37 protein-coding genes and 1 tRNA gene (2 of these 38 running past the window's edge) are annotated in these 57,671 nt (G+C 55.7%); 18 read left to right on the plus strand and 20 right to left on the minus strand.

The window, feature by feature from the left end; all coding sequences use genetic code 11:
* The 3 genes from ABD971_RS06210 to ABD971_RS06220 form a co-directional block, all read right to left on the minus strand.
* On the minus strand, positions 1-5,703 hold the start of the coding sequence (locus ABD971_RS06210; protein WP_345320419.1) for a tandem-95 repeat protein. It extends 11,976 nt beyond the left edge of the window; the window shows 5,703 of its 17,679 coding nt (coding positions 1-5,703); it begins with the start codon at positions 5,701-5,703; its stop codon lies beyond the left edge, outside the window.
* Positions 5,704-6,311: 608 nt separating this feature from the next.
* Positions 6,312-7,070, minus strand: a complete 759-nt coding sequence (locus ABD971_RS06215; protein ID WP_345320421.1) for a YqjF family protein — start codon at positions 7,068-7,070, stop codon at positions 6,312-6,314.
* A gap of 132 nt (positions 7,071-7,202) precedes the next feature.
* The gene (locus ABD971_RS06220; protein ID WP_339941263.1) at positions 7,203-7,526 is read right to left on the minus strand and encodes a Rieske (2Fe-2S) protein; all 324 of its coding nucleotides are present in this window, start codon (positions 7,524-7,526) and stop codon (positions 7,203-7,205) included.
* Positions 7,527-7,725: 199 nt separating this feature from the next.
* Between ABD971_RS06220 and ABD971_RS06225 the strand changes: the two genes are divergently transcribed.
* On the plus strand, positions 7,726-10,614 hold the full coding sequence (locus tag ABD971_RS06225; protein ID WP_345320423.1) for a M16 family metallopeptidase: 2,889 nt from the start codon (positions 7,726-7,728) through the stop codon (positions 10,612-10,614).
* 131 nt (positions 10,615-10,745) lie between these two features.
* Here ABD971_RS06225 and ABD971_RS06230 read toward each other — a convergent pair whose 3' ends face one another.
* The 4 genes from ABD971_RS06230 to ABD971_RS06245 form a co-directional block, all read right to left on the minus strand.
* Positions 10,746-12,572 carry a squalene--hopene cyclase gene (locus tag ABD971_RS06230; protein ID WP_345320426.1) on the minus strand — a complete coding sequence of 609 codons (1,827 nt, stop codon included), beginning with the start codon at positions 12,570-12,572 and terminating at the stop codon, positions 10,746-10,748.
* Positions 12,573-12,730: 158 nt separating this feature from the next.
* Complete coding sequence (locus ABD971_RS06235) at positions 12,731-13,144, minus strand: ExbD/TolR family protein (RefSeq protein ID WP_008689706.1); 414 nt, start codon at positions 13,142-13,144, stop codon at positions 12,731-12,733.
* A 248-nt stretch (positions 13,145-13,392) separates the two neighbouring features.
* A complete protein-coding gene (locus tag ABD971_RS06240; RefSeq protein ID WP_345320429.1) occupies positions 13,393-14,442 on the minus strand; it encodes a MotA/TolQ/ExbB proton channel family protein in 1,050 nt (349 codons plus the stop codon).
* Positions 14,439-16,364 carry a tetratricopeptide repeat protein gene (locus tag ABD971_RS06245; RefSeq protein ID WP_345320431.1) on the minus strand — a complete coding sequence of 642 codons (1,926 nt, stop codon included), beginning with the start codon at positions 16,362-16,364 and terminating at the stop codon, positions 14,439-14,441. Before ABD971_RS06245 ends, ABD971_RS06240 begins: the two co-directional genes overlap by 4 nt.
* A 308-nt stretch (positions 16,365-16,672) precedes the next feature.
* Here ABD971_RS06245 and smc point away from each other — a divergent pair, with 308 nt between their 5' ends.
* A complete protein-coding gene (smc, locus tag ABD971_RS06250; protein ID WP_345320433.1) occupies positions 16,673-20,269 on the plus strand; it encodes a chromosome segregation protein SMC in 3,597 nt (1,198 codons plus the stop codon).
* 113 nt (positions 20,270-20,382) lie between these two features.
* Here the strand turns inward: smc and ABD971_RS06255 are convergent.
* Positions 20,383-20,456, minus strand: a tRNA-Val gene (locus tag ABD971_RS06255).
* Between the two features lie 51 nt (positions 20,457-20,507).
* Positions 20,508-20,702, minus strand: a complete 195-nt coding sequence (gene rpsU / locus ABD971_RS06260; RefSeq protein ID WP_081614312.1) for a 30S ribosomal protein S21 — start codon at positions 20,700-20,702, stop codon at positions 20,508-20,510.
* 733 nt (positions 20,703-21,435) lie between these two features.
* Here rpsU and ABD971_RS06265 point away from each other — a divergent pair.
* Positions 21,436-21,615 (plus strand): hypothetical protein, encoded by a 180-nt coding sequence (locus ABD971_RS06265; protein ID WP_339941279.1) that lies wholly within the window; start codon positions 21,436-21,438, stop codon positions 21,613-21,615.
* Here ABD971_RS06265 and ABD971_RS06270 read toward each other — a convergent pair.
* Positions 21,600-22,580, minus strand: a complete 981-nt coding sequence (locus tag ABD971_RS06270; protein ID WP_345320447.1) for a putative 2-dehydropantoate 2-reductase — start codon at positions 22,578-22,580, stop codon at positions 21,600-21,602. The two genes, ABD971_RS06265 and ABD971_RS06270, sit on opposite strands and share 16 nt — an antisense overlap.
* A 262-nt stretch (positions 22,581-22,842) precedes the next feature.
* On the opposite strand from ABD971_RS06270, the gene ABD971_RS06275 reads away from it, so the two are divergent.
* From ABD971_RS06275 to ABD971_RS06290, 4 genes are all read left to right on the plus strand, one after another.
* Positions 22,843-23,982, plus strand: a complete 1,140-nt coding sequence (locus tag ABD971_RS06275; protein WP_345320449.1) for an NPCBM/NEW2 domain-containing protein — start codon at positions 22,843-22,845, stop codon at positions 23,980-23,982.
* Positions 23,983-24,070: 88 nt separating this feature from the next.
* Positions 24,071-25,969 carry a S1C family serine protease gene (locus tag ABD971_RS06280; RefSeq protein ID WP_345320451.1) on the plus strand — a complete coding sequence of 633 codons (1,899 nt, stop codon included), beginning with the start codon at positions 24,071-24,073 and terminating at the stop codon, positions 25,967-25,969.
* Positions 25,966-26,982, plus strand: coding sequence for a S1C family serine protease (locus ABD971_RS06285; protein ID WP_345320452.1), 1,017 nt, complete (start codon positions 25,966-25,968; stop codon positions 26,980-26,982). Before ABD971_RS06280 ends, ABD971_RS06285 begins: the two co-directional genes overlap by 4 nt.
* Positions 26,983-27,189: 207 nt before the next feature.
* The gene (locus ABD971_RS06290) at positions 27,190-29,109 is read left to right on the plus strand and encodes a PDZ domain-containing protein (RefSeq protein WP_345320454.1); all 1,920 of its coding nucleotides are present in this window, start codon (positions 27,190-27,192) and stop codon (positions 29,107-29,109) included.
* 12 nt (positions 29,110-29,121) lie between these two features.
* Here the strand turns inward: ABD971_RS06290 and ABD971_RS06295 are convergent, their stop codons facing one another.
* The 3 genes from ABD971_RS06295 to ABD971_RS06305 all read right to left on the minus strand — a co-directional run bounded on the left by ABD971_RS06295 (position 29,122) and on the right by ABD971_RS06305 (position 31,541).
* Positions 29,122-30,051 (minus strand): sugar phosphate isomerase/epimerase family protein, encoded by a 930-nt coding sequence (locus tag ABD971_RS06295; protein WP_345320456.1) that lies wholly within the window; start codon positions 30,049-30,051, stop codon positions 29,122-29,124.
* A 121-nt stretch (positions 30,052-30,172) separates the two neighbouring features.
* Positions 30,173-30,955, minus strand: a complete 783-nt coding sequence (locus ABD971_RS06300; protein ID WP_345320458.1) for a TIGR00282 family metallophosphoesterase — start codon at positions 30,953-30,955, stop codon at positions 30,173-30,175.
* Between the two features lie 91 nt (positions 30,956-31,046).
* A complete protein-coding gene (locus ABD971_RS06305; RefSeq protein ID WP_339941295.1) occupies positions 31,047-31,541 on the minus strand; it encodes a low molecular weight protein-tyrosine-phosphatase in 495 nt (164 codons plus the stop codon).
* Between the two features lie 613 nt (positions 31,542-32,154).
* Between ABD971_RS06305 and ABD971_RS06310 the strand changes: the two genes are divergently transcribed.
* From ABD971_RS06310 to ABD971_RS06335, 6 genes are all read left to right on the plus strand, one after another.
* Positions 32,155-32,697 carry a hypothetical protein gene (locus tag ABD971_RS06310; RefSeq protein WP_345320461.1) on the plus strand — a complete coding sequence of 181 codons (543 nt, stop codon included), beginning with the start codon at positions 32,155-32,157 and terminating at the stop codon, positions 32,695-32,697.
* On the plus strand, positions 32,694-34,175 hold the full coding sequence (locus tag ABD971_RS06315; RefSeq protein WP_339941298.1) for a sodium:solute symporter family transporter: 1,482 nt from the start codon (positions 32,694-32,696) through the stop codon (positions 34,173-34,175). The genes ABD971_RS06310 and ABD971_RS06315 overlap by 4 nt, the downstream gene beginning before the upstream one ends.
* Before the next feature lie 169 nt (positions 34,176-34,344).
* Entirely contained in the window at positions 34,345-35,394 is a 1,050-nt protein-coding gene (locus ABD971_RS06320) for an aspartate/ornithine carbamoyltransferase family protein (protein WP_339941300.1), read from the plus strand.
* Between the two features lie 135 nt (positions 35,395-35,529).
* Positions 35,530-37,449: an asparagine synthase (glutamine-hydrolyzing) gene (gene asnB, locus ABD971_RS06325; RefSeq protein WP_345320464.1), complete on the plus strand. Its 1,920-nt coding sequence runs from the start codon at positions 35,530-35,532 to the stop codon at positions 37,447-37,449.
* A 107-nt stretch (positions 37,450-37,556) separates the two neighbouring features.
* Positions 37,557-37,964, plus strand: a complete 408-nt coding sequence (locus ABD971_RS06330; protein WP_345320466.1) for a hypothetical protein — start codon at positions 37,557-37,559, stop codon at positions 37,962-37,964.
* Positions 37,965-38,105: 141 nt separating this feature from the next.
* Complete coding sequence (locus ABD971_RS06335) at positions 38,106-39,455, plus strand: DUF3748 domain-containing protein (protein WP_345320468.1); 1,350 nt, start codon at positions 38,106-38,108, stop codon at positions 39,453-39,455.
* Positions 39,456-39,711: 256 nt separating this feature from the next.
* On the opposite strand, the gene polA is transcribed toward ABD971_RS06335, so the two are convergent.
* The gene (gene polA, locus ABD971_RS06340) at positions 39,712-42,516 is read right to left on the minus strand and encodes a DNA polymerase I (RefSeq protein WP_345320470.1); all 2,805 of its coding nucleotides are present in this window, start codon (positions 42,514-42,516) and stop codon (positions 39,712-39,714) included.
* Positions 42,517-42,755: 239 nt separating this feature from the next.
* On the opposite strand from polA, the gene ABD971_RS06345 reads away from it, so the two are divergent.
* Positions 42,756-43,769 carry an NAD-dependent epimerase/dehydratase family protein gene (locus ABD971_RS06345; RefSeq protein WP_345320472.1) on the plus strand — a complete coding sequence of 338 codons (1,014 nt, stop codon included), beginning with the start codon at positions 42,756-42,758 and terminating at the stop codon, positions 43,767-43,769.
* Here the strand turns inward: ABD971_RS06345 and aroA are convergent.
* Complete coding sequence (aroA, locus tag ABD971_RS06350) at positions 43,748-45,250, minus strand: 3-phosphoshikimate 1-carboxyvinyltransferase (protein WP_345320474.1); 1,503 nt, start codon at positions 45,248-45,250, stop codon at positions 43,748-43,750. The genes ABD971_RS06345 and aroA overlap by 22 nt on opposite strands.
* 25 nt (positions 45,251-45,275) lie before the next feature.
* On the minus strand, positions 45,276-45,548 hold the full coding sequence (locus tag ABD971_RS06355; protein WP_339941313.1) for a hypothetical protein: 273 nt from the start codon (positions 45,546-45,548) through the stop codon (positions 45,276-45,278).
* A gap of 266 nt (positions 45,549-45,814) precedes the next feature.
* Between ABD971_RS06355 and ABD971_RS06360 the strand changes: the two genes are divergently transcribed.
* Together ABD971_RS06360 and ABD971_RS06365 are read left to right on the plus strand one after the other, a co-directional pair.
* Complete coding sequence (locus ABD971_RS06360; protein ID WP_339941315.1) at positions 45,815-46,276, plus strand: hypothetical protein; 462 nt, start codon at positions 45,815-45,817, stop codon at positions 46,274-46,276.
* 256 nt (positions 46,277-46,532) lie between these two features.
* Positions 46,533-47,108, plus strand: coding sequence for an adenine phosphoribosyltransferase (locus ABD971_RS06365; RefSeq protein WP_339941317.1), 576 nt, complete (start codon positions 46,533-46,535; stop codon positions 47,106-47,108).
* A gap of 99 nt (positions 47,109-47,207) precedes the next feature.
* Here the strand turns inward: ABD971_RS06365 and ABD971_RS06370 are convergent, their stop codons facing one another.
* The gene (locus ABD971_RS06370; protein WP_339941319.1) at positions 47,208-47,747 is read right to left on the minus strand and encodes a hypothetical protein; all 540 of its coding nucleotides are present in this window, start codon (positions 47,745-47,747) and stop codon (positions 47,208-47,210) included.
* A 453-nt stretch (positions 47,748-48,200) separates the two neighbouring features.
* Between ABD971_RS06370 and ABD971_RS06375 the strand changes: the two genes are divergently transcribed.
* Positions 48,201-50,357: a multiheme c-type cytochrome gene (locus ABD971_RS06375; RefSeq protein ID WP_345320478.1), complete on the plus strand. Its 2,157-nt coding sequence runs from the start codon at positions 48,201-48,203 to the stop codon at positions 50,355-50,357.
* Positions 50,358-50,494: 137 nt separating this feature from the next.
* The gene (locus ABD971_RS06380) at positions 50,495-52,369 is read left to right on the plus strand and encodes a hypothetical protein (RefSeq protein ID WP_345320480.1); all 1,875 of its coding nucleotides are present in this window, start codon (positions 50,495-50,497) and stop codon (positions 52,367-52,369) included.
* A gap of 163 nt (positions 52,370-52,532) precedes the next feature.
* Here the strand turns inward: ABD971_RS06380 and ABD971_RS06385 are convergent, their stop codons facing one another.
* From ABD971_RS06385 to ABD971_RS06395, 3 genes are all read right to left on the minus strand, one after another.
* Positions 52,533-53,615 (minus strand): hypothetical protein, encoded by a 1,083-nt coding sequence (locus ABD971_RS06385; protein ID WP_339941325.1) that lies wholly within the window; start codon positions 53,613-53,615, stop codon positions 52,533-52,535.
* A 91-nt stretch (positions 53,616-53,706) separates the two neighbouring features.
* Positions 53,707-55,521, minus strand: a complete 1,815-nt coding sequence (locus ABD971_RS06390; protein ID WP_345320482.1) for a coiled-coil domain-containing protein — start codon at positions 55,519-55,521, stop codon at positions 53,707-53,709.
* A 164-nt stretch (positions 55,522-55,685) separates the two neighbouring features.
* Positions 55,686-57,671, minus strand: partial view of a polyketide synthase gene (locus ABD971_RS06395; protein ID WP_345320484.1) — the 3' portion only. 375 nt of this gene lie beyond the right edge of the window; only the last 1,986 of its 2,361 coding nucleotides appear in the window; the start codon falls outside the window, past its right edge; it ends in the stop codon at positions 55,686-55,688.

Raw genomic sequence — 57,671 nt, forward strand, 5'->3', positions numbered from 1 at the left:
GTTTGGCTCGGGTCGTGATTGGATGCCGTCACCGTTGGTATCAGTGAACTGCGACCCATCCGGCATCAACCCCGCTCCGACGGTATCGTCTTGAAGACTCGTCAATACAACGGGTGCCCCGGGTTGGCCAATGATATGAATCGCGCCGCCAATGCGGTCTTGAATGTCACCGATCGAACCCGTGGCGGTAAAGCCGGTCCCCAGCGTCGCACTGTTGGGAGTCCCCGAGCCTGTCAATTTCACAACCAGACTTTCATCCACCCGGCTCATCAATCGCAAACCGCCGGAGCTGTGGAAATTCTCGACCGTCAACCCATCAAACAACATGTGGACAATGTCGGTATCGTCCCACACGCTTTCGGTCGTCAACGTGCCACCGCGGATTTCCAAACCAGACAATTGACGTAGCGACGCATTGCCTTCGGTCACCGTGTCTTCGTAACGGTTAAAGCGAATCATCGGACCGTAGTTGTCGTCCAACTCACTGAGCCGATCGCTGTTTCCGGTCTGACGTCCGGCGTCGATCAAACGTTCAGCGGTCATCGATTCGCTATCGATGTCAATGATCGAACCACGATTATCGGTGAACGTCGTGCCCACGATGATAGGTTGAGCACCACGGACAAAAATGGTCGACGGAGTATTGATCAGTCGACCAAATCGACCTGCCGGTCCCGCACCGTCTTGTCCATCTTCGTTGAATTCGAAACGTGAATTGGTGATCCGCCCGTCGGCTTGTTGCAGCTCCAACGCATTGAATCCGCGTGCTTGCCCCCCTTCGAGCAAACTAATACCACCGGCATAGGCAACCGTGGCGTGATCGAGGCTGATGGTCGACGTCGGACCTGCGTAGATTCCAGACCAATCGCCGTAGTTCGGCGAAGTTCCGCCACCGGTGTCTCGGCCGTCGTTGTTAGTATCAAACGTTCCGCCTGCACCAAAACGGTCGTCAAACACGCTGGTGAATACAACCGGATTGCTTTCCGTACCTTCGGCCAACAATTGAGTTCCGTAACCCAATTCAAATCGTGCTCCACGAATCTTCACGACGGTGCCGGGATCGATCACCAGCGATGCATCGAGTCGTCCGCGAATACCATTCAAACTGAGATCGAGTACCCCGTCGGTCGAAGAACCGTTGTCAATATACGAAACCGACGACGCATCGAGGTCCGCTACCAATTTGTAAACGAGAGTTCCACCGACATTGAGGGCTCGGTACAAACGGCGTGAAACGTACCCCGAATCGGTTTGAACTTGCGGCAGCCCCGTCAATTCGATCGACGTATTCGAATTATTCACGGTGAACGAGAATTCATCCGCGCTGGCGAGTGACTCAAACCCATCACTATCAACGAACGTCATCTTGTACAGATACGTTCCGGGCGTGAACTTTCCACCGCGTAATGCTTGAGCCGAAATCAGCGACGTTGACGGCGCGAAACCATCTTGAATCGAACCGCCTGGATTGGCTGCGATCACAATGTTTTCGGCGACATAGTGGACCACGCTGGTGTCATCAAAACGGCCAGCCACGGTCAATGCCCGCGGCGGATCGGTTGGCGTGGTGCCCACACGTACGAACAACCCATTGATACTGTTTTCAAACAGTTGGTTGTTATGGATATCGGGACCGACACGGTCATAGTCAGCGGTATAAGCGCCCGCTTGTTGGAATTGAGGCGATTGGTAACTGGTTTCCTCAAAACTATCTGGCGATGCACTGATCGCGGCATCCGCACTGCTGGTGATCTCACTAAATGAGATCGTCGGACGTAGATTGACGATCTGGATTGGATTCACCAACTGTTGAACCGAATCAATCAACACGTTGCTGCTACCGCCGTAACGGATCTCAGCATGATTGACTTGATTGAGGAAGATTCCTTGATCTTCCAAATTCTGGCGACCTTCGGCTTGATCAATATCGCGGCGGAAAATCAAACCGCCCCAATTCCCAGGTGCTACCGCAGGGCTATTGCCCACTGCAGACGCATCGACGTTGCGATCGCGAAAACTAGTAAAGATCACGCTGCCGTCATCGTAACCGGGTCGATCCGCGTCATCGTTGCCCAGCAGCGTCGTGGTGTTGGGGTCACTCAGATCGACCAAACGTGGCGTTCCCAGGACTTGCAATACACCATTGCTGCGATCGACTTGAACGGTGCTACTGCCCACACCGATCCATGATCCACGGACTTTGAACACGGCACCAGCATCGATCATGGTCGTGACCTCTTTGGGCACTTCCATCACACGACCGTCTTCGAGGAATCCACCTCCAACATCGGGAATACCGATCTTGTAGCTAAAGTTGTCCGCTTCGGTTGCGATGTTCTTGTCGACGCCACCGTTGCCAACGATCCGCACGATGTCTTTCGGCAGCGCCGCATCGAATGCGTTTGCAACGTTCGAGTTGCTGATGTTGTTAAACGGATGACTCAAGCTACCGTCGGCGTTCGGCCCCGCCGTCTTGTCGACGAAGATGTTACGTCCCGATGCTTCCAGAGCGCGAGTATTAGCCGACAGCTCGACTTCGCGTTCGCCCATCAAAATGACGCTCCCGCCGCTGACCGTCGCGGTCACACCGGTTTCGCCTTGGCGGCTATTGATCGCGGTTTGCAGCGTGGTCGCCAAAGTGCCCGCAGGCGTCGGGAAACTCGGACTGCCAGGGCTGTAGAAGACCGCCACATTACCTGGTTTGGCCGAACTACCGATCGGCACAAATTCAAATGTGCGAACCACACCGGCCGCACCGGTGACCTTGATCGTTTGCCCCACCGTTAACGCATCACCGTTGTCGGTAAAGGTCAATGTTCGATTCAGTGGACGCGTTTGGAACCAGAAATTATGAGCACCACCGGGTTGCCCATCGCCGTCGCCATCGAGGATCGTGCCGGGAACGTCAACGCGATCGCTGTCCAAGTCACGAATCACATCGGTTTCATCGACTTGCGGCTCGAATTTCAAGTGCAATTCATACTTGCCTTCAGTCAATCCGCCGTAACCGCTACGTGCGATCGTTGGGTCGTAGTGGTCATTGCCACTTGCGGCAACGCCAACATAGTAGGTGCCTTCACCGAGCGAGGCGGTCAATCGCGAATCTTCGCTGAAGTAGTCATCGTTTCGTCCCAATTGGACGATGCCCCCGCCACTCAACAAGATCGGCGAGAAGTTCAATGAACTGCCGCTGACATCGGTTGTCGCTTCGCCAGCCACCAACGTGGCTCGCATGATCGAACTGGCAAACGGGCTGTTGTTGACCGCGTCCACGATCGATTTCGCAGGCACGCTGGAGATGTTGGCTCCCTTGCGAGGCAGATCCACCAAGATGGCGTTCGCGATCGGTTGGCCCGTTGAATCGGTGGGCTGCGTCACGCGAACCGCGGTATCGCCCGCGGCGCGATCGGTTTGAATGAAATCGATCCGCAAATTGTTGCCCAATCGGCCTTCAAGTAACGAATCGAATCGGACTTGCAAATCAACGCCGACGCCAAAGTCGGTCACTGCCGATGCCTTGACTTCTTGATACAGCGTCAGCGTGGTGTCCAGCAGACTTGATTCCGACAAACGCTCGGCAAACGTTTCGACCGTCAATTGACCCACGCGATCAACGTCGTCCAAATCAACTTGGAATCGATACAAGTCGACATCGATGCTGTCCGGTCGATGCAAATATTGACCATGCAACACATCAAAGCTGCCGGGGAACACCGGTTCTTCATCCGGTCGCGAGTTGATCGAGTTGTTCAAATAGGTACTGTTCAGACTCATCAACGTTTGCGATGGCAAGTCCGGCGTCTGTTCGAGCCCCAAGATCAAACCAATCCCAGCGGTCGCTTTGCGCAGGAAGTCTTCGCCGTAAGCGGTATCAAACGTGACTTGGTTGCTGAACACCAAGGCAGATTCGGTAAAGGTGGGATCGATGCGAACACGAGCATTCAGCACGCTTTGCTGAACCCTGACGGTACCCGGCAACGTGCCAAGTTGAAGATTCGAAACATCGCCCAGTGCAAAGGTGATCCCGCTGTCCGCGGTTTCACGGAACTGGACCCCGATGTTGCTCGACCACAACCCCAACGCTTCGCGGATGCGGGTCTTTTGCCGCTCGGTGATTTGGTTTTGGAACGGAACGCCAGTCGGGCTGGTGTCAAAGATCGGGTTAAAGTTGTAGGCGATCTCGGTGATCCCGTTCTGCACGTCGGGACCGAAGTTATCGTTGATGTGTTGCAGCAGCGCGCCCGCGACTTCGTCTAATTCGCGATGCCCTGGGTCGTCATTACCGCCCGGCAGTTCGATCAAAAACGGTTGCGCATCAATGGACTCATTGAAAATCAAACTCGTCAATTGCTCATCGCGACCAAACACGCCGACATCCAGCGCCGTGCCAAGCGTGTCACCCACCGCGTTCAGTACAAACGCAGGCGCCCCGATCACATTGCGAGGCACCAATGTGCTGCCGCCTTGGGTGGAATCACCGTTGAGCGTCCATTTGACTTCGATCAACCCGCTTACTGTCGGTTCACTGGCCGCCACGACGCGTAGATCGGTCAAGGTGGGCGAGTCGCCACCGAAATTGAACACGACCGTCCCGTCGGTTTCAGCGCGGACCGATAGCCCCGCCGCACCGACATCTTCGAACCGCACTTTGCGCCCCGATGCGGATTCGCCAATGGATTTGGACACAAAGCTAACGCGAAGTCCTTGGACTCCGAAATTGGTGACCGCGACCGGAGCCACATCGACATTGGTCGGTTTGATGATCAAGTCAACGCGATTGTCGACCGCCGATCCAATTCGCAAGCGGAACGTGCCTCCGCCGAGCGGAACTCCCGGCAGATTGTTGATGTCGCCACTGAAGAACAATCGAGCGGTATGGGTGGTTGCGTCATAGACCACCGAATCGGGTTGGAACAACAAATCGTCGGTCGTTCGCGCCGTTTCATCGGTTAGCAACAGCTGATAGAAGCGAGGGTTCTCGGCCGATCGTGGTGTCGGATTGCCATTGTCGTCATTTTCGACGAACAGCGGATCTTCGTTAAAGTAGACGACAATTTCATTACGGTTTTGTTGCAGCGAACCATCAGCGAGACGCACGACCGGTTGCGGCACGACGGCTTCGATCAACGCACCGAGACGCAGACTAAAGTTGATGACCTCGGATCGCGCACCGGCAGTACGAGGAACCAGGAATTCGTTTTGAATATTGCGAAGACCACTGATCCCCAATCCTGGATCGTCGTACCCGAAGACTTCGACGCGGTACTGGTCATCCGGCAACGACTCGGCAAAGCGGACCACGACTTCGTTTTCGTTCGGGTCACCGAGCGTGACCAAGCCAGGGGTGATTTGCAAATCGTCCGCGGTTCGAAATACGCCGTCTTCGCCTGGACGCGTGATGCGAATGCCATCGAGCGTATTGGCGTCGATCTGTTGATTTTGGTCGAAGCGGAACGTCAAAACGCTCGGGGCGCTATCGCGAACCGAGCCATCGACGATCAGGTCACCATCGTTGGGCTGGATGCCGATTAACTGCGGCCCAGCCAACAATTGGCGTGCTTCGAGAGTTTCCAGAATGTGCTGACGACGAGCCTTCTTGCGCGAATTCTTATGCGAAGACTTCGACTTCTTAGCAGATCGCTGAAGTTCTGAATTCGAGACGGACGAAGACGATGACGATAAATGTCGCTTACGCGAGGTCATAGACCGAACCTTCCGGGCGAACCCCAAAGCCAATTCCGTTGTGCTTCAGAGAGATGGAGGATGATGTAAGTTGAGACTGGCCTTGACGAACCATAGGTCGCTCGACGAGGCAAATGGGTAAAAAACGATAAGTTGAACCCCGAAACTCTGGCTGTCGCGCACCGCAGCGCGCAGCAGAGTCTTGAAACTCTTTGGCCGAGTATAGTTGCGCGTTTTTTGCCTTCAAATAAATGCTTCGCGGCATATTGCCGGTCACTTTCCTATCCAGGTTGTGCATACAGGTCGTAGCGAAAATGAGGGCTCCCAAGCGGGAATGATTCCCCCTGCCCCCCGACGGAATCAGCATGGTGGCGGAAAAATCCACATAATCGCGTGCAGCTTTGGACGAGTTGCCCCGTCGAAAGTTCCCCAATAGAGCCGGGAATTTGAGCCACACCCCCCTAGATGGCGAGGCAAGTGAACTGCGTAGAGGGAAAATAGAACTCAACATTGCTAGCACACAGCCTTTGCCGCTCCCCACCTTTGACGAGTTTTTTAGCCTCGCGGTCGCGTTGGGGAGGGCAAAGCAAGTGGTTGCGACCACGGAACTTAAAACCGGCACGACATGTCTAGGAGGAGGCTGTGTCCGCCGCGGACTCGATCGTGGCGGGTTGGATTCCGAACACTTCCACATCGACACCGTCACAGTAATGAGCCAAATCGGGCATCCCCGCAGGCAGGTCCACGCCAGCGGCCCGAGCGAGGTCACCGTCGAGCTCATCGATTTCGGCGGTCCGCACGCGATACGGATCGTGATGGACTTGTCCGACATGCACCTCGCCGTGACGCTCGACGAACAACAAATATCGCTCAAACAAGAAATGATCGAGCGTGCCTGGCTGCGAAATCGACTCCTCCGTGCCGACGCGAAACGAAACATCGTGCCGCACTCCGGAGGCTCGACGACTTTCGTAGCGAATTTTCCCCGAATCGAGGCGATGACTCATCGAGGCATAGAAATAGGGAAGCGACCACCCCCATCGGGCGCCCATGACCGCCAATCGTGAACTGGCGTCCAACGAGAAAAAATAGACGCCCGGACGACCGCGATGCACGACGTAAGTGCGAACATTCGTCTCAAGAAAATTGAACGCCATCGATCGAGGCAGCCAACGAGGCCGGATCGCTCGCATCTGAAACGGCACAATTCCGAGGTAGGCGTCCCCTTGGAATGTGTCCAATTCCAAAGCACTCGGAATGACCCGCGACAGCGTTTCGACAGGGACACGCCAGTGCATAAATAGCAGCGACTGCCATGATTGGGTGCCGTCACAGCGGCCACTCGGTCGACGCGTCGGAGCGATCCGGTCGATATGCATGTCGTTCATCGAGCTGCCTTTTATAAAGTCGCCTTTCGCTCCCGCGAAAATTGCCTTTCCGGCGACTGGTTCCCAGACGGGAGCCCTGGAACGAGCGTAAAGTCATTTTGAACGCTACTTTTGCAGAGCAATAAGCGACGATTACGAATTCATGTCGACTTCGATTCGTCCATCACAAGCACGCACCGCGTACGTTTTTTGCAGCGGTTGACGGTTTATCGTCTGAATCCCGGTCGACAACTCATATTGCCAACCGTGCCACGGACAGGTCACGCAACCGCCGGCGACATGGCCTTGTGCAATCGGGCCGCCCTGGTGGGCACACATTCCATCCATCGCAAACCATTCGCCTTGCTCGTGAAAGATCGCGATCACCTGCCCGTCGACCAAAACTTCGACCGCATGGCCTTCGACACAATCCTCTTCTGCCGCAACATCGACCCAGTTTTGCACGTGATCTGACATCCGATGTTCCTCGATTTTCGCATGGTTGCGGTGACGCTAGTGAACGGGGCTGGCAGGATCGTACCGCAGCGGGCATCGTACCGCAGCTGGCATCGTTCCGCAGCGGATATAGCCCATTATCAACGATCCGAATCAAACGTTACAATCAACCGCAATCTTAGGTAACCCATGGAAACGACCCCACGGAGCAATTGTCGCGATGGATTTCAGAACCCCAGTTGATTCAATTCGAGCCCGCCTGTTCCCCAATTGCCAGTTCCCCAATTGCCTGTTCCCCGGTTATCGGTTCGCCGGTTATCAGCGACTTGGCATGCTGGCGATGCTGCTGGCCCTTGCCGCCGCAAGTAGTGCCGTTGCTGACGAGCCCGCTGACTCGAAAAACAATCAAACCAACTCGACGGAAAGTCACAGCACCGTGCCCAAAAAAATAACCGAACTTGAAGGAATCTCTGAATACGTACTCGAAAATGGAGTACGCGTCCTGCTGTTTCCCGACGACAGCAAAGAGGTAGTCACGGTCAACATGACGTTGTTTGTCGGGTCGCGACACGAAGGTTACGGCGAAGCCGGCATGGCTCACCTGTTGGAACACATGCTGTTCAAAGGAACGCCGACCTTTCCCGAAGTCCCCAAGGCGCTGACTGATCGCGGTGCTCGATTCAACGGAACAACTTGGCTGGACCGCACCAATTATTACGAAACGCTTCCCGCCAGTGACGAGAATCTTCGCTTTGCACTGGAATTGGAATCCGACCGACTGTTGAACAGCTTCGTACGTGGTGAAGACCTCGCGAGCGAAATGACGGTCGTCCGCAACGAATTTGAACGCGGCGAAAACTCGCCCATCCGCGTGTTGATGCAGCGGATGCAATCGGCGGCTTACGACTGGCACAACTACGGTCAATCGACGATCGGTAACCGCAGCGACATCGAGCGAGTGCCAGTGGTGAAGCTTCGCCAATTCTACAAAAAGTACTATCGGCCTGATAATGTGATGTTGATTGTGGCGGGCAAATTCGATCCCGATCACGCACTGCAGCAGATCCAAGAAACGTTTGGCAAACTGAAGTCGCCTGAAACGCCGATTGACCAAACCTACACGACCGAGCCGCCACAGGATGGCGAACGGACCGTTGTGCTACGACGCGTGGGCGATGTCCAGTACGTCGGCTCGGCGTACCACATTCCCTCGGGCAGCCACGAAGACTACGCGGCGATGAAAGCCCTCGTCTACGTTCTGGGCGATGAACCAAGCGGCCGACTTTACAAACAGATGGTCGAAACCGAGATCGCCAGCAACGTGTTCACGCTAGCGTACGGATTGACCGAACCCGGCATGTTTATGGCGATCGCGGAGATCCCCAAAGAAAACTCGATCGAACAAGCCCGCCAAACGCTGCTGGATGTCGTCGAAAAATCGCTGTCGGAAAACCCGATCACCGAACAAGAAGTCGAACGCGCGAAACAGCAGATTCTGAAAGAGCGTGAACTGGCGTCGTCCGATACCGACAAGATCGCAGTCGCGCTAAGTGATTGGGCCGCCCAAGGCGATTGGCGTTTGTATCTGCTGTATCGAGACCGCATCGAAAACTTGACGGTCGAACAAGTCCAACAAGCAGCCGAGCGTTATTTTGTTCGCAACAACCGCACCGTCGGTTTGTTCATTCCGAGCGAAGAATCGCAACGGGTCTCGATCCCCGAGTCGCCCAACTTGGCCGAGTTGTTCAAAGATTACGAAGGGCGTGAAGCGATCGCCGCGGGCGAAATGATCGATCCGTCGCCGTTGGCAATCGAAGAGCGTACCGAGCGGGGTGATTTGGTCGGCGGTATTCGTTATGCGATGCTGCCCAAGAAAACTCGCGGCGGTGCGGTCACGCTCAACATGACCTTCCGATTCGGTACCGGCGACACGCTCAAAGGCAAAGTCGGTGCGGTGGAACTGCTTGGGATGTTGATGTCCAAGGGAACCAAAGACCTCGATTACCAAGAATTCCAAGACGAATTGACGCGTCTGCGTGCCGAATTGACGATCAATAGCACCGTCGGTTTGCTGCAGGTCCAAGTCAAAACGAAACGAGAATTCCTGCCCGAAGTCGTGGAACTGCTTGGTGACGTGCTGCGTCATCCAAAACTGTCGGGCGATGAACTCGAAGTGATTCGCCGCCAAGTGGTCACCAGTTTGCAGCAGAGCGAAAATGAGCCGCAAGCTCTCGCACCTCTCTCGGTGCGTAAACGATTGTCGCCTTACGAGTCCGACCACGTGCTGTACGTGCAATCGATCGACGAACAACTCGAGATGTACCGAAGCGTTACCGCAGAACAGATCCAAAAGCTGCACAAAAACTTTCTTGGCAATCAAGCGGGCGAAGTTGCAGCGGTCGGTGATTTTGATGCCGAAGAGCTCAAATCGATGCTGTCGAAAGAACTCGCCGATTGGAAAGTCGCTGAACCGTACGTTCGTGTCGATCGCAATCCGCATCCTGGAATCGAAGGTTCACTTGAATCGATTGAAACACCGGACAAAGCGAACGCGTTTTTCTATTCCAGCGAACAATACGAACTGAGTGACGCGGATCCCGCGTATGCTTCGCTCGTGCTTGGCAACTTTATTCTCGGCGGCGGCAGCCTCAGCAGCCGATTGGCCGATCGCGTGCGTCAACAAGAAGGTTTGTCCTACGGCGTGCGGAGCAGTGTCACCGCACGAGCGAAAGACAATCGCGTCGACTTTACGCTCTACGCAATCACCAACCCCGCCAATCGCGAGAAGTTGATCCGGGTGATTCGCGAAGAGATCGATCGGATTCGCAAAGATGGCATCACTTCGGACGAACTCGCCAAGGCAAAAGAAGCCTACTTGCAGCGTAACCGGGTTAGCCGAGCGGACGATTCGTCACTCGCATCCGACTTGCTCAGCTCGCTGTTCAACGAACGAACGATGGCGTACGAAGCCGAGCACGAGGCTCAGATCCAAGCGGCAACGCTCGAATCGGTTAACGAGGCGATCCGCAAATACATCCAGCCAGAGAAGCTGGTGATGGCGATCGCAGGCGACTTCGCAAGCGTCAAAGAAGGCGAAGCAGCACAGTAAGAAGGCCAATTCAGGTCGCGAAATTAACGCGTAGCGAAACTCGTCAAGAGTTTCGTCCGGCCCCGAATGCATTTCGTCTGGCCCCCAACTCGACCGAAAGTCTTGGCGACTTTCGCTACGGCAGGTTTGACTTACCGCTGCCACGTCGCGGCGGGCTGCTGGGCGATTTTAGCTTTCGATTCACGCAGCGTGTGACGGTAATAGCTTTCCAGACAAAGCGTGGCCATCGACGTGGTGTAGATCGATCCGCCATAACCGCCCCACACGCTTTCAGTCGGCCATTGTCCATCGGGCAATTGGGTCGACAACAACCGTGACTGCAGCGCCCGGTTCCACTCTTCCCACGCGTCGTCTTGCAACTGATGAAGCGCGAGCGTGGCGTAATACCAGTAGTAATAATTGTCTTGACCAACCCCTGGCTTCTGTTGCAACAGGGCGGTCTCGGCTTCGTCGATCTCCGCTTGCGGCACCTGCTGACCAATCAGCAATCGAGTCGCCAGCGCCTCGGCAGTCATCGTACGACTGGGCGCCTCGCCGCCGCGATAGCTGGCCAAACCGCCGACACGGCCCGCACGAACACTGCGTAAAAAACGCTCCATTCCGCGAACCGAGGCATCGCTCGGCCGAATCCCTGCGCGGCTGCCGGCATCCAATACCATCGCTTGCCAACCCAATTGACTCAAGTCGCCGGTATCGCCCTTCGTGTAACGCCAGCCGCCAGTCCCCGAATGCTGCATACTTTGTGTGTACTGCATCGCTCGCTGAGCCGATTGGATTGCCGAAGCATCGCGGGTGATCGCGGCGGCTTCACACATCGCCAGCGCCGCCATCCCGTGGGCATAAGTCGCAGCGTAGATCGATGCGTTGCCCGCCAGCGATCCATCGGGTTTCTGGTTCTGGATCAAGTAGACCAATCCGCGATAAACGTTGTCGGCATACTCGCCCTGTTGATGCGTTTGTCCGGCGCCCATCAGCGACAATAGCGCCAAGCCGGTCAGCGCCGTTTCGGCTCGCGAACCCGCACCGCCGCGGTTCATTCCCAGCGGTTGTCGCTCTTGTCCCGCCCCAGTGGCGCGTGGATCCCAAGCTCCGTCGGCTCGTTGGTTTGCGGTCAAAAACTTGAGTGCAGCAGCGACCGCTGCCTCGGTTTCCAAGTTTCCGCCGGTTTCGATCAGAGCTTCGGTTTTTGCTCGTCCCACGCGATTGGCGAAATCATTTTCCTCGGCTCCCGCGACGAAAGCGCGATTGGCGGTCGATGCCGAAACGGGTACCGCTTCGACTTGTCGCGAGGTCGGCTCCGCGCTGGCGACGACCGGTTGCGGTGTAGGCTCAGCCACCGGATCCATCGGAGGAGTGTCCGCCGGTGGCGTCTGAGCCACTTCGGTGACCGGTTTCGTTTCCGGTTGGAGCTCGAACAACTTTTGAAAGTCGGCGTCCAAGCTATCCATCATCGAATCGACGGCGGTCGTCGACTCGGCTACAAGCGATGGAGGCACGAGCGATGGCGGCACCTCCGCTTCGCTTGAATCCAATACGGGCGAATCGGGTTGATCGCTCTCCGTTTCCGCCACCTCTTCGACTTCGGGCTCGACGAGTGAGTCGGCCAAATCGGAAACGGGCAACGGTGCGATCGAGGGCTGATCCGCGACCTGGGAATGATCCTCGCGCTGCATCTCGGGATCAAATGACGAGAATTCGATGTCTTGGATCCCGATCGTATCGTCCGATTCAGGGTGGCTTTCCGCAGCCCCTCCCGCGGGTTTCGGCAAATAGGGCACAAGGAACAGCAGAACAAGGTGCAGTACGACCGAGCCGATCAAGCAAATGATTCCAGCCTGGCGACCTTGGCGTTTTTGTCGCCGAAACAACCAAATCGTCACCAGCAACAGGGCCACCGCCACCGCAGCGACGGCGTACACCAACCGTCGATCCGCCCACAGCGAATACGAGGTTTGCATCGCGATAAACGATCGGTTTAACGAAAAGGAAAGCACGTCGTCACCGTCGAGGAATCGAAGTATCAGTCTTTGCTTTCATGTGGGAGAAAAGGGTTTGTCGGCTGTCGAAACAGCGACGACAAAGCAGTTGGTCCCAGCGATTGCTTAGCGTCGGGTGCTTAGCGCCGAGTGCTTTTTGCCGACAATCCGACTTGCTGGACACCACTGCTGCGAACCGCGTGCAGCACTTCGGCCACTTGTTGAAAAGAGCTTTCGCCATCGCCGCGGACCGCGACTTTCAGTGCCGGATAATTCGCATGTTGATTGCGAAGGGTCTCCGACAACTGCGCAATCGTGACCGGCGTTTCGTCGAGCGTCAGTGAACCATCATTGGCCACCACAACGACCCGCTCGTCAGGCACCCGCGTCATCGACCGCAGATCGCCCACCGAAGGAACATTTACATTAATTCGGCTTTCTGCCTCGCTAAATTTACTGCCGACCATAAAAAAGATGATCAGCAAAAAGACGACATCGATCATCGGCGTCAAATTGATCGTCGCATCTTCTGCTCGCTCGCGTCGAATTGCCATAATTTCACTCGATAAAACGTTCTTTCATCACCCCGTAGGATAGGCTTCCAGCCCGTCATCTTCGCCGTGGGATAGGCTTCCAGCCTGTTAACTTTTGCGTGCTGCGTTTCAGCTTGATTCTGGGTAGCGGAACTCGTCAAGAGTTTCGGAATGTCCGTCAAATTCAACGAAAGTCTTGACGACTTCCGCTACGGCCAACCCAAATTTTAAGCCTATACATGTGCCCCCCCAAAAAAGACAAACTCCTACTACGCTGCACGTCGTTTGCGTTGTGGACGTGCGTTGCCGGAGTTCTCGAGTCCCTCGGCCGAAATACAATCGACCACGCGTTGGCACAACTTGTCGATCTCGCCTAAGTACCGATCACTTTTGCTGCTGAAATACATGTACGCCAAATAAGCCGGAATGGCGACCATCAATCCACCCGCGGTGGTCATCAGTGCGGTACTGATTCCAGACGCCAGCATCTCCGGACGGCCGATCGATTCTTGCGAACTGATCGTCTCGAACGCTTCGATCATCCCCAGTACGGTGCCCAGCAAACCTAGCAGCGGAGCGACATTACTGATCGCGTGAAACACACGGACAAAGCGCCGCAGTCCATCGGCAACTCGATCGCCCGCGTCCATCACCGCTTGTTCAATTTCGAACATCGGACGTCCCCAACGACGCACTGCCGCCTGGAACACCTCGGCCACCGGACAATCAAACTCTTCGCAGATCTCGGTCGCCTCTTCGTAACTCAGTTGGCCATCTTCGACACACTCGGTAAAGCGGCGAACAAACGGACGCGGGATCACACGACCGCGACGCAGTGCGACCAAACGTTCAAGCGACAACGCAAACACGACCAACGAACAAAACGCCAATGGCAGCATTAACCAGCCGCCTTCGGCGAACTTGCCAAAAATACCTGGCAATTTCCAACCCGCACCCTCGGCTGCTTCGGCTTCCGCATCCGCTAATTCGGGCACTGCCACCGCATCGGCGGATTGTTGTGCCGACGGGATCGCGGTCGACGCGGGGATCGTGGGAATTCCGCTGTTGAATTGAGCCGGCGCAGGCTGGAAGTTGCTTTGCCCGTAGCCGTTTTGCTGAAAATTCTGCTGTGGATATTGAGCGGTCGCCAATTCCAAATGAGACATCCACCACAGCGAACCGACCCCCAACACAATCAGAGGGGCGACGCGCGACACCAATCCAGCGACGTGCGTCGGGTGTCGTTCACGCACTCGCAGCGAGGTCCGACTGGGGTGCGATGATAGCGGGGTAGGATGGTTGGGCTTGCGATCGCTCATCGTCGTAACGTTTTGTTCGGTGTGTTCGATGGTGACCCGGGTTTGGTCGGCGTCGTACCGTCACTCGGCGACAACGCGGCAAGCCGACGACTGGCTAAAACAGCAAACTCGCTATCCCCATGTCGGCTTACTAGAGTCGAATAACAAACCGCAGCGTCCCGTGTCCTCCCCAATTGTTCAAAAGATTTCCCGGCCTGGACCAACGAAGCCACCACCCAAGTGCCCTCGGGATCGATTCCCGCGACCCCACGATAGGCTTCGATGGCTTCCACATACTTCTGTTGCAAGTAGTATGTTTCGCCGATCATCCACTGCGCCCGTCCTCGCAGCGATGCGTCGACCTGGCTGCTGCGAACGACCGATTCCAAATCGCTTCTCGCTTCATCAAATCGCAACCGACGAATGCCAAGCTCGGCCGACAACATCGCGACCAACGCCGCTCGATAGCGATCGTCACCGGCCGCTTTGGTCGCGGCATCGACTCGCCGAGTCGCCCGATCCACTTCGCCGATCGACACTTCGGTTTCAGCACAACGCAGCAGCGTGGCAAAATCGTCTGCCGCGAGTTCGTCGACCACGTGGCACCACCAACTGTGCGCTTCGGTTCGGCGCCCGGTCTGCATCAACGCTTCGGCAAACAATCGTTCCATCGTGATCGTGCGAGTCGGATCGTTTTGGGCGGGCGAGGTCGATTGCGATGCCAACGCCAGCATCGACCAACGCTCGTTGCGTCCCGCCCAACGGCAGGCCGATTCGCGTGATTTCGCTTGAATTGTTAATGGATTTGGCGGCGACAACATAAACATCGCCAATCGTTCCGCGTCTGCGGCGACCGGCAATTGACTCAGCAAATCCGCAGTGGTTTGGCCCGTTTGGTCGATCTGACCGAGTCGCGTGACCAATCGATCCCACGCGTGGGAATCCCCCTGAGCTGCCGCGATCCGGATCGCGATCGCGGTCATCGCGGGCGTCAATTGGTTGAAATCACGCTGGAGGACCAATTTCCGCAACCGCTCGGGGATTTCATCGATCTCGACCGCGCCAAATTGGTTCAACACGTCTCTGGCGGCATCCGAATCGGGCCATCGATTGAACAATTCGCTTATCATCGCCTCGGCCTCTTCGTCCCGGCCGACTTGTTTCAGACACGCAATTCCGGCTTGAGCGGCTCGGGCGGCGTCTTGATGCTGAGGAAACGCTTTCAGGAACGCGATCATCCGATCCGCCGCCTCCTCCGTCCGCTGGCCCGACATCGCCACTGCCCACGCGGCCCCCAACATCGCTGTGGGCTTCTGGACCAGATCGGCGTTTTCGGCAGCAAGGCTGTACGCGGTTTCCGCTGTGGTGAGGTCTCGCTTGGTCAACGAATCGCGACCAATCCGCAAGCAAAGGTCGACCGCCAGCGGTGTTTGCTCTGCCGTGATTCCCGATTCGGCCGCGAGCGCGTTCTGTAGCGTTTCCGTGGCCACATCTAACTGCCCCGCATGCACAAACAACGACGCCGCAGCCAGCCGCACCAAAACTACTGTCGCCGGTGGCAACGTCTTGCTCGCAGGCCGCTGGAGTGCTGAATTCGCGCGGGTAAAAAACTCAGTCGCCCTCGTCGTGTCACCGGCGTTCTGGAATGCCCGGCCGATTTGAGCCAGGGGAAGCGTCAGGTCGATGTCGCTCGCCGGCTGCTTTGCAAGTAATTGATCGAGTTTTCTCGCCATTTCCGCAGCATCGGCAAGATCTCCTGCAGCGATATGCTGTTGGATTAATGCGTACTCTTGCTGGGGGGCACGCTGACTCGACTCCGCGTCGCCCGTCTTATCGACCGGTGTCGATAGAGTGTCCCCCGCCGTAGCAGCAGAAATACTCCCCTGCTGCGCGATCCCCACGCAAGGACTACACAGAAACACGCCGATAGCGATGACGATCACCTTGGTGATCCTCGGCAGGGGGAATCGGGGCGGCCAATCCATTGGCAAGTCAGAAATTCCTTAACTGATGGCATCCATGTCGATTGATTTCTCTACATCTTCTCAAATACCCCAAATTGCGAATTTACCGCAATCCCGTATTTATGGGGCCTTTTGTTGGATGGCGGGGACAAAACCTTGAAAAACAGAGCTAGGCTCGCGGGGTTCTTTCATCTACTCTGTAATATGCGGTAAATAAGCGGTATTTCGTATTTCCGGTCCGTGTTCTTTGGCCCCATCCTTCTGATCCCGAGCAAAAAACTCTTCGCATGCTGAAAGCACTCGAACTGGCCGGGTTCAAAAGTTTTGCCGATCGGACCCGCTTTGATTTTCCCGATGGGATTACGGTCGTCGTTGGCCCCAACGGCTCGGGCAAATCAAATATCGTCGACGCTATCAAATGGGTTTTGGGATCGCAGAGCGCCAAGAGCCTGCGGGGCAAGGACATGTCCGACGTGATCTTCAAAGGATCACAAACCCGCGGTCCCGCGGCATCGGCCGAAGCGACGATCGTTTTTGATAATGCCGATGGCTCGCTGCCGGTGGACGCCCCGGAAGTCCACGTCACCCGCCGCGTTTATCGCAGCGGCGAAGCCGAATACCTGATCAACAACCAAGCCGTCCGACTCAAAGACGTCAAAGCCCTGATCCGCGGCACTGGCATCGGGATCGACGCCTACAGCTTGATCGAGCAGGGCAAGGTCGACCGCATGCTGCAGGCGAACGCCAAAGATCGCCGGGCGATTTTTGAAGAAGCCGCCGGGATCAGCCGCTTCAAAGCCAAAAAGATCGAGGCGGAACGGCGACTCGTTCGCGTCCAACAAAACCTGACCCGACTGGGCGACATCGTTGACGAAGTCGCCTCGCGGCTCAAATCGCTGCGTAGCCAAGCCAGCAAGGCCGAACGCTATCGCCAAGCATCGGACCGGCTCAAGGAACTGAGAACCCAAGTCGCCTGGACCGATTGGGCCGATTTGTCGAGTGAACTCGAGACGTTTGAACAAGACCTGATCGATGCAGTCGCTCGCCACAGCGAATTGCAAAGCTTGCGCGAATCGATGACCGAGCAGCGACAAGCTGCCGATATGCAATTGCAAACGATTGCCGAGCAAGCTCGCGCGATCGAAGAAAAACGCTCATCGGCCTTGCAGCGGATCGCCGAACTCAATGGACGACGCTCGGCCGATACCGCCGCGATCAAGGACTTGCGATCCAGCGTTGCGAAATCGCTCGTTCGCGTTCGCTTGCTGCAGAACCAAGCGGGCTCGGCCGCCGCGGAACTGCGAAATGCAAACGAGCGACTCGCGCAATACGAATCCGAATTGGCTGCGGTGCAACGGCGCGGCAGCGAAGCCGAGACGCGGCGTGACAAGATCCAAGTCGAAGTCGACGAGGTTCGCAAGAAACGTGATGAGGTTCAACACAAACATCTCGCCAGCGTTCGTCGCGTCGCCGATCTCGAAGCGTCACGCCAACGCAGCGAACAACAAATCGCCGAAGTCAGCCGGTTGCTGGCCAATCTTGGCAAACGAATCGCGACCGCCAAAGCATCCTTGACCGAAGCGGAAAAAGAATCGGGTGTTGCCAAAAACCGAGTCGCATCGCTCGACGAGCAAATTGCGCACGCCGCAAAAGAAGTTGAACTGGCCGACGCCAAACTGCAAGAGAGCCGCCGCACTTTGGCGCGGCGACGCGAAGAAGCGTCGGCACTGAAGGTTCGCCTACAAGGGGTCACCGAACGCTTGAGCGTGCTGTTGGATCTGCACCGCCGGCAAGAAGGTGTCTCCGGAGGCGTCCAGTCGATCCTGCAAGAAATGAGCGGCTCGGACGACCCAATCGCCAAGACGATGCATGGCATTGTCGCGGAGTGTTTTGAAGTCGACACGCATGTCGCGCCACTGATCGATGCTGCGTTGGGACAAAGAGCGCAATACGTCATCGTCAGCGGTGGCAATTTGCAAGAGGCGATTCTGTCGGGCAAATTCAAAATTAACAGCCGTGTCGGTCTGATCCGTCTCGATGAATTACCACGTCGACGCCCCGGCGACCGCATCCGACTCGATGGACTCAAAGGAGTGATCGGGCGAGGCGACCGCATGATCAAATGCGACGCGATGTTCGAACCACTGGCGCGTCACCTACTCAGCAGCACCTGGTTGGTCGATTCGCTGGGAACGGCACTGGGACTGCGAAAACTCAGTGGTGCGGGATTGCGATTTGTCACCGCGACCGGCGAATTACTGGAGACCGATGGCACCGTCGTCGTTGGCCCCGCCAGTATCTCGACCGGCTTGGTGAGCCGACGCAGCCAAATCACGGCTGCCGAACAAGAGATCAAACACTACCAATTCCAATTAAAAGAAACCGAGGCTGAATCCGAGCGATTGGCGTCATTGGTCGATGATCAAGCCGCCGAACTTGGACGCATCGAGCAAAAACATCGCAGCCAGATCACCGAGCGTGCTGCTGCGGTCGCCGATTTGCGTCACGCTCAAGAACGCTACCTTTCGCTCAAAACAGCGCATGACGAACTCGATGCCGAAGTCGTCGCCGCCAACCAGACTCGCACTGCGGCGGACCGTGAATACGCCGCTATGGGCAGCCGCATCGCCAGCGGTCAGCAAGAGATTGAAACGCTCGAGATGGAAGCCGCCGAGATCGACGAAATGCTCTCCGGCGCCCAAACCGAACTGCAATCCGCGACCAGCGAAGTGATGGCGATCTCGGTTGACATCGCTCGCGCCGAACAGAAATACGAGGCACTCTCCACGACGATGCAGCAACAGCGTCGCGACCAAAGTCAACGCGAAGCCGCTGTGGCAGAAGTCCGTGGCCAAGCCGAACAGGGACGCGTGCGGCTCGACGAACTCACCCTGCGAGTGCTCGAAGCGACCAGCCGGTTGGCGACGCTCAGCTGGGAATCGGACGCCAGTACGCATGAGCTTGCGGCGCTGGCCGAGTCGGCTGCGAAAGTTCGTGCCGAGAACCGTCAAATCGTCAAAGCCAGCGAAGACGCAATCAAGCAAACCAGTGTCGCTAGCGAAGCGGTCCACTCGATCACCGCCAAACGAGACAACGCAAAAGTCCGCCGCGATACGTTGGCCGACCGGCTGCTCGAGGACTATGAAATCGACCTTCGCAACTCCGAGCCCCCAGAGGATCTCGAAGCCCCCGAAGATCGCAAAGCGGTCGAAGACGAGATCACCGAACTGCGTGCTCAGCTGCAGCGGACCAGCAGCGTCAACATGGAAGCACTCGAAGAACTTGAGGGACTGCAATCACGCTACGATGAACTGCACGGCCAATATCAAGACTTGACTGCGGCCAAAGATTCGCTGCAACGGATTATCGGTCGCATCAACGCCGACAGCCGCCGCTTGTTCCTCGATACGCTCGAAGCGATTCGTCAAAACTTCCAAAAACTTTATCGCAAGTCGTTCGGTGGGGGGCACGCCGATTTGATTCTTGAAGAGAACGAAGATCCATTGGAAGCGGGTGTCGAGATTGTCGCCACGCCACCTGGGAAACCGAGCTTCAGCAACTCACTGCTTTCCGGTGGTGAAAAAGCGTTGACCGCGGTTGCGCTACTGATGTCGATCTTCCAGTATCGCCCCAGTCCGTTTTGTGTACTGGACGAAGTCGACGCCCCGTTTGACGAAGCGAACATTGGCCGTTTCGTAACGGTATTGAACGAATTCTTGGATCACTCAAAATTCGTCGTGGTCACGCACAGCAAGAAGACGATGACGGCGGCGACCACCCTATACGGCGTCACGATGCAAGAGTCGGGCGTCAGCAAGCAGGTCTCGATCCGCTTCGAAGACGTCAGCGAAGACGGCGAGATCAACGAAGGCGAAGCCGCCTAATCTTACCCATCCTACCAAAAAGGTGTCCGACACCTTTTCCAATGGGGGGTTAAGTGCAGACACGAAAAAAGCCGCGTTTAGGCGGCTCTTGCGTTCCCGTAAGGGAAGAAAAATGGGCGTTGAGGGACTCGAACCCCCGACCCTCTCGGTGTAAACGAGATGCTCTAGCCAACTGAGCTAAACGCCCGTACTTTTGACAAACCGAGGACGGATTGGCTTTCCGTCCTGATAGAACAGACTATCGGCTTAGCAAACGGGTTCGGCGGGAGCGGCGCTCGGCTCGCAGGCGATTGCGACGATTCGTTTCACTTGGCTTTTCATAGTACTCGCGGCGACGCATCTCTTTCTTGATGCCACTGCGCTCAACCAACTTGCGGAATCGACGTACTGCCTCCTGAATGGTTTCCCGGTCTCGAACCACTAACTTTACCATTTTGTCTCCGATTTCATCGCTATCTTTCTAACTCCCCATTTGGCCGAGGAAATGTCAAATACGAAATGTGTGTGTGTTTCTCGCTAGCTTTTGCCAGCCTCACTAGCTTTTGCCAGCCTCACTAGCTTTTGCCAGCCTCACTAGCCTTTGCCAGCGAAGTGCGGAAGTTTACCCGCCTCTTTACCCAGATGGCAATGCCCATCAAGCCAAAAAAATCAGCTTTTTCCTGCCAAATGTTTTGAACAGGTTTCCCACCAGGATCGGCGAGGCAATTTCGGCAGTCTGGGACATGCCCCGCTGGGGGCATCGCTCGAAGTCTTAGTCTATCGGCAAACGACACAGCTTTGAATCGGTGAATCGGGTGTTCCAAGTGAATTTAGTCAGGAATTGACTCGGGGATCGGAATTGGCACGAGGATTCGGTATGCCCGCCGCGAGGATTCGGTATGTCCGCCACGAGGCCTTGCATTCGTTACAGATTGCCTGAACCGAACCGCTGCGGCGTTACGAATTCGCTGATCGTTTCCTGCGGAATAAACGACAAACCTTGCCACGCTTGACCGACGGGAGTAATCGGCACGCGATTCGTGAACACGGCGGCGACTGGCCGATGCTTCGCACTGTCACAGCCAACGCAAATCGTCTTCCTCACGCACTCGCAGCGTGATCAGTGGCTCCGCGTTTGGTTGTGCACTGTGCTTCGCATTCATCCTACGTACCCGTGTGCTTTCGCTATGTCACCGACTCCTACATCCAGCGTCGATACGATGGAACCCGGCCAATTGCTTAACGAACTCGAGCGTCGCCAGGACGAAGTGCTTTTGGAACTCGATGCGTTGGACGCCAAACTGACTGCGGTTTTGCGTGGACTCGGAGTTTCGCTTGACGACGAGATCGATCAAGAATTGGTTTGATCGATGTACCGCAATTGCTGGTACAGCGTTTCGACACGGCTCATTTCGTAGCCTGATGCTTTGGCAGCCCGCAGCGGGTTGCCCAAGATCGCTTCGGCTTCCATCGCTCGTTTGTTGAGGAAGTCCAGCCGCATGCTGCTGTCGTACGGCACCATCTTTCGCGTGTTTTCGAGCGTTTTTTCAATAAACGCTTCCGGAATCTCGACGCCGCATGCGGCCGCCCCAGCGTGAACCTCGCGGATGATCGCTTCGGCCAGTGCAGAGGCGTTTGGATCGTCCATGATTTGTTTCGTCGACGCGTTCAAAATCACCGACAGGCTGTTGAAGGGAATATTCCACATCAGTTTTCGCCAACGCACCAAGGCGAGATCCTCCGAGAACTCGGTTGGAACGCCAGCCGAATTCAAGTCTTCGCAAATCTGATTGCCAATCAAAACCACCTTCGCGTCAATATCCGCTGCGGTGGAACCGGCCTGTGCTGCGGCAGCAGAAAACTGTGATGAGGGACGATATGGGCCAAACACGATTTTGCCAAAATCGATATGCCGGATATGGCCCGGGCCGACCTTGTTGCTGCACAGAAAGCAACAACCGCCAAACACCCTTTGCTCCCCGACGATTGCCGCCGGGTCCGCTTCGACGTTTAGCCCATTCTGCAGCACCAAAACGACGCCGCCATCACGCGTCGGAGCGGGCAGCAGTTCAGCGAGCATGTGGCTTTGCGTCGTTTTCAAGCCAATCAAGCTGACATCACATGGCGGCATCGTCTCGGGCGACGCATGGATGTGAAGATCGCGGAGGTGTATATCCCCCCAGATGCTGTCGACCCTTAGCCCATGTTCGCGGACATGATCAAAGTCGCTGTGTAGCAGAAAGTGGACTTCAAATCCCTGCCGTGCCAACATGGCTCCATAGAGTCCACCGAGGGCACCCGCACCGATGATTGCGTAGCGTTGCTTGTTCATGACGCTACATTAGCGAACCCGACTCGCAATTGGCAATTGCAGGGCCGCACAAGTCACCTCGCTCGCCGAGGCAGTCCCACCTCATTGACGGTTGAAGCGAGAAGATCCGCCGCAAACCCAATCGTGCGTTCCCTACCCCCAACGGGGTTCCGATGCGACCGATAAAAAGCGAGCGAAGCCCGATCGTGGCAGACAATAGGCATGTCTTGCGCTAGAATAGGGCGGTCCGGGGCATGTTCCAATCTCACAAAGAGTCGCATTGATGCTGACAAAGACACTGTTGTTATTGCTGTTGAGCGTGATTCCGGTCCGCGTTTCGACGACCGACGGCAAATCGGTCCAAGGCACTTTCCAGGGCATCGGCTCGGGTGAGCTACAAATTGGGGTGGATGGCGAGACACAGACGTATGGGTTTGACGCACTTTCATCGCTAACACCGGTGACTCCCCCCGATGCAACGGGCCCGACGATGCGAGTGATCTTGGCGGCCGGTTCGGAAGTGGCGGCTCAAGAGTTGTCTCTGACCGATGAAACATTATCGATCCAACCGCGACGTCAAAGTCGACTCGAAGTTCCCGTCAAGCAAGTGCGTGCGATTCGGTTTCGCGGGGCGACGGCGGCGGTGAATCCAGCTTGGTTAGCCAAGCTCGAAGACGAGCGTCGGGGTGACACGATCGCAATCCGGCGTGAGGGCGACATGCTCGATTTTATCGAAGGCGTCATCACCTCGATCTCTGCGGACACCGTTGGATTGGAACTCGATGGCGACGAGATCCAAGCGCCGATCGCAAAACTCGAAGGAGTCATCTTTGGCGGGACCAAGGTGTCGTCCAACCCCGGCGACATCCAGGTCGTCGATAGCTACGGATCTCGCTGGTCGGCTGCGGAGATGTTGCCGAGTCAGGCCGACGCACCGCTGCATCTTAAATTGGCTGGCGGGATCACTCATACGCTTCCCCTGGAACACGTCGAATCCATTCGTTGGACTGGCGGCCTCTCGTTATTAGCGACCGTAAAACCCGCCGTTTCGTCGCACACCGAATATGTGCAATCAAAACTCGACCGCGACATGCTGAATGCCTGGTTCGCCCCGAAGCCCGCCGACGGCCAGGATTTGGTCATGTATGGTCGCTCGACAGTGGAATATCGCATCGACGAAGGTTTTAAAACGTTTGCCGCCGGGGTGCGACGTGACAAGTCGGTGCGAAAAGCGACCGAGACCACGGTGCGAGTCTATGTCGACGAGAAAATGGTCTGGGAGGAATCGATCAACAACAACCAGCCGCTCGGATTTGAATTGCCCGTCGTGGAAGGTCGCCGATTGAAGATCGAAGTGGACCCGGGATCGCAAGGGGATCTGGGCAACACGATTCGAATTCTGCGTCCCCGGTTATTACGATAAGCACATCGACCGCGGTGCCAGAGCAGCAGAAGCGTGGCGGAAACAAATTCTGAAACGGCGAGAGGATTCGATAGTGAGCATGGCTGGAATGACAAAACACTCTGCGACACGGAAACGACAGCGGATTCCCAAACGGCATCTTGGGATGCTCGTTGCCGCGACGTTCATTGGCGCTGCCACGCTGTTTACAACGGGTTCCGTATCGGCGGCCGATGGTCCGTTGACTCTTTCGCCGCTGTTGGCCGAAGCCGAACAAGATCGGATCGAGGCAATCGAGCGAGCGATGCCATCGACGGTTTGTGTATTTGTTCCAGGCGGAGGGGGCGGAGGTAGCGGCGTATTAATTTCTCCCGACGGATATGCACTCACCAACTTTCACGTCTCCAGCCCCGCCGGCAATTACATGCGTTGTGGGCTCAGTGACGGCAATATCTATGATGCGGTCATCGTCGGCATCGACCCGGTGGGGGACCTGGCGCTGATCCGTTTGCTCGGACGTGACGATTTTCCCTATGCGACGCTCGCCGACAGCCAAAAAGCCAACGCCGGTGATTGGTGCATGGTGATCGGCAATCCGTTCCTATTGGCCTCGAATCTTCAGCCCACTGTGACGTGGGGCATCCTGAGCGGTGTGAATCGGTACCAATACCCCTCCGGCACGCTGCTTGAATATGCCGATTGTTTGCAAACCGATGCATCGATCAACCCAGGCAATTCGGGCGGCCCGCTGTATGACGCCGAGGGTCGCTTGCTAGGCATTGTAGGGCGAGCTTCGTTTGAAAAACGAGGCCGAGTCAACGTGGGTGTGGGTTACGCGATCAGTATCAACCAAGCCAAAAACTTCCTCGGCTATTTGCACAGTGGGCGGATCGTTGATCACGCAACGTTAGGCGCAACGGTTGCGACCGATGAAGACGGAGGCGTGCGAGTTTCCAACATTTTGGAATCCAGTGACGCGTACCGACGTGGCCTGCGATATTCGGCCGAGATTATCGAAATTGATGGCCGAGTCGTGCACACTGCCAACGACGTCCAGAACGTGATTGCGACGCTGCCAAGCGGATGGCGAGTCAAGTTGGTCTATCGCTACGAAGGCGATACGGTCGAAACATTGGTGCGATTGATGAGCGTGCATGGGCAAGATGAATTGCTCGAGAAAATGGCCGGAGCGATGCCACCACCGCCACCACGCGAAGCCCCCAAAAAGGATAAAGACGAAGAGAAGCAAGAAGAGGACGACGGAGACGATGCCGGCCCCGAAACCGCCGAGGGGGATGTCCCTGCCGCTGTCTTGGCGGTCTACGAAGAGCGACGTGGGTTTGCAAACTACTTTGCTAACCAACAACAACAAAATGAGTTCATCGAATCGCTCAGAAAACAGTTCCCCAATGGAGATGCCGGTCACACGGTCACATGGTCGATCCAGGGCAAAACGTCCAAGGACGAGAAGGTGTTCATCTATGTTTCGGATGACCGATTGTCGATGGTCGTTGGCGATACGCCGATTGAACCGGTGACGAAATCAGACCTTTACGAAAGCGTCGAGGCAAGATCATTTGCCGGAGCGATTCCAGCACTGGACGCATGGCGGCGGATGCTAGACAAAGGCCCCAAAAAGTTTGGCGAGACGATTTATTGGGGCACGATGCCATTGGCGGGCGAGCGACCGCTTCGTGATTGCGTGGTCGGCAGCGACGGCGAGTTCGAAATTCGCTGGCTGTCGCACCCCGAAAACAAACAAGTCGAATGCATCGAAGTGTTTGCCGATCGTGACGAAGACCCTGCAGAGCTTTGGATCCATCGCGATTCCGACGATGCGGATGCCGCGCCCACACGACTTGAGATTCGTTATGGAGTCGATTCGATATTCGAAATGACGATCGATTCATGGGACGTTCTCGAAAACGAGTCTTCCGACGACGACGACGACAATGCCAAGGACGCAGGCAAGCCAGCACAACAAGGTCAAGCGGAGAAACAAGGTTGATTGATTTCCAATTCGGTCGCGTGATCGCGATCCTAATGCTGGCTTGGTCACCGATATCGTCGGCGTTTGCCGAACCGTCGCTCGAACAGGCTGCCAGCAATGCACAACAGCGTGTCGTCAAGATCTATGGTGCGGGCGGCTTGTCGGGACTCGAGGCCTATCAGAGCGGTTTCCTGGTTTCTCCCGCAGGGCACATTGCAACGGCGTGGAGCTACGTGTTGGACGTCGAACCGACCGTGATCCTGGATGACGGACGCCGGTTTGAAGCCGAGATTGTCGGGTTCGAACCGTCACTTGAGCTGGCGGTCCTTAAAATCGAGGCTTCGAATCTGCCGTTTTTTGAAGTCAGCGGCGATGCGAATGCGCAGTGGGGCGATCCCGTGATCGCGGTCAGCAATTTGTTTGGCATCGCCACCGGCCGCGAACCCGCCAGTGTGATGCAGGGAAGTGTTGCGGCGGTCACGACGCTTGATGCTCGCCGCGGAACGTTCAAGACGCCCTACCGTGGCCAAGTCCTAATCTTGGATCTGGTCGCCAATAATCCTGGGGCGGCCGGTGGCGCCGTGGTCAATGCCGAAGGCAAGTTGGTTGGCATGCTGGGTAAAGAACTACGTGATGCATCAACTGGTGTATGGCTGAACTACGCTTTACCCGCCTCAGCATTTCGTAAAACCATCGGCGACATCATTGCCGGACGCGTCGTTCAGCGGATGGACGACAGCGAGCCCAAGTTGCCCCGCGATCAATCGCATACGCTCGCCACACTTGGCTTGGTGATGGTCCCCGATGTACTCGAGTCGACACCGGCGTATGTGGATCACGTGGTGGCGGACAGCTGGGCTTCGCGAGCTCAGGTGCGAACCGACGATCTGATTCTGTTGCTCAACGGCCGCCGTGTGGAGGGCCAGCGATCACTCCGCAACCTACTTCGCACGATCGATCGTCGCGATCCGGTGGAATTAACGATTCAGCGAAACTCTGAGATCATCCCCATCACACTCCGAGCCAAGTAATTGGCGTACTCCTTTTAGCTTCCTGTTGATCCTATGGCGAACGTGTTGAAAGTGCGAAGCCTTGTTAGCGGTTGGGCGCAAGCCCACCGGTATTGCATGCTAATTTTCTGTGCGAGACCGGACGGCTTGCGCCGTACCGCCAATCATTTGGACAGCAGGAACATCCTGATTCTTTCGCTTTTCATCGCGACCGCGGCTACTGTTGGGATGCGAGCTCCAGAAGCCTTCGCGGCGGACGACCTGCAGTATCGTCAAGCGATGGCTGAAGCGGTTCGTGCGACTGCAAACCATGTTTTGCCATCGGTTGTGGTGGTCGAAGTGGTCGGAGGGACCGGCGGCGCTGAGGGCGAAGTCGAACAAGACGCACCGACCAGCGGGGTGATCGTTGACAAGGACGGCTACGTGCTTGCATCAAGTATCGTGGTGCGGCGGCCTTCGGCCACTATTCTGGTCGTGTTGCCAGACGGATCGCGGCACGCTGCCGAAGTAGTGTCCAAGGACGAGCATCGTGACTTGGTGCTACTGAAAATCAAAACCGATACAGAATTGTCTCCAATTGCGATGCCTGACAAAATCGAAGGTCGCACGGGGCAAACCACCGTGGCTGTCGGACGCTACGGTATCGACGCATCGCCACTGGTCAGCCGTGGCGTGCTCAGCGGCAAAGAGCGACTTGATGGAATCGCGATCCAAGCCGATGCACGCGTGACGGCGTCCTTTTACGGTGGGTTGTTGGTGGATCTGTACGGCAACGCCTTGGGGATTTTGATTCCGGCGGTTGCCGAAGGCGGGGCCGAAGCGGACACCGATTGGTACGACTCGGGGATTGCGTTTGCCATTCCACTGGACGTGGTTAAAAAGAATCTCGATCGCATGCGAGATGGCCAAGACATCAAAAAGGGACTGATTGGAATCGTTTCGAAGAGCAAAGACCCGTACGAGAACCAGACCGAACTTGCCGCGATTCGAGTCCGCTCGCCCGCCGAAACCGCGGGGCTGAAAGCCGGCGACAAGGTGCGTGCCGTCGATGCTCAGAAGGTCCAACGCCATCAAGATGTGCGATTGTTGCTGGGGAAATTTGACGCCGGCGACACCATTTCGATCGAAGTCGATCGCGACGGAAAACGGCTCAGCTTTGATGTCACGCTGACCGATTCGATCCCGCCATTGCAGCCCCAGCGATTAGGAGTGATTGCCGTCAACCAAGCGGGCACAGAAACGCAAGCGGATGAATCGAAAGATGACGATCCAGCGAAACAGGTCTTGGTCCGCGAAGTGATTTCCGGCACCGCAGCCGACGGTAAATTGGAACCCGGCGACATCATCGAAAAGATCGGCGTCGCAAAAGTGGATGACGTCGAGTCGCTTCGCCGTCAAATGATGGCTGCCGAGCCAGGCAAGGCGATTGAATTAGCTGTGCGTCGTGCAGACGAAAACAAAACGATTTCGTTGACTCCCGACTCGATCGACAGCGGCGTCATGACGGCAATCCCCAAAGCATGGAGTGAGGCCGACGCGAAATGGTCGATTAATGAATTGAAGCTACCCGATGCCGCAAATGTCGCGGCAGTTTTGGCGCCAAAAGCCGACGAGTCGCTGAAGCAATTGGGATTGATGGTACTGCTGATGAATCCCGGCGAAGCGGCACCCAAAGAATGGCTCGAATCATGGCGCGAGGTCGCTGAAACGACAGGAGTCGTCGTGTGCGCGGTGGCTGCAGAAGATACCCAACGCTGGCACCCCAAAGAGATTGACGTCATCGGCCGATTTGTCGCTTCGATCCAAAAGACTTCGGCGATCGAACCATTGGCCGTTGCCGTTGCCGCCCCCGGAGCCATTAGTGGAACGAAGGCGGAAGCGGCGGATTCGATGGCGTTGGCGGTGGCGATGTCTGCCAGCCGTACGTTTTACGGAGTCGCAGTGTCGGCGAAAACACGTCCTCCGGCGGTCCGACTGCGAGAAAACGATGCCGAAGCCTCGCTGCAAGTTTTATTGCCGATTGCCCCGCAAGAGGATCCACCATCCTGGGCACCGACGCTTAGAAAATCGGGATACCCTGTGATCCAAGCGGGCGAGGTCGACAAAGAAACGCTGCTCCGCTGGGTACGTTTGCTACAAGCGGTTTAGATCCCCAGCGGTTTAGATCCCCAGTGCCTTGCGCAGCGAATCGGCAACTTTGGGAACGGCGGTGTAGGGCGACTCTTCTTCATACTCAAGGACCACAAATCCTTGATATCCCGCGTCTCGTAGAATCTTGCCGATCCGATCCAGATCGGCAGGGCTTTTTTTCCCCGAGGGTGACTTCATCGTCGTTTTGACTTGAACGTTCACGGCGTAGGGGACGCACTGCGTCAGGTCGGCGTAGGGGTCGTCGGAAATGAAGTTGCCGGTATCTAGATTCATGCCGACCCACGGGTTTTGAACCTGCTGCATGATTGTCAAACATTGCTCGGCTGTCAGCTGACCATGATTTTCGACGCCCAAGAAAATGCCCTTGGACGCTGCATGTTCGGCACACTGTTCAAGCGCCGCGATCGCTTCGGGCATTCGCTCGGGCTGTTCGTCGATCTGCTTTTTTGTGCCGGCGAAAAACCGGATGTGAGGTGCCCCTAGAATCGCGGCGTTGTCGATCCATTTCATTGCATCCTGAATCTGTTGATTCAGCTTCGGGCCTTTACCAACCGTAAAATCATTGCCAATCGCGGTGCCTGAAATCGCAACGCCTTGCTCGAACGCTTTACGTTTTAGTTCGAGAAAGTAATCCGCAGTGGGCAGCGGATCGAAAAAGTAACTTGTCAGTTCAGCGGCATCAAATCCGTGCATCGTGCAGTAGTCGATGAAACCGGCCATATCGATCGCAGGACCATCGTCGGCCGGTTTTTGTGGCCGCTCTTTCATGAACGAAAAATAGCTTCGGAACGAATAGGCGGCTAACGCGAGCTGGAAACGTGGGGGTCCCGAACGAGCAATCGGCTCGCGAGCAACGCTTGCGCTCGAAAGCGATTGACACGCGAGTGCTACGCTGGTTCCGGCAGCCAAAGTGTTCTGAATAAATTGACGTCGCTTCATCATGGTGCACCTGCGTGAATGAACGGAGATCCAGAAAATAGAGAGTTTGAGAAAACGCTATTCTGACACATTCAAACACCGCGTGCTGCAGCATTTTGCCCAGCAAGCTCACTTTGCCGGCCTACTTTTCGATGCGTCGTTCGAAGCGCTGGATCGATATCGCTCGGCCATTCGCATCCGATTCGACAATCGCACCACACAGCCGCACGTCGTCGGTGGCGACATGAAAATGGCACGGCTGGAACGTGCGAGTCGTCTGCGTGACACGCTTGATGTCGCGGCCAATGATGCTCGCGTACGGACCGCACATCCCCACATCACACTGGAATGCGGTTCCACCGGGAAAAATACAAGCGTCCGCGGTCGGCACATGGGTATGGGTGCCAAGCACCGCTGTCACTCGCCCGTCTAAATAACGTCCGAGCGTCTGCTTGTCGCTGGTCGCTTCGGCGTGCACATCCACCACGATCTGTTTCGTTTTTTCGCCGATCTCCTCTAGCACACGATCGATTGCGATAAAGGGACAATCGACCGGCCGCATAAAGACACGTCCCAGCAGCGAAACGATGGCAAACGAACTGCCGCCACTGGTCTTCACAATCGTCCAGCATTTGCCGGGTGCATCGGGAGGAAAGTTCGCGGGTTTGACAATTCGCTTGCTGGTTTCAAGCGTTTTCGCGATCTCTTTCTCACGATAGATATGATCGCCCAGCGTCATCGCGTCGACGCCCGCGTCTACCAAACGACGATATTGACGCGAGGTTAACCCTGACCCATCGGCCGCGTTTTCTGCGTTGACGATCAATGCATCCAAACGCAGCTCTTTACGCAACGGTTCGGCGTGTTGCAGCACGGCGGTGTAGCCTGGTTTGCCGACAACATCACCGAGAAACAGGATTCGCATCAAATTCGATTTTTGTTAGACGGGTGAGATCACTTCGAGAATTGCGAGCTCATGATACTCGCGAGGCGTCATGGACGCGAAGACGACGAGATCAATCGTCGTCGAATTCACCTTCAAAAATATCCTCACCCGCAAGCGTTTGCATGATCAAAGGGCAGCCTTCCTCGAGCATATCGAGCACCTCACCGAAGCCTTCCTCTTCGCCATAGTAGGGATCGGGAACGTCGTTGGGCCACTCGTCATCGAGGTAGTCGCCGAACATGCGGATGTGAGATTTCGATCCTTTTCGCAACCCGTGCAGAAAGGCGTGAATCTCCGCATCCATAGCCAGTACCAAATCAAATCGTTTGGGATCAAGGTCGGCAGCGGTGACGACTCGAGCACGACTGGTTAATTCATAACCGCGTGCTTCGGCTGCCGATCGCATTCGTGGATCGGCGAGTTCACCCACATGGAAGGCCTGCGTCGCCGCCGAATCAACTTCCATATCGACACCGTATTCTTGGGCGAACCGTTTCATCACTGCCTCACCGGCAGGCGAACGGCAGATATTTCCCATGCATACAAATAGGATTCGTTTTGTCATTGAAATTGCACCCTACAAAGGTGTCTCGGAACACGGTTTCGGGTAATGTGAATTCATGGCCAATGAGGATGCGTCGCGATTGGACCATCACGCATGACCACGATAATGTTTTGTAAAAGTTCGCCAGCGGGCGCGTCCCTACTGGTTGGGGGCAGCCACGACGCAGCGCCACTGAGTATAGCGTTTTGCGCCAAATTTGCAGGTGTGCACCCAGAGAGAACCAGCTTTGAAAGCAAGGAAAGGATGTTTCGGCCCCTTGCCGCAAATCAGCTCGCCGAGCCTGAGGAGGACGGGGGGTGAGTGGGGTGGGTTTTGGATCGCTCCGAAATTTGGTATTCTGGCGATTCATCTGAACATGACAGGCTTTTCACATGGCGGTGTCTGACCGCAAAAACTGAAAATTCGAACTTCGTTTGGACGACGTTAAGTTGAGATTTCCCTTGAGACACCAGCGAGGGAATCATGCGAATTGAAGTGACGAAAATACTTTGGCGGTTTGCTTCACTTTAGTACTACGAACGGTTCGTAACAGAAATCGCGAGTTATTTTCCCAGGAGATGCGGTGTTTTTTTGCCGTCATGGCATAACGTTACCCAGGAGCCTCGCAGCGTCGATGACGCTGTTTTTTCTTTCGCTCCACCTTGTTCAGGTTTCGCCTGTTTCCGGTCAAGATCCGTCGATAATTCCGGATTCCGCTCCCCCCGCGGAAGGCTCCGGCGACGATGATCTCCGTGCTCACGCAATTGAACAACCGCTGGCAATTAAACAACCGCTGGCGTTCGAGCAAACGGAATTCGCGGTCAACAAAGAGGGCTATGTATCGCTGAACTGGAACGAGGTTCCGGGGGCCAGCGAATACGTATTACTGGACGCTCAGCAACGCGTTCAATACCGCGGTGCCTTTCCCGTCGCTTTTGTATCGGGACTATCCAACGGTACTTATCCGTTTCACGTGCAAGCCAAGAACGCCGACGGCGAAGTGATCGCGAAGACGCAGATTCCTGCGGTGGTAGTAGTACGACACTGGCCGATGAAGTACGCATCGGGACTGTTTTTCGTTGGTCTTGCCGTGTTTCTTATACTGGTATTTTTGATCACCTGGGGCTCATGGCGAGCCCCACCGGAGCGTGATGAACCAAGTGAGGATCATTCATGATTGTTGCTGCGACTCCGATTTTGAGTTCGACAGCGGGCTATGTGATGTTGGCGTTGTTCAGTGTCCTGTGGATTTCGCTTGGTCTTTGGTGGGGACGACGTGCCAAATCGTATGACGGCTTTGCGGTCGCTGGCAGAAACGTCGGATTAGCGTTGGCGACGGCCACCGCCGTGGCGACGTGGATCACCTCGAATACCACGATGTTGGCCCCCCAATTTGCCTTGCAGTTGGGCGTTTGGGGCGCGGTCGCCTATGCCACAGCGAGCTTCGGATTGTTCGCGTTTGCGCCGATGAGTGGCCGCATTCGCAAATTGATGCCCAATGGGTATACGGCGGTCGAATTTGTCCGCCGTCGCTACGGCATTTGGGGAACGGTCCCATTTCTGATTATCTCGATGTTCTACGCGTTGACATGGTTGATATCGATGTCGATGGCCGGTGGTAAACTGCTTAATGTATTGTCAGGCATCCCCTATGAAGTCGGGATGACAGTGGTCCTATCGGTATGCGTTTTGTACACGCTGTTTGGCGGAATGTATGCTGTGATTGGCACCGATTTCATCCAAAGTTTGATCATTTTGGTCGGGTTGGTCGTGGTCGCAATCGCGGTGCTTGTCAAAATAGACATTGCCGATGTGCATGCAAAATTAACACTGGATCGACCGATGTTGTTGTGGGTCTTATTTCCTGCCGCCTTGATGTCGCTATTCAATAATATGTTGTTTAGTTTTGGTGAAATCTTTCACAGCAACGTATGGTGGAGCCGCGCGTTTGCGATGCGAGAGGGTGTTGGCCCCAAAGCGTATGCCCTTGGTGGATTGTTGTGGCTGCCGGTCCCCATCCTCGCTGGATTTCTTGGCTTGGCCGCTCCCACGCTTGGCATCGGCGTCAGCCAACCCGACACGGTGGGCCCATTAGTGGCCGCGACCCTATTGGGATGGGGTGGTGCCTTGTTGGTCTTTGTCATCGTCTTTTGCTCGTTGGCGTCGAGCATCGACAGCTTGTTGGCGGCCACATCGGACTTGATCGTCAATGATGTGATCGAGCGATGCTCGCCCGCCCCCTTATCCGATACAGCGAAGCGGCGTTATTCCGCAATCAGCATTGTGATGCTCGGTGTTTTGTCTTGGGCGTTTGCCTGGCCGAACCTGGGGACGCTTGCGACCGTGTTGTTTTTCGCCGGACCAATGGTAGGCAGTTGCATCTGGCCCATCGTGGGCGGTTTGTACTTTCGCCGCCCCAGTGCCGCAGCCGCTTGCAGCGCCATGGTTTCGGGCAGTATCGTTGGCTTGGCTGCGTACGAGATGATCGGTTGGTTTGTCGGATCGTTGGTCGGTGCGGCGGTTTCGGGAGTCGTCTTTGGTTTGGTCACGCTGTTGGTCCCCGACAACTTTCAATTTAATACCCTTTCGACGCTCCAAAGCGATGACCAGTCAGTCGATGCTCTGGATACACGCGAGCCGGTGGGAGCGAGTTGAACATGATGTTTTCGGTCTCTTTTCTACAGTGGCTTGTGGTGGGCGCGTTGGTGCTATGCAGCATCGGCGTGATCATGCTCGTCGCGTTTTTGTTCTTCGATTCTCGTGGTAAGAAAATATGGTGAAGAACGTGAGCACAAATACAAAAACCAACTCTCAATCTCTTCGCATGACAACGGATGTGGCGATGAACTCAAAAGGAATGCAGTTGTGTCCCGGTGATTTGCTGAACATTAGCGACGGCAAGATTGATCGCGAGGCGCTCGAGGCGTTGGCGGGACAATCGATCTTGAATCCGCGGCAATTCGATCGCCGCACCGTGATCGCGATCGCTCAATTAGCCGCCGTGCTGGAGATGCGAAATGTCGAGATCGACAAACCGCTTGATGGCAAGATCGCGATCACCGCATTTTTCGAAGCCAGCACTCGCACGCGGCTGTCCTTCGAAAGTGCAGTGCAGCGACTCGATGGCAAAGTACTCTCGGTGCCTGATGGCCAAGTCACCGGTGTTGCCAAGGGCGAGTCGTTGGCGGATATCGGCGAGATGTTTAACACGTACGGTGACGTGGTCATCATGCGGCATCCCGAGACCAACAGCATGGACGAAATTCGCCGCAATTTGCAGCGACCGCTGATCAACGCCGGTAACGGATCGGGACACCATCCAACGCAAGCGTTGATCGATTGGTACTCGCTGCTGAAATGGCGACCGGAACTGGCGGTGGAAAATTGTCCCGAAGACCGCCGCGTGCACCTGGGGATCATCGGGACGCCTGGATCGATGCGAGCGGTGAAAAGTTTTCTGCGGCTATCGCTAATGTTCACCAATTCGGTCAAACGGATCACGTTGATTTCCGAAATGGCCGATCCCGTTGGCTTGGATTTGACCGAGCCGATCGAAGAGTCGCCCATTCCAATCGACATCACTAACGATGTGCAAGAAGTCCTGCCACATTTGGATGTCGTGTACGTCAATTCGATTGCATTTCTTGGTGATAGTTATCGCAACCTTGACGGTCGCTATAAACTTGATCGCAGCAGTAATTTAAAGCCGGGTTCGGTGATCATGCATCCCTTGGCACGCAACGACGAGTTATCCGAAGACTTGGACGAAACTGAACACAATCTTTATTTTGCCCAAGCTGCGGGCGCCGTGTTCGTGCGGCAAGCACTTTTGACCGCGGTACTGGATCGCTTAGATCGAATCAGCGGAATCTAATCTCGGGGCGATCAATTGCTCGCTGCCGAAGCGACTTCGTTCACTTCGGCGGCACGGCGGCACGGCAAAACGGTTTCGATCGTGCCCTGCGCCAACCTCATTCCCCCAACCCAAAAACACCCAACAGGAATTCTTATGTGTGGCATTACTGGGTTCTGGAACCCATCACGAACCAACGAACGCGAACTGCGATTCACCCTCGATCGCATGCTCGATGTCCTAGACCATCGCGGTCCCGACGAACGCGGCAGCAAGTTTTACTTAGATAACGGTGTCGCACTGGGGCACACCCGGCTATCAATCGTGGGATTGAGCCATGGCCATCAACCGATCGAATCGGCCGAAGGCGACTATGCCATCACGGTCAATGGCGAATTGTATGGCTACAAACGTGTGCGAACGCAACTGGCTTGCCAACAATATGATTGCAGCGGTAAAAGCGACAGCGCGATCGCACTGCCACTTTACCTGCGAGACGGATTGTCGTTTGTCGATCAATTGCGAGGCGAGTTTGCGATCGTCCTGTACGACGATCGCAAGAAACGTTTGATTTTGATTCGCGACCGATTCGGTATTAAACCTCTCTACTACTCGGTAAACGATAATGGCGTGGTATGGGGATCGGAAGTCAAGTCGATCCTAAAACACCCCGACGTGACGCCTAAGTTATGCCCCAAAGCAGCACTGCATCAAATGATGCAGGTCATGGTGCCCGGCAGCACAGCATTCGAAGGCGTTCATGCTCTGCAGCCCGGACATATGCTGATCGCCGAAATGCGTAACGGACGCTTGGAAACAAAGACCGAGCGATGGTGGGATTTTGTCTTCCCGACGTCGCATGATCCCAATCCGGATCCGGCAGAGTACGTGCAAGGCGTCCAGGACCGTTTGATCGACGCGGTCGCCACGCGACTCGAAGCCGATGTGCCGGTCGGTTGCTACCTTTCGGGCGGCATCGATAGCTGTTCGATTTTGGGATTGGCGACGACGCTACAACAGTCACCCGTCAAAGCGTTCACGATCGCGTTTGACAACGATGAGTACGACGAATCAAATATCGCCAAACTGATGGCCGATCGCACCGGAGCCGAACAAGAACTGCTGCGGTTGACCGAAAAAGAACTCTACGGCCCCGCCTTTGAACGTGCGACTTGGCATGCCGAACGCACGTTTTACAACACCTTGGCGGTTGCCAAGTGGCACATGAGCCGCCGCGTGCGAGCCTGTAATTACAAGGCAGTCGTGACCGGCGAAGGTTCGGACGAATTGTTTGGCGGCTACCCGTTTTTCAAACGAGATTGGTTAGGCCGCGAAGATGAAGGTGGCTTGTTCGCCGGCGCGATCTTGTCCGAAGAGGATATGACGCATCCGGCATGGGAAGATCTGTGCGGGTTCACTCCGTCCTTTATGCAGCCCTGGATGCTGGTGCTCGAACGAGTCCGCCCGTTGCTGTCGGCCGAGATGCAGGACTTGCTACGTGAATATGATCCGGTAGCAGCGGTCGCCGCTGCGATCGATCCGGACCAAGTTCGCGGACGACACCGACTGGATATCTCTCAGTACACCTGGAGCAAGACGATGCTGGAAGGGCAAATCTTGACATGGGGTGGCGACCGCATGGATATGGCCAACAGCATGGAAGCACGACCGGCGTTTTTGGATCATCATTTAGCCGAGTACGCGACGACGATTCCGCCCGAAGTGCGGATTCGCAATGGGGTTGAGAAATGGGTGTTGCGTGAAGCAATGGTGAACGTGCTGCCGCGAGAGTTATATGAACGTAAAAAGTTTGCCTTTATGGCACCGCCGGCCCACACCGATCCGGTCAAGCGAAACGCGGTCCAAGAGATGATCGATCACTGGTTAACCGAAAGCCGTGTCAGCGAGGTGGGATTCTTTAACCGCGACGCTCTGAATCCGTTTATCGAAGGAGCATGGCAGGAGACTGATGGCACGATTGCACGGCGGAATGATATCGTGATCAATCACACGCTGCAGCTGCACATGCTGCACGGCCAATACGTCGAAGACCTTCCGCTTCCCGTGGTCGATTGACACGAGATATAATGCTCGCTCCGCCGGGAAAAGAGTTTCAATGGAGCTTGCAAACGGAATAACACTCAGCGGTCGAGAACAACCACTCTGCACCAGGAAGGCATCGCGTGTCCGACAAGCTCACCGAGGAACAAATCGAGACGATTCGCCTTGAATTGCAAGCGGGTCGAAAACTGAATGCGGTCAAGCTTTGCAAACAATGGACGGGAGGTTCACTTGTCGCGGCAAAGAACTACGTCGAGAGTCTCCCCGCTGGCCCAGAGACCGTTTCCTGGCACAAGGATCTAAACGGGAAACAGATCGATGAAATACTCGATGCCATCCAAGAGGGCAGCAAGCTGAAAGCAGTCAAGCTGTACAAAGAGAGCACGGGCGTGCGGTTGAAGGAATCAAAAGTGTTCATCGAACGTTTGATGCACGAACTAGGAATCGAACAACGAAAGGGCTGTGCCGCAACGATTCTATTATTTGTGATCGCAGGTATCGCGACACTTCCTTTATTGCTCAATTCGTAGATCGAGAACTCACGACTGCGGGGCTCGCACAATCGCTTGCCTGCCATTAATTGCAAGATCGGCGATCAGTGGGGACTGGCATCGGCGTTTTTCAGAGCATAGCATGAGTGCTCTTTTCGGGGGCACTTAAGTAGCACATGTATGACATCGTTTCACATCGCTTCCAGCACTCAACTTCGCGAACGAGCGATCACTCGCAGTCACTGCAATCATCTTCTGACGAACATCGGTGTATGGTCGCGGGATGGACAGTGGATCTATTACGACGTTCGCAGTGATGCGGCAGGTTCGCTGTTCGATGGCAATCGGATCGAACGAGTTCATGTCGAATCCGGCGACGTTGAAGTGGTCTACCAAGCCAACCATGCTGCTTGCGTCGGCGTGGTCACCGCGAGTCCCGTCGATGACAAAATTGTTTTCATCCACGGCCCTGAGAACCCAAGCGAAGATTGGTCGTATGCCGCTTGGCATCGTCGTGGGGTCACCGTCGACCTGCAACAAGGACCTGCCGCAACGAAACACCTCGTCGCCAATCTTGATGCGTGCGATGTGGTTCCGCCTTATACCCCCGGCGCGCTTCGTGGTGGCACTCATGTACATGTCTTTAGTGGCGATGGGCGCTGGGTCAGCTTTACGTACGACGACCATGTACTAGCGACTTCGACCACGGTGGGGGCTCATCAGAATCAGCGGAACGTCGGCGTGTCGGTCCCCATCGCCCAAGTCCATGTGCCGACAACCCATCCGCGAAATCACGACGGGGCGATGTTCAGCGTCTTGGTCACAAAAACCTCGGATGATCCGGCACCTGGCAGTGACCAAATCAATCGAGCCTACAGCGACGCGTGGGTAGGTGAGAGCGGCTACCTTCGTAGCGATGGTTCACGACAGACGCGTGCGTTGGCATTCATCGGCGATGTGATCTCGGAGGACGGCCGCACCGTCCCCGAACTGTTCGTGGTCGACATTCCCGATGACGTCACGGTCCGTGGCGACACGCCGCTCTGCGGCACTCCGTTGACACGTCCTGCGCCGCCACAAGGCACCGCACAGCGACGATTGACGGATACGACAGAGAGAAAATACCCGGGGCTTGGCAACGTCCGACATTGGCCACGCAGCAGTCCCGATGGCAGCAAGATTGCGTTTCTGATGCGCGATGATGCGGGGCGAACGCAACTTTGGCTCGCTTCCCCAACCGAGCCGGGATTCCGTCAACTCACTCACAATGATTTTCCCATCGAGTCCGCGTTTAGTTTCCGTGCCGATGGCGCCGCGATCGCCTGTGCTGCGGGCGGCTGCATCTGCGAAGTGGATATTGCCGACGGCACTACTACCCCGCTCACCGCGGAATCGGATCCTGCTAGTGCCGCACGTCCCGAAGCGGTGGTTTATTCCCCCAATGGAAAGCATGTCGCGTTTCTGCGACCTGATCGTTCGATCGCAGGGAACCCGAACCAGATTTTTGTTGCAGAGACGCGGTTGGGGTGAGTGAGAACAAAACTGACGCGGACGTCACGTTCAAATTTCAGTCTCTCTTCATACAATCGGCGCTGGTCAGGATCTCGGGAAATCATCTCCAATACTCCTGTCGCTTCAGAAAACGCCGGGTCAGGTAGACGGCGAATGGTTTCTTCGGCGGTCAGTGCGTCGGCTTGTTGGAAAAAGCAACACCATTGCTCGATCGGGTGGGTGACAGCTTCATTATGGCTAGGTGGCGAGTATCGCTACGCGGGCTGTGAGCTCCTTAGTGTGCCTCGAGCCAGTTGTCGCCGATCCCCATCTCGACCACGATCGGTACGCTCATCGGCATCGCCGTCTTCATCGCTTGTTCGATCACCGGCATTACCACTTCGCTTTCCGACTTGGGCATGTCAAAGACGATTTCGTCATGCACGGTCAGCAGCATCTTGGTCTTGAAGTCACCTTCGGTCAGTGCTTCGTGCACACGGATCATTGCCAATTTCAGCATATCGGCTGCGGTGCCCTGAATCGGGCTATTCATCGCCAAACGCTCGGCCGCGCTGACTACCGTTTTGCTCTTTGAATTGATGTCGCGGATATAGCGGCGACGCCCCGTTCGCGTGGCCACATAGCCGTGCTCTTTAGCAAACGCGATCGTGTCGTCAATGTATCGCTGAACGCCGGGGTACTTTTCAAAGTAGTTGGCGATCAACTCATTGGCTTCACCACGAGGAATGTTCAGCCGTTGTTGCAGCCCAAACCCTGAGATGCCGTAGATGATGCCAAAGTTTACGGTCTTGGCCTTGTCACGCATCTCACGCGTCACCTCTTCGGGGTCGACCTTGTAGACCTTGCTCGCCGTCACGGTGTGAATATCTTCGCCACTGATGAACGCTTCACGCATCGCCTCGTCACCGCTGAGTTCGGCCATCACACGAAGTTCGATTTGCGAGTAGTCGGCCGACAGCAACACGTGATTTTCGTCACGCGGAACAAACGCGGCTCGAATTTCACGTCCGCGTTGTTTCCGCACGGGGATCGTTTGCAAGTTAGGATCGTTCGATTGAATACGACCGGTCGCAGTCCACGTTTGACTGTAATGCGTGTGTAGTCGCCCCGTCTTGGGATTGACCGCCGCGGGAAGTTGATCGACGTAGACCGATTTCAATTTGCGGGCGCCTCGGTACTCGAGCACGTCGCGAATGATGGGATGTTTTCCGGACAAACGTTCGAGTTCGGCTTCGCGAGTCGAATATTGTCCAGTCGCCGTCTTCTTGGGATTCTTTTCGATCTCGAGTTCTTCGTACAGCACCACGCCAAGCTGCTTGGGCGAATCGATATTGAACTCGTGTCCGGAAGCAGCAAAGATTTGATTTTGCAGGTCCTCGATTTCACCGCTCAGTGTGCGTGAATATTCGTGCAACGCTTCGCTGTCCAACCGAATACCTTCGTATTCCATATCGACCAAGACGCGGACCAACGGGAATTCGACTTCGTAACAAACCTGGCTCACGCCGGCCGCTTCGAGATCCGCACGCAGGATCTTAGCGACCTGAAACGTGACATCGGCGTCTTCACAGGCGTACTCGGCCACTCGCTCGACCTCGACGTCGCGCATGTTCTTCTGTTCTTTGCCTTTAGGGCCAATCAAATCGCTGGTGGGGATCGGTTTGTAGCCCAGATACAGCGTCGATAGGTAATCGAGCCCATGCCGCATCTCGGGCTCTTTCATCGAGTGGGCCAACATCGTATCGACAAGTTTGCCGCGAACTTCGAATCCATGCCAACGCAACAAGGAAAGATCGTACTTCAAGTTGTGACCAATCTTTTCAATTGAATCATCTTCAAAGATAGGACGAAATTCATCGATCACCGCCTGCGCCTGCTCGGGGTTATGAGGACAGACAACGTAGTAAGCCGAATGCGGCTCGAAACAAAACGCAATCCCAAGCGGAAATGCGCTGCGAGGATCGAGTGAAGTTGTTTCGGTGTCGAAACAGATCGAATCTTGCAGAGCCAACTTGGCGATCAGATCGGCACGCTCTGCCGCCGTATGGATCGTGTGATAGGAATGCGGCACATCACGAATCGTTTTCTCTTCGACTGGTTCGTCGAACAACGTCGCTTGAATTTCAGATTCTCGTTTTTCCCGGACGACGTTCGCACGAGCCGATGCGGCGGAGAACGACTTGCCAAAGACTCGTTTGCCGATCGCGTCAAATTCGAGTTCCGTCAGCAACGCCTTGAGCGCATTGGTGTCATAACTTTTCCACAACAAATCATCGATTTCAACGCTGTGCGGAACGTCCAATTGAATCGTAACCAGGCTCTTCGAGAGCATGGCTTTGTCCTTGTTCGATTCGATGTTCTCTTTTTGTTTGCCTTTTAGTTCGGACGACTTGGCATACAGCTCTTCGATCGATCCGTACTTGGCAATCAATTTCTGAGCCGTCTTGGGGCCGATTCCGGGGACGCCGGGAATGTTGTCGCTGGCGTCGCCCATCAAACCGAGAATGTCGATAACTTGATCCACCCGCTCGATTTCCCACTTCTGCAAAACTTCTTTGACGCCAAAGATTTCAGCATCGCCACCCTTGCGTCCAGGCTTGTAGACAAACACGTCTTCGGTGACGAGTTGGTCGTAGTCCTTGTCCGGCGTGACCATGTAGGTGCGATACCCTTTGGCCTCGGCTTGATGTGCGATGGTGCCAATCACGTCATCGGCTTCGTAGCCAGGCATCCGAATGCTGCGGATATTCAGCGCCTCGAACAAGCGATCGATCAACGGCAACTGTTTGGCAATATCCTCGGGCATCTCATCGCGTTGGGCCTTGTATTCGGGAAACGCTTCGTGCCGCGCCGTCGGCTCGGGGGTGTCGAAGGCGACAGCGATATGCGTCGGTTCCTCGCGGCGAATCAAATCCAACACCGTGTTCAGCACCCCAAAGACTGCCGACGTGCAGATCCCGCCCGAAGTGAACCGCGGACTGCGAACCAAAGCAAAGTGGGCTCGGTAGGTGAGCGCCATCCCGTCGAGCAAGTAGAGCTTTTTGTCGCTGGGGAACAGGTTGGACGTTGTATCAGCCATAGTCGCTGCAAATTGAGGAAGCGTGTCAAAGAATAACGCTATTTTTATCGCACAAGCGTCACTGGCGTAAGCCGATCGATTCGCTACAACTATTTTGCCGATCGTTGCCCGACGTCTCCGACGTCGGAATTCACGTTTGCAGGACCTCGAATGTCGGAGACATCCGGCGACGCTGAAACCCTGTACCAATGACAGGCTGGAAGCCTATCCCACTTTTTTCTCTGATAGATCTGAGTCTTATGCGTGTTCTTGTTACCGGATGTGGCGGATTTCTTGGCCGCCAAATTGTCCGTCAATTGCTTCGCCGCAACGACTCGGTAGTTGGAATCTCGCGGGGCGTGTATCCCGAATTGGTCAACGAGGGAATGCAGCACGTTCGTGGCGATCTAACCGACGCCACTTTCTGTCAAAACGCAATCCGTGATGTCGACGCAGTCTTTCACACTGCGGCGGTCGCGGGGGTTTGGGGACCTTGGGAGCATTTTTATTCGATCAACAAACTAGCGACCGATCACGTCATCGCGGCTTGTCAAGCGAACCACGTTCGACATCTCGTTTACACAAGCAGCCCCAGTGTGACGTTTGATTCGCAGCACCAACGCAATCTGGATGAATCGGCGGCCTATCCAAGCCACTGGCTGTGCCATTATCCCCACACCAAGGCGATGGCCGAACAGGCAGTATTGGCGGCACATGTGCCAGATGAACTGAACACCGTCGCGCTGCGGCCGCATTTGATTTGGGGGGATGATGACCCGCATATCATTCCACGGATTTTGGATCGTGCTCGGCGTGGGCGTTTGCGAATCGTGGGCGATGGCAAGAATCAAGTCGACACGGTTCATGTCATTAATGCTGCGGCCGCTCACCTCGACGCGCTCGATTCGCTTGATCGTGACCCGAGTCGAGGTGGTGGGCGTGCGTACTTTATCGCGCAAGACGAGCCGGTGAATTGTTGGGACTGGATTCGCGAGATTTGCGAAATAGGAGGGGTCACACCACCAACACGCAAGATCAGCTACAAAGCGGCGTATCGCATCGGAGCGGTGCTGGAATCGGTGTATCGTGTGTTGGGGCGAACGCACGAACCGCCGATGACACGCTTCGTGGCCGCTCAATTAGCCAAGGATCACTACTTTGATATTTCGGCGGCAAAAGAGCGACTCGGCTACCACGTTCGCATTTCGATGAGCGAAGGACTCGATTCGCTACGCCAATCGCTCCGTGACGGTCACGCTAAGCGAGACCAGTGATGGCTGCGTCCGATCAGATTTTCTAGATCGGCGAAATATTCCGGATAGGTTTTGGCCGTGCATGACGGATTCTTGATTTTGACGCCCGCGATCCTCAGTCCCGCCAACGACAAACTCATCGCCATGCGATGATCGTGGTACGTTTCCAGTACCGCACCGTGTAAACCTTTCACGCCGTCGGCAGGGGGTGTGATGGTTAAGCCGTCTTCGTGTTCGGCCACCGTGGCGCCGAGCTTGTTTAGCTCGCAAGCCAAATCACCGATGCGATCGGTTTCCTTGAAACGGTTGTGTGCAACACCACGCACTCGAGTTGGGCCGTCGGCAAACAGAGCTACAACCGCTAACGTTTGCACAGTATCGCTGATTGCGTTCATGTCGATATCGATGCCACGGAGCGGACGCCCTGTGACCGTGATCCCGTTGTCATCTTCGTCGACCTCGCAGCCCATTTTTTTCAGCACATCGACAAAGCCGACGTCTCCTTGCATTGCGGCATGCGTCAGCCCGGTGACGGTAACCGAACCACCGCTAATCGCCGCGGCGGCCCAGAAGTAACTGGCGGCCGATGCGTCGGGTTCGATCGCGTAATCAAGACCACGATAACCGTAGCCATCGGTGCTGGCGGAACTCGAGATGTCAAAGGCAATGCTTTGCCCCGCCGCGAGTCCCGAGCTGACCGTGGTGACCTTGCCACCAAACGACTCGATCACTTTCGAGGTCATGTCGACGTAGGGCCGTGAAACCAACTCGCCCGTGACGGCGATCCGCGTGGTGCGCGTTGGATGCGAATTGGCGTCGCCTGAACCAATCGGCGCGGCCATCATCAATCCGCTTAAATATTGGCTGCTGACGGAGCCGCCGACATTAATTTCCCCAGCATGCCATCCCGCCGAATCGATCACGACCGGCGGGCATCCGTTTGTCGATTCCGCGCGGATCGTTCCGTTCATGATCGGGACGATGGCGTCGACCAGATCCCCGATCGGCCGTTCGTGCATCCGCGGAACTCCGTGCAGATTGTATTGCCCTGAGGCCGCTGACAGCGCCGCGGTCAGAAAACGAATCGTCGTCCCGCTATTGGCGATAAACAGCGAATGAGGTTCGCACTGACTTGAGGATGACGCTCGCGGCCCGGCATTGTTGACTACGATGGTGCGTCCGCCGTCGGACACGTTGATGTCCAGCCCGATCGTTCGCAGCGCCTCGATCATGACTTCGGTGTCTTCGCTACGCAGCGCGCCGGTCAACTTGGAGGTTCCCGAGGCAAATGCGGCACAGATCAAAGCTCGATTCGTCAGGCTCTTACTGCCGGGCGGCTGAATCGCTCCGGTCACAGCGCCGCCGGGAACCACTTCGACGACAGTTTCACCGCGATCCGCGGGGACGCTTGCTTGGGGGCCCGGTGATGCTTGGGGGCCCGGTGATGCTTGGGGACCCGATGAACGGTCGGATTGGGGAGACGAGGACTGGGTTTCGCGCATGATCGCAGACAGTGAGGGAACGAGGTTACATCGCCACTGGTGTACCCTGAGTCCGCACGACCAACGACCCGATAATCATAATCCCCAACGTGCCGGTGTGAACCAACCATGCATCGCCGCTCAGAGCGACCGTCCGCATCGTGACAAATGTCATGACTAACAATGCGATGTAAAACTGACGCTCAGACCATCGAGCCAATTCGCCATGGCTGACTCTGCTCAGGAACAAAATGGCAAGTGCAAGCAGGGGAAGGATGATAGCATCGACGATTCGGAGAGTTTGGGAAAGATCCGACACGTGATTTGCTCCGAAAGACGAGATGAGATGAGGTTTGAATTCGCTTGTCTCATTTTGTGTATCCCCCTCGATAGACCGACTTTAACAAATCGGTGAAATTTGCAGGAAATAGTAGGTGTGCGAGAGGCAGGCTAACCCGAAACTCCCACTTAATCATCAAAGCTTTCCTAAAGTGACTCAGCTTTCCTAACCGATAGAAACGTTAGCCTTCGTTTGGCGATCGATTTTCTGTTTGCGCGTACGATTTCTGGATCGGATCTCGAGTCATGGACTTTTCCACGATTATTGCCTCTGTCGCAAAGAAGCTGCTGCTACTGGCTCTCTTGGTTGGGCTCGCTCCGACCACCGGATGCCGGATTTGCGCGGAATGCGAAGATCTGGCCTACCCCGCCTACGGGGGTGCATGGCAGCGAACGCGCCGCGACGGGGGACGAGTCGGCAGCATCTTTGACCCTGCCGGAGCGCGAACTCCCGAATTGGTCAATCGTGATTTGCCACTGAGTCCGGACGAGAAAGAGCGTGCGAAACGCAGCGGTGACGAAGATCGTCCGCTCGAGGAAACCGATGGCATCTCGCCAGAGCCCGATTCGATGAACCTCGACAACGAGGATTCCGATCGGGACCAGTACGATCAAGAGATGCAACGCAAAGAGAAAGAACTGCGAGATCTGGATCTCGATGAAATCCGGATTTTGCGAGGCAGTCCGGAACCGCTGACCGGAGCCTAATGAGAGCGTCTGGCCGATAATTATCATCCTAAGCTAACGCGTGAGCGAGGGACCGATTTAAGACCGATTTTCCCTCGCGTTCGCTTCGGGGTTGGGATTTATTTTTATCCGATCGCTCTCGGATGACACTGGGCACGGATCATGCTCGTGGCGACCGTACCTGCGGCTGAAAAATCCGAGCCTACTACCTTCACGTTTGGCTCTGCTTTAGGCTGTATTGATCCACTTTATGTTTCACACCACACGAGCCATTTCCATGTTGGATCTTCGTCGTTTCGTCCGAGACATTCCTGATTACCCTCAGCCGGGGATTCTGTTCCGGGACATCACCCCGATGTTGGCCGACCCTGAGGCCCTGGCTGCCGCAAACGAGGCATTGGCTGAACCGTTTTTGGACGCCAAGATTGACATCGTTGCTGCGGCGGAAGCCCGCGGATTCATCTTCGCCGCTCCGCTGGCGATTCGGCTTGGTGCCGGTTTTGTGCCGATTCGTAAACCTGGCAAGCTGCCCTTTGACATGCACTCGTTTGCATACGAATTGGAATACGGCACCGACGAGCTACAGATTCATGTGGATGGGGTCAAACCAGGCCAACGCGTGTTGATCGTGGACGACCTGTTAGCGACTGGCGGGACGATGGAAGCATGCTGCCGATTGTTGGAAAAATGTGACGCCGAAATCGTCGGCTGCTCATTCCTGATCCACTTGGTGCAACTTGGCGGCAAAGAGCGGCTGAGTCCCTACTCGGTGCATTCGGTTCTGAACTATGACCAAGACGACGGCGAGACCGAATTGAGTGCTCAAAACGAGTTCCCCAATCCAACGGTTTAACGAAATCGATCTCCCCCACGATCAAATCGAGAGCCGATTGCAAGCAACGCCAGGATCTTGATTTCGCTGCGGCGATTTAAGAATCCTCAGTGACTGTCGTTACCACCACTCTTTGATCTCGGTGTGGATTCCTTTGTAAACCCACGTAATTGCGGCTTGGATGTAGTGCGCCGAGCCTAGTTTTTCGCCGATGCCAGGAAGTCCCAGCATCGCGATGAACGCGAGCACGAAGCCGCCAAACGCAAGTGAACTGTTATCCGATTGTTTGTAACGGTTTCGCCGCAACGTGGGCCACCAAGTCGAGCGTATCGGATCGGGTTTGGTCAGATCACGCAAACGCCGAACGGCAAGTTGTGCATTTCCATCGGGTGCATTGAAGATCCACTGGGGGTGTACTTCGGTGCGTGCGTCAGCGTATTCAAGTTCCCAAGGACCAGAAATCTGTATTTGCGACGCGTGCTTGGCAGCCACAGTCAACGTAAATCCATCGATTGACGTCTCTTGAACGACCACCGGGATGCGTCGACGCCCAATTCGTATTACCGCCTTGCCATCGGATTCTTGAATGGGACAGCGAAAAAAAGACGATTCGCTTTCGGGGTGTTCTGATTCAGAACCGGTTTCAATTGTTTGATTCATACGATTAGATTTTCCATCGTCGGGAAGCAATGGATGTTAGAAAAGGAGAGAGTTCACAAACACGATTCCCCTCGGCAATAGAACTCTCCAGCAAACCCTACTGTTAAATCGAAGCCGGAGACGAAACGATCTGTTACGAGAATTCCGAAAGAGAATTCGTTCAGGCAGAACGTGCGATTTGTATCGATTAGGCAGGCGAGAGCTTTGTCTCATCTCGCTCTTGCGGTAGTGGACGAGGCAACGAATCCCCAATTTGTTCGTGCTTTCGCTGGATTTGTTGCCTCGTCCACCACGCACCACCATGTCAAACCTTACCGGTTAGGTTGACTTGTCCCCAAAAATCTATTGGGAGTATGGTAGCGGTCGAATCGTGTCGATGGACAACAGAAACGCGGCTGTGTGTTACCACGGCTTGCATTTCGTCCTGTGGCTCGAACCCGAGACTGTATCCCCATGCGTCCCATCGCAATCCCACTGCTGTGTGCGGGCATCGCGACGATCACGTGGTTTTCCGCGTACGCGGATGACTCGTCGAGTTCAAACGCCCGACGACCGGTACGGATCGCTGCAAAACAAAGTGACCTTATCGCGAAAGAAAAACAAACTCGCGACCTGCTAGCACTCCAAGACGATGAGGACCTGCTCGCGAGCGATGAGGATCGTTTGACATCCGACCCGATGTCGGCCGAGCATGACTTGCTCGCCAGCGACACGTTGGGGAATGACGATCTGCTAGACGGGGATAACCTACTAGACGGGGACGACCTACTCGGCGGGGACGATTTGCTCGGCGGGGATGATTTGCTCGGCGAGGACGATTTGCTCGGCGGGGATGAATTACTTGGGGCAGACCCGCTGATGAGCGGACGTGGTAGCGAACGCGACCGGTTATCCGATCCGCTGGACTACCTTGGCCCATCGATCACCGCCCCCGCGGCCAAGCCGGCTGCTCCCATCGCAAAAGATCCCCACGAGGCCTTGTGGACCGAGAACTGTTACCCATCGGCCGAGACGTGTCGTAGTTGTCACCCGAAACACTATGACGAGTGGAGCGTCAGCTCGCATGCTTATGCAGTCATCTCGCCGATGTTTCAGCGGTTCGAACAAGCGATGCAGGAATACACGCAAGGAACAGTCGGCTCGTTCTGCGTGCGTTGCCATTCTCCCGTAGCGACTCAGCTAGAATTGCCTCGATCGACCAGTGTGTTGGATATGCCACCGGTGGTTCGTGAAGGGATCACCTGTATCGCCTGCCACCGGGTAAACGAACATTATTGGCGTGGCAGCAACGGCGACCGACGGATTGAACCCGGCGACATTCACCAACCGGTCGGTAGCGGATCGCATCATACCGGCGTTGCCAACGCAGTGGCTCGTGCGGACGAGTTGAAACTGAAAACGTCGCCGCATCAAACGGGTCCCGGCCAACCGATGCACTCGGCAAGCTTTTTCTTTGAGCCATTAACCAACAGTGACGTTTGTGTTTCGTGTCACCAAGTCGCGGTCCAGCCTGGGATTGCATTGGAGGTCGTGCACTCGCAATACCGCCACGGCCCCGCCGCGGCGAAGGGCATTTCGTGCCAAGATTGTCACATGGGTGCCGTTCCTGGCAAGGCCGAGGGCTACGAGCATTGCCACGCCGCCGTGCTGAATGACAAACCGTATGGCGAACCAAAGAAGCACGCGAATCATTCGTTTTGGGGTCCGGGCTACCCGATCGCTCACCCTGGAATTTTCCCTCACAATCCCAAAGCGAAACAATATTCGCCACGCCAGTGGCTCGATTTCGATGACCGTGCTGGTTGGGGAACCGAAGCATTCGAACAATCGGTGACACCGGGTATGTACTTTCCACCGCCATGGGATAACACCGATGACCGCCGGGATGCACGCCGCATCATTGATGCCAACTTGCTAAAGATCGAAGAGAAACGGTCCAGCGCCGTAATCACCCTCGAAGCGGGCGTGGACGTCAAAGGTCCGATCTTTCTGAGTGAACCTCGCTCCGGCGCTCCGCTGAATATCGCGTATCGAGTTTCCAATATCAGCGAAGGCCACAACTTGCCGACCGGATCGCTCGGCGCCCAGCCCCAATTGTGGTTGAACGTCGCGCTGATCGATCCCGATGGACAACGCGTATGGGAAAGTGGCTACCTCGACTCGAACGCCGATCTTGCCGACATGAACTCTTACGATGTGGCCAAGGGACGAGTGCCGCGAGACAAGGGACTGTTCAATCTGCAAACCAAATTCTTGATCAACAACGTTCGCGGCACCGACCGTGAAGCAGCGTTGCCATTGAATTTCAGCGTGGATCAATTGGTCTTTCTGCGTCCCGGTGCTGTTCCGGTCAGTGTGCTGAACCATCCGCCACTAATCCGCATGGAAGCTCATTCGATTCCGCCGCTGGATCATCGGATGCCAAAGTACCACATCCCCGCATCGGTGATGAAAAAGAAAGGGCCATACCGCTTGAGCGTTCGCATGCGAAGCCGGATGGAACCGCCTTACTTCATGCGACAAATCAACAGCACACCCGACATGATTCGCCGCATGACGACCAATATGCTGGACGTCCGACAAAGCAGCCACACGTTCTTGGTTCGATAGTTTATTCGTTTGTCCAAACGGTTTTCATAGCGACATCTGATCGCATTTAATCCCCATCCAATTTCCGAATCGTTGTCGTGAAGCAGACCATCAACATCGTCGATTCTCTTGTGAGACAGCTATACGCTGCCCGTCGGATGGCTTCACGGCAAGTCGTGGGACAACGTGCGGTCGTGACTCCCGCTATCCTCTGCATCTTGGCATTTGTTGGGATGCTCGGATCGGGGATGCTCGGATCGACTCGTTTCAGTATCGCACAAAGCCCGACGCGACTACCGAGCATCAAGCACCCGACGCGATTACCGTTGGTGAATCCGTCGGCAGCAGTGGCTCCTGTCGAGACGAAACACGAAACCACGCTGCGGATCGCTGCCGCAGAATCCGCGTGGGTACTGCCCGAGACCGAATTCGTGACCGATCGGTTTTATCAGTCGCTGCAAACGCGAGTCGCCCAACGACCGGAACTCGAAACGTTACCACCTGTCCCTGATCCGGTTCCGAGCCGTTCGTTGGAATTCCCCGATCCGGTGCTGACGCTGAATCAGACCGCCGATGACGATCCGTCTTTGTTTTCGATTCAGCACGGCTTCGCTGCGGCCGCGATTGGATCGACCGATCCATCAAACGATTTGTCGCCTCCAGCGTCGCGTGATTTTTCGAGCGATTTTTCACCGACACCGATTCCAAACACGTCGATGTACCACGATGGGCAACGTGAACAGTGGCCCTACGATGCCAAGAGTGACGTGCCGACCCAATACCCCTTGGTTCAATGGGGACGCCAGTGGTATGGCGATGGTATCACGCCTAAGGGGATCGATTGGTTCGGTCCCACAAACCTGGTTCGCCCCAAATTCTATCTGTACGGCGACTACCGCACCGGAATCGCGGCCGGACGAAATGCCGCCGGACGCACCGACAATCTGGCGAGCCGATTGAATCTGGATCTTGATCTACAGCTGACTGATACCGATCGATTCCACGCGTTCGTGGGACCGCTTGATAAAAACAACCAATTCACTCGTTGGGAAAAAGTGGGTGACGACATCAAGTATCGGAGCGAATTCGATTTGACTCCCGTCACGGGGTTCTACGAAGGGGATCTCGGTGTGCTGATGGGAGCATCACAGTCGCGAACCTCTCCATTCGAGTTGCCGTTCACGATCGGATTGGTGCCGCTGTTGTTTCAAAACGGAATCTGGATGGAAGACGCGGTCACGGGTGCAGCGTTTGCCTTGCCTTCGGGGCACAGCCGACTGCTAAATTGGTCAAACTTTGACGCGACTTTCTTCGCGGTCGTCGATCAAATCAACAGTGCGGCATTTGGCAGCGATGAACATGCCGCACAAGCGTTTGGTACCGCGTGGTTCATCGAAGCCTATGGCGGGTATATCGAAACCGGCTATGCCTATGTTCGTGATCGCAACCAGAGTGAACGGAGCTATCACAACATGACCGCCAGCTTCACGCGTCGCTATTTTGACCGAATCAGCAACAGCGTTCGAGTGATCGTCAACTCAGGCCAAGATCTGCCCGAGGACGAGCGGACCGCCGACGGCGCACTGCTGTTGGTCGAGAATAGCTGGATCACCGCGAATCCACTCACGTTTGTCCCCTATGCCAACTTCTTCTATGGCTGGGATCGTCCTCAATCGGTCGCGCGAGCGGCAGGATCGGGCGGGATTTTGCGAAACACTGGGATCAACTTCGAGTCGGACGGATTAAATGGTTTTGCCACGCTTGATCCGACTGCAGGGGACACCGCCGGTGGAGCGGTTGGCGTCGATTTGATCGCCGACGATCTCGGTCACCAGTGGCTGCTCGAGTTGGCGTATGTCACGCCGCACGGAAACGGCAACCCCGCAGTTCCGGCGGATCAATTTGCCGCGGGAACGCGGTACCAAATGCCGCTAACCAACGCCACGCTGTTGCGTTTTGATGTCATGTATGGCTGGCGAGGCGAGCTGCAAGACGTCTACGGCACTCGGATGGAATACCGCTGGAAGTTCTAGCGGGGAAGCCATTTCGGATTTACCCTCCCGTGTGCGGGAGGGTCGGCCGCAGGAAGCGGCCGGGGAGGGTGGTGACTTCTTACTTGCGTGTTACAACCGCAAACACAACGAGCCCCACCCAAAGGGGAGGTGAGTTCAGCACCAGCACGTGGCGTCTGGCAACTCACTGGCCTTCGGTGGCCAGTTTGCGAAAGTAGGCTTCGATGGCTTCGCGATAATGCGTGGGCAAGTCGCGGCTGATCTGTTGCAGCGCCTCGTTGCGTTCGGCGGGCGGCAGGTTTCCCCATCCGTCTCGATCTTTGATCTTCTTTCGATCCACATCGCCATTGCCGCTGGCGCCACCCGCTTGGCTGTCGGCCATCGGGGCACCTTGGCCACCCTGACCTCCTTGGCCGCCGCTGGATTGTTGTTGCTGTTGCTGCTGCTGTTGTTGCTCTTCGATCTTCTCGATCAACTTCGTCAACTTGTCAATGATCTCTTGCTCACGCTTCTCGACTTGTTCATCGCTGCGGCCCAAATCCAAGCGGCGAGTAACATCGGTCATGATCCGCGAGATCTCGTCGAGCGAATCTTCTTTGAGCGGTTTGATGTCCGACACCATCATCGTCGCGGTTCGCGAGAATCGGATCGGGCAATCGTCTTCGTTTTCGAGTAGACGACGCAAATCGGCCAACGCTTCCTTTTTCATCAGCAGCGCATGGTAGCAAGCACCGCGATAAAACAGTACCGCGGCGGGATCGATCGATTCGGTCGGATCGACTTCGGCAATCACCGGCAGCGCTTCGTCGTAAAGTCGATTGCGAACCAATTCACGGCCCAGCCATGTGCGAACGCTCATCCGCATCGTCTTGGGCAACGATTCGATTTCGCCGTAGGTGGTAGTGTTCGGGTCGATGCTGGCACTGGCTGCGGCGAGACTTCGCTGGGTCGAACTCACCAGGTTTTCTACCGTCGGTGCGATACCACGAATCACCGCGACGAAGGCGTCGAGCGAATCGGCGTCATTTTTTTCAATCGCCGAGACAAATTCGTCTGACGCTTGATCCATCCGATCGGGAACAACCCCGAGTTCGTCCAACGACGATCGCAGCATCTGCGACATCTCGTCGACATTGTAGGCCTGCCAACTTGCTCGCCGCTCCAACGCATCCGCACCGATCACCATCGAAGCGAAAATCGCCATCGAACCCCAGACAAAAAATGCGATCAACCAGCGGTAAACCGCATGGTGGTTTGACTCGGACACTTCCACCGCCGACGGTCTGTGCTGGGCAGACGCGGTTTGATGAAGGGCTCTTTGAGAAGCGTTGGTGTAACCCACAGACAACCTCGCAGTTTTATTGATTGCGTTTGAGCACCAAGTCACGAGTGATTTGATACAACCGATTCTGACGTTCCGACAAGTCCTGAAGCAAGGGCAATGTCTCTTCTGCCGTTGATTCCTTTGATTCTAACAACCCCGAGTAGCGGGATGTCGTTGTTTTTATCCGCGTTTCCATCGTACGGATCAATTTTAATTCGGCCAGTGCTTCGACAAGGGGTTGCTCCTGCTTTCCCCCCTGCTGAGGCTGGCCCTGCTGTTGCTGCTTTTTCTTTTCCAGGTCCCGCTGAGCCTTCTGAGTGGCGGCAATCATCTCTTCAAGTGCCGCTAATATGTCCTGCTGGATCCCTTGTGTGACTGCATCTATCTTAGTCTCACCGAGCCGTTCGGCCACGTGCGTCGTATCGAGGCGAATTTGTGAAACCACCTCGGGGAACGCGACACTCGAACCTTCTTCACGTAGTAATAGCATCGCTCGGTCCGCTTCGAGCGTGATTTTCTTCTCTTCAAACGCCAAATCGCCCGCTTTGAGATCGGTTTGACGGTTGCGCTGGGATTTCGGGGTCGCCGCCAGTGCAATCGTGTCATCCAGTACCTTGGACTGCATCGCTGCCATCCGCCGCAGCCGGCTTTCCAGCTTCGCCAACTCGCGTTGCATCTCTTCTTCACGCAACTGACGCAGAATCCGCTCGAGTCGATCAATGGCCTCACGCAGGTTGTCCTCGGCTTCTCGCTGCTTCTCCGTCGCGTCGGCGCGTTTGTTCTGCTCAAGCTCCTTCTCCGCTTCCTTCATCTTCTCGATCGCCTTTTGCAACTGCTGCTCGGCTTGTTGCTGAGGACTCTGCGGCGTAGGAGCCTGATCTTGGGGCGAATCCGATGATTCGGGCGGAGAATCGCCACTGGGAGGCGACTGCGATGAATCGCCACTCGGTTTGGAATCCGAAGGCTTTGCGTCGGACGGTTTGGCATCCGAGGGTGTAGGCGATTTCGCATCGCTCGGCTTGTTCTCGGAGGGGTCCCCGGATTCGCCAGGCTTTTGATCACTCGGGTCTTGCTCACTCGAGTCTTGGGGGGCCATGCCATCCCCTTTTTCCGATTGGGCGTCGTCGGATTTTGCGTCGCCCGATTTTGGATCCTTTGAGTCCTTAGGGGAATCCGATTCTTCGCCCGGCTTGGCAGGTTTCTTGTCCTCTTTTTCCTGTTTGTCGTCTGATTCGTCGTCGGCTTTTTCGTCGGCTTTTTCCTCGGCCGATGGGGCTTCGGCGTCATTCTCGGACAGTTCTGCCTGTAGTGCTTCACTGCGTTTGGTGATCGCTTCCTGTTCGGCTTGGACCTCTTTCAAGTCGGCGCCATTTTCATTCCGCGCCCGTGTGCTTCGCTCGGCACGTTCGACTCGTTTCAAATCTTTGATCAGATTGGCAACCCGCTGTTTTTCATCCCGGATTCGCTTTGAACGATCCTCGCTCATCAGCAACTGCAACAATCCTTGCAGTCCATCGGCGGCCCCTTTTTGTTTGTCGACCGCTTCTTGGAAGCGCTGGTTTTGCAGCGCCTCGGTGGCGTCACGCAGTTGGCTGAGCACAAATTGGTCACGCGATTGACGCGCCGCCCGACGCAACAACGCAGCTCGTTCGGGATTCTCAGCGGCCTCCATCTCGGCCAGCCGCAGCAACAGTTCTTCCAACCGCTCGTAACGCGACGCCACGCCCGTTTGCCGCTCGGGAAGGTTCGCTTCCTGAGCGGCGGCAAATGAGGCTGCAACAAAGCCGCTAAGCAGAAACCCGAGCCCGAAAGTAAAGACGAGGTTTTTAAGAGTCTTTGGTTGAATCATGATTCGATCACTCGGATTAATCGTGTTACGGCAAAACCGTCATGCAATTTTTAGCGGTGCGGTGCGAGCTGGCTATTGATTTAGTGAGCCACTCGCGTCTGAGCGGCTTATCCCTCGCAATACCCGGTGCCTTACGGCCCACGGCTCAGTCGTTCGTCCGCTCCCTATTTGAACAGGTCTAACACGCGTTTTTTCTGTTCCGCTTTGGTTTCGTCGAGCAGTTCGTTTTGGTCGTCGATCAACTCACGCACCATGTCAAGGATTTCATTATAGCTTTCCAAATCAAGCATCTTTTCCAGCACCGCGGTCAATTGCAGCAAAACATCTTCGGCCGTCTGGACCGCTTCTTTGGTTTTCGCAGACGCTTCCTCGGGCGTTTCGATATTCTGTTCAATCGCTCGAATTTGGTCTTTTAGACGCTGCAGCGGTCCCGCGACGATGTTTCTCAACGGGTCTCGCACCCCGACACCAATGCGTTCGCGACGGTCCGCAGAATCGACGCGGTTATTGATCATCTCTTGCAACAAATCGTCCAAGGAAGCGGCAATCCCGGTCAATTCCTCGGTCGTTTTGTTGGTTTGCAGCCCGGTTTGTTGGACTCGCAGCAGCCGGACCTGCGCCGCGCGGGTTGAATCGCCCTCGTCACTCTCCGCATCCGCAGCGGCGTCAAAGCCTCGTCGGCGAAGCAAATCGAGCGTATCTCGCAGATTCCGCGTCTCGTCAATGGTTTGTTCCAACCGCGTTCGCAGCCCCAATTCACGCCGCTCAAGTAACGCCAATAGCTTCTCGGGCGTGACAATCTCTAGTCGATACAACTCACTGCGGGTGAGGTGCGATTTGCCCAGATCGTAACCGTCGCTGGCCTCGGCAAACACATGGATCACTCCGCCGGGAACGAGTTCGGGCATACGCTGTTCGGAAACAAGATCACGCAAATCGATTTCGGTTTTTGCGTTTCCGTCGCGGTCCCATTTCAAAGCCAAGTCGACACCGTTAGCTTCGACGGGAATCGCTTCCGCAGCATCGGATTTCGCTTTTCCCTCTTTCGCAGCAGCTTCGTCTTCTTTGGCCAACTGCGTTACTGAGACTTCGAGTGATTCAATTCCATAATCATCTTTCGCAACCACTTCCAACGGAATCTTGGCAATGGCGGTCACGGCGGTGCCGATCCCATTGAGTCGCATTTGCACTTCGGGCGCTTCGTCGGTGACGACGCCTAGAAAGTAGCGATAGGGCGATTGCGCCGAGATGCCTTGTTGGTCACGCGGCACAATCCGAACGGCCGTCGAAGCGGTAAAGTTGTCGAGCACAATTTGTCCTTGGCGACGATCTTCGCTGGGGATTAACTCGACTCGCTGAAATTCGCCCGCATCGTTTCTCAGCACCACATCGGTATCGCCAAGTGGAACACTGCTGGTCGCTGTCAACACCACATCGCTGCCTTCACGTAACCGCAATCCTGCTTGGTAATTTGTTTCCAGATCGAATTTCGACGCCCCTTCGGGACGCAGGTAATCGGGATAACGAACCGAAACATTCATGTTGGTGATCGCCGGCGGCGTGACCGCTTCGATGCGGAAATCATCAAGCCGAGCGTCCAGTCCTCGCACGCTGAGCGAGATCGAATCGCTGAGTCCCGCCAACGGAGGCCCGTCCAAAACAAACGACTGGTAACCGTCAACGACACGTCCGATACGACGCATGTTAGATTGGCCGCGAGTCCCATCGTCGCTGCGGTAGTAGACAGTGCAGACGACGGGAACTTCGGCGTCGTCGGCTTTGGCGCGAATGCGAAGCGTCCCGCTACTGCCGCGAGGCAGCCGAATCACGTGTTCGTCAAATTCGACCAGCTCCGGCGCCAAGGCTTCTTCGTCCGTGGCAGTGATGACGGGCAATTCGACGCCGATCATTTCCAGCTTCGCTCGACGCGGCCAGGGATCGTTCGACAGCAGCGTTAAACGACCGGCGGCGCGGCCAAACGCTGCAGGACTGAAGATCAACAATATGAGCGACGCGAGCAACAACGGCGCGACGATCATCGACTTTCGCACGATCGGTTGCCAAGAAAAAACACGCGACGTATCGACTTCGTCAACCGCCTGTGCCGCTTGCATGTGGACTTGTTTCAACAGCTGTTCAGCGTGCGAATC

The sequence above is a fragment of the Novipirellula rosea genome, from assembly GCF_039541335.1.
In the GTDB taxonomy this organism is placed as follows: Bacteria; Planctomycetota; Planctomycetia; order Pirellulales; family Pirellulaceae; genus Novipirellula; species Novipirellula rosea.

What these genes read in the sequence shown, in the direction of transcription:
- ABD971_RS06215 (WP_345320421.1), bottom strand. Translation starts at nt 7,070, where the DNA reads ATGAACGACATGCATATCGACCGGATCGCTCCGACGCGTCGACCGAGT.
- ABD971_RS06220 (WP_339941263.1), bottom strand. Translation starts at nt 7,526, where the DNA reads ATGTCAGATCACGTGCAAAACTGGGTCGATGTTGCGGCAGAAGAGGAT.
- ABD971_RS06225 (WP_345320423.1), top strand. Translation starts at nt 7,726, where the DNA reads ATGGATTTCAGAACCCCAGTTGATTCAATTCGAGCCCGCCTGTTCCCC.
- ABD971_RS06230 (WP_345320426.1), bottom strand. Translation starts at nt 12,572, where the DNA reads ATGCAAACCTCGTATTCGCTGTGGGCGGATCGACGGTTGGTGTACGCC.
- ABD971_RS06235 (WP_008689706.1), bottom strand. Translation starts at nt 13,144, where the DNA reads ATGGCAATTCGACGCGAGCGAGCAGAAGATGCGACGATCAATTTGACG.
- ABD971_RS06240 (WP_345320429.1), bottom strand. Translation starts at nt 14,442, where the DNA reads ATGAGCGATCGCAAGCCCAACCATCCTACCCCGCTATCATCGCACCCC.
- smc (WP_345320433.1), top strand. Translation starts at nt 16,673, where the DNA reads ATGCTGAAAGCACTCGAACTGGCCGGGTTCAAAAGTTTTGCCGATCGG.
- rpsU (WP_081614312.1), bottom strand. Translation starts at nt 20,702, where the DNA reads ATGGTAAAGTTAGTGGTTCGAGACCGGGAAACCATTCAGGAGGCAGTA.
- ABD971_RS06265 (WP_339941279.1), top strand. Translation starts at nt 21,436, where the DNA reads ATGTCACCGACTCCTACATCCAGCGTCGATACGATGGAACCCGGCCAA.
- ABD971_RS06270 (WP_345320447.1), bottom strand. Translation starts at nt 22,580, where the DNA reads ATGAACAAGCAACGCTACGCAATCATCGGTGCGGGTGCCCTCGGTGGA.
- ABD971_RS06275 (WP_345320449.1), top strand. Translation starts at nt 22,843, where the DNA reads ATGCTGACAAAGACACTGTTGTTATTGCTGTTGAGCGTGATTCCGGTC.
- ABD971_RS06280 (WP_345320451.1), top strand. Translation starts at nt 24,071, where the DNA reads ATGACAAAACACTCTGCGACACGGAAACGACAGCGGATTCCCAAACGG.
- ABD971_RS06290 (WP_345320454.1), top strand. Translation starts at nt 27,190, where the DNA reads ATGCGAGCTCCAGAAGCCTTCGCGGCGGACGACCTGCAGTATCGTCAA.
- ABD971_RS06295 (WP_345320456.1), bottom strand. Translation starts at nt 30,051, where the DNA reads ATGAAGCGACGTCAATTTATTCAGAACACTTTGGCTGCCGGAACCAGC.
- ABD971_RS06300 (WP_345320458.1), bottom strand. Translation starts at nt 30,955, where the DNA reads ATGCGAATCCTGTTTCTCGGTGATGTTGTCGGCAAACCAGGCTACACC.
- ABD971_RS06305 (WP_339941295.1), bottom strand. Translation starts at nt 31,541, where the DNA reads ATGACAAAACGAATCCTATTTGTATGCATGGGAAATATCTGCCGTTCG.
- ABD971_RS06310 (WP_345320461.1), top strand. Translation starts at nt 32,155, where the DNA reads ATGACGCTGTTTTTTCTTTCGCTCCACCTTGTTCAGGTTTCGCCTGTT.
- ABD971_RS06315 (WP_339941298.1), top strand. Translation starts at nt 32,694, where the DNA reads ATGATTGTTGCTGCGACTCCGATTTTGAGTTCGACAGCGGGCTATGTG.
- ABD971_RS06320 (WP_339941300.1), top strand. Translation starts at nt 34,345, where the DNA reads ATGACAACGGATGTGGCGATGAACTCAAAAGGAATGCAGTTGTGTCCC.
- asnB (WP_345320464.1), top strand. Translation starts at nt 35,530, where the DNA reads ATGTGTGGCATTACTGGGTTCTGGAACCCATCACGAACCAACGAACGC.
- ABD971_RS06335 (WP_345320468.1), top strand. Translation starts at nt 38,106, where the DNA reads ATGACATCGTTTCACATCGCTTCCAGCACTCAACTTCGCGAACGAGCG.
- polA (WP_345320470.1), bottom strand. Translation starts at nt 42,516, where the DNA reads ATGGCTGATACAACGTCCAACCTGTTCCCCAGCGACAAAAAGCTCTAC.
- ABD971_RS06345 (WP_345320472.1), top strand. Translation starts at nt 42,756, where the DNA reads ATGCGTGTTCTTGTTACCGGATGTGGCGGATTTCTTGGCCGCCAAATT.
- aroA (WP_345320474.1), bottom strand. Translation starts at nt 45,250, where the DNA reads ATGCGCGAAACCCAGTCCTCGTCTCCCCAATCCGACCGTTCATCGGGT.
- ABD971_RS06360 (WP_339941315.1), top strand. Translation starts at nt 45,815, where the DNA reads ATGGACTTTTCCACGATTATTGCCTCTGTCGCAAAGAAGCTGCTGCTA.
- ABD971_RS06365 (WP_339941317.1), top strand. Translation starts at nt 46,533, where the DNA reads ATGTTGGATCTTCGTCGTTTCGTCCGAGACATTCCTGATTACCCTCAG.
- ABD971_RS06370 (WP_339941319.1), bottom strand. Translation starts at nt 47,747, where the DNA reads ATGAATCAAACAATTGAAACCGGTTCTGAATCAGAACACCCCGAAAGC.
- ABD971_RS06375 (WP_345320478.1), top strand. Translation starts at nt 48,201, where the DNA reads ATGCGTCCCATCGCAATCCCACTGCTGTGTGCGGGCATCGCGACGATC.
- ABD971_RS06380 (WP_345320480.1), top strand. Translation starts at nt 50,495, where the DNA reads ATGGCTTCACGGCAAGTCGTGGGACAACGTGCGGTCGTGACTCCCGCT.
- ABD971_RS06390 (WP_345320482.1), bottom strand. Translation starts at nt 55,521, where the DNA reads ATGATTCAACCAAAGACTCTTAAAAACCTCGTCTTTACTTTCGGGCTC.